At 73.7% G+C, this 57,671-nt stretch carries 15 protein-coding genes and 2 tRNA genes (1 of these 17 cut by a window edge); 12 read left to right on the top strand and 5 right to left on the bottom strand.

All coding sequences use genetic code 11. The features are described 5' to 3' along the window. The 6 genes from AB0M93_RS32325 to AB0M93_RS32350 all read left to right on the top strand — a co-directional run. On the top strand, positions 1 to 13,038 hold the 3' portion of the coding sequence (locus tag AB0M93_RS32325) for a type I polyketide synthase (protein WP_364280403.1). It extends 2,019 nt beyond the left edge of the window; 13,038 of the gene's 15,057 nt are visible here — the last part of the coding sequence; its start codon lies off the left edge, out of view; the stop codon is at positions 13,036 to 13,038. Positions 13,039 to 13,067: 29 nt separating this feature from the next. Next, on the top strand, positions 13,068 to 18,995 hold the full coding sequence (locus AB0M93_RS32330) for a type I polyketide synthase (protein ID WP_364280406.1): 5,928 nt from the start codon (positions 13,068 to 13,070) through the stop codon (positions 18,993 to 18,995). Further along, positions 18,932 to 22,306 (top strand): SDR family NAD(P)-dependent oxidoreductase, encoded by a 3,375-nt coding sequence (locus tag AB0M93_RS32335; protein ID WP_364280409.1) that lies wholly within the window; start codon positions 18,932 to 18,934, stop codon positions 22,304 to 22,306. The genes AB0M93_RS32330 and AB0M93_RS32335 overlap by 64 nt, the downstream gene beginning before the upstream one ends. Before the next feature lie 31 nt (positions 22,307 to 22,337). Beyond that, positions 22,338 to 37,394 (top strand): type I polyketide synthase, encoded by a 15,057-nt coding sequence (locus AB0M93_RS32340; RefSeq protein WP_364280411.1) that lies wholly within the window; start codon positions 22,338 to 22,340, stop codon positions 37,392 to 37,394. Between the two features lie 32 nt (positions 37,395 to 37,426). Beyond that, positions 37,427 to 45,931, top strand: coding sequence for an SDR family NAD(P)-dependent oxidoreductase (locus AB0M93_RS32345; RefSeq protein ID WP_364280414.1), 8,505 nt, complete (start codon positions 37,427 to 37,429; stop codon positions 45,929 to 45,931). Positions 45,932 to 46,041: 110 nt separating this feature from the next. Then, entirely contained in the window at positions 46,042 to 47,610 is a 1,569-nt protein-coding gene (locus AB0M93_RS32350) for a carbohydrate-binding protein (protein ID WP_364280417.1), read from the top strand. A gap of 3 nt (positions 47,611 to 47,613) precedes the next feature. Here the strand turns inward: AB0M93_RS32350 and AB0M93_RS32355 are convergent, their stop codons facing one another. Then, positions 47,614 to 47,979, bottom strand: coding sequence for a helix-turn-helix domain-containing protein (locus tag AB0M93_RS32355; RefSeq protein WP_364280420.1), 366 nt, complete (start codon positions 47,977 to 47,979; stop codon positions 47,614 to 47,616). 67 nt (positions 47,980 to 48,046) lie between these two features. Between AB0M93_RS32355 and AB0M93_RS32360 the strand changes: the two genes are divergently transcribed. The 4 genes from AB0M93_RS32360 to AB0M93_RS32375 are packed head-to-tail and all read left to right on the top strand — an operon-like array spanning position 48,047 to position 51,013. Further along, a complete protein-coding gene (locus tag AB0M93_RS32360; protein ID WP_364280422.1) occupies positions 48,047 to 48,838 on the top strand; it encodes an NAD(P)H-binding protein in 792 nt (263 codons plus the stop codon). After that, entirely contained in the window at positions 48,835 to 49,632 is a 798-nt protein-coding gene (locus AB0M93_RS32365; RefSeq protein ID WP_364280425.1) for an alpha/beta fold hydrolase, read from the top strand. Before AB0M93_RS32360 ends, AB0M93_RS32365 begins: the two co-directional genes overlap by 4 nt. Before the next feature lie 31 nt (positions 49,633 to 49,663). Then, positions 49,664 to 50,710, top strand: coding sequence for a pentapeptide repeat-containing protein (locus AB0M93_RS32370; protein ID WP_364280428.1), 1,047 nt, complete (start codon positions 49,664 to 49,666; stop codon positions 50,708 to 50,710). A gap of 60 nt (positions 50,711 to 50,770) precedes the next feature. Beyond that, positions 50,771 to 51,013, top strand: coding sequence for a DUF2283 domain-containing protein (locus tag AB0M93_RS32375; RefSeq protein WP_364280431.1), 243 nt, complete (start codon positions 50,771 to 50,773; stop codon positions 51,011 to 51,013). Positions 51,014 to 51,038: 25 nt separating this feature from the next. Here the strand turns inward: AB0M93_RS32375 and AB0M93_RS32380 are convergent, their stop codons facing one another. Beyond that, a complete protein-coding gene (locus AB0M93_RS32380; RefSeq protein WP_364280434.1) occupies positions 51,039 to 51,185 on the bottom strand; it encodes a hypothetical protein in 147 nt (48 codons plus the stop codon). Positions 51,186 to 51,259: 74 nt separating this feature from the next. Between AB0M93_RS32380 and AB0M93_RS32385 the strand changes: the two genes are divergently transcribed. Beyond that, on the top strand, positions 51,260 to 51,910 hold the full coding sequence (locus AB0M93_RS32385; RefSeq protein WP_364280436.1) for a DUF4230 domain-containing protein: 651 nt from the start codon (positions 51,260 to 51,262) through the stop codon (positions 51,908 to 51,910). Positions 51,911 to 51,937: 27 nt separating this feature from the next. On the opposite strand, the gene AB0M93_RS32390 is transcribed toward AB0M93_RS32385, so the two are convergent. After that, complete coding sequence (locus AB0M93_RS32390; RefSeq protein ID WP_364280439.1) at positions 51,938 to 52,279, bottom strand: hypothetical protein; 342 nt, start codon at positions 52,277 to 52,279, stop codon at positions 51,938 to 51,940. Positions 52,280 to 52,723: 444 nt separating this feature from the next. Then, positions 52,724 to 52,797 (bottom strand) — tRNA-Pro (locus tag AB0M93_RS32395). Positions 52,798 to 52,876: 79 nt separating this feature from the next. Here AB0M93_RS32395 and AB0M93_RS32400 point away from each other — a divergent pair. Then, positions 52,877 to 52,947, top strand: a tRNA-Gly gene (locus tag AB0M93_RS32400). Here AB0M93_RS32400 and AB0M93_RS32405 read toward each other — a convergent pair. After that, positions 52,902 to 57,587, bottom strand: a complete 4,686-nt coding sequence (locus tag AB0M93_RS32405; RefSeq protein ID WP_364280473.1) for a HAMP domain-containing protein — start codon at positions 57,585 to 57,587, stop codon at positions 52,902 to 52,904. The two genes, AB0M93_RS32400 and AB0M93_RS32405, sit on opposite strands and share 46 nt — an antisense overlap. Positions 57,588 to 57,671 lie beyond the last annotated feature (84 nt).

Consider the following 57,671-nt stretch of genomic DNA (forward strand, 5'->3'; position numbering starts at 1 on the left):
GGCCGGGGCGCCATGGTGTCGGTGGCGGCGTCGCCGGCCGAGGTCGAAGCTTGGCCGTCGAACGGACTGTCGATCGCGGCGGTGAACGGCCCGTCCGCGGTGGTGGTGTCCGGTGCGCCGGAGGCGCTCGACGAGCTGATGGCCCGGTGTGCGGCCGAGGGCGTGCGCGCCAAGCGGGTGCCGGTGGACTACGCGTCGCATTCGGGGCAGGTGGAGCGGCTGCGCGACGAGCTTCTCGAGGTGCTGGCCCCGATCGCGCCGAGGAGCGGGGACACGGCGTTCTTCTCCACGGTCACCGGCGAGTGGCTCGACGGGGCCGCGTTGGACGCGGAGTACTGGTATTCGAACCTGCGCAACACCGTCCGGCTGGACATCGCCGTCGAACGGCTGAAGAGCGAGGGCTTCGGGGCGTTCGTCGAAGCGTCGCCGCACCCGGTGCTGACCATGGCGATCGGGGACGACGTCGTCGCGCTCGGCTCGTTGCGCCGGGACGACGGCGGCTTGGCCCGGTTCCACACGGCGCTCGCCGAGGCACACGTGAACGGCGTCACGGTGGATTGGACGCCCGCCTTCCCGGACGGCCGGATCGTCGACCTGCCCACCTACGCCTTCCAGCGCAAGCGCTACTGGCTGGACGCGCCGAACCGGCCTGCCGCCGGCGAGCCGGCGGACGCCCGGTTCTGGGCCGCGGTCGACGGCGGAGATCTCGGGGCGCTGGCCGAGCTGATCGGTGTTCCCGCCGAGACGTCGTTCGCCGAGCTCCTGCCCGCGCTCGCCCACTGGCGGCGGCTCCGGCAGGAGAAGTCCGTTGTGGACTCCTGGCGGTACCGCGTCGAGTGGAAGGCCCTGACCGAGCCGGAAGCGGGGAAGCTGTCCGGCCGCTGGGTGGTGGTCACCCCGCCCGGAACGGACGCGGCGGAACTGACGAACTGCCTCGCGGCGGCCGGTGCCGAGCCGGTCGTGCTCGAGTGGCCGAGCGGTGCTGCCGAACTCGCCGAGGCTGCCGGCGTCATCTCCCTGCTGCCGGACGCCACCGGCACCCTCCTGCTCACCCAGGCACTCGCCGGCACCACCGCGCCCCTCTGGCTGCTCACCCGCAACGCCGTCGCCGCGCTGCCCGGCGACCCCGCGCCCGCCGCCGATCCCGCTCAGGTCTGGGCGCTGGGCCGGGTCGTCGGCCTCGAACACCCCGAACGCTGGGGCGGCCTCGTCGACCTCCCCGCCGGTCTCGACCGGCGCGCTGCCCGCCGCCTGACCGCCGTGCTGGCCGGGCTCGACCACGAAGACCAGGTCGCCCTCCGCGCGTCGGGCCTCTTTGCCCGCCGCCTCGCGCATGCTCCGGCCGTCGAACCCGCCGGCACGTGGCGTCCGCGGGGCACCGTGCTCGTCACCGGTGGCACCGGCGCGCTCGGCAGGCACGTCGCCCGGTGGCTCGCCCGGTCCGGCGCCGAGCACCTCGTCCTCGTCAGCCGCCGCGGGGCCGAGGCCCCCGGTGCCGCCGAACTCGAAGCGGAACTCGGCACCAGGGTCACCTTCGCCGCCTGCGACCTCGCCGACCGCGCCGCCGTGGCCGCCCTCGTCGACGGAGCCGGCGACGTGCGCGCGGTCGTGCACACCGCCGGCCTGCCGCAAGCGCAGACCATCGCCGACACCGGCGTCGCCGAGTTCGCCGAGATCCTGGCCGCCAAAGCCGCCGGTGCGGATCACCTCGACGAACTGCTCGGCGACGACCTCGACGCGTTCGTCCTCTTCTCCTCCAACGCCGGCGTCTGGGGCAGCGCCGGGCAGGGCGCTTACGCCGCCGCGAACGCCCACCTCGACGCGCTCGCCGCGCGCCGCCGCGCCGCCGGCCGGAAGGCGACGGCCGTCGCGTGGGGCTCCTGGGCGGGCGACGGCATGGCGGGCAGCGCCGAAGCGAAGGACCACCTGCGCCGCCGTGGCCTGCGCGAGATGGACCCCGGACTCGCGATCGCCGCGCTGCAGCACGCGCTCGACGCCGACGAGACCTTCGTGGCCGTCGCCGACATGGACTGGGCGCGCTTCGCCGCCGGGTTCACCGCCGCCCGGCGGCGTCCGCTGATCGAAGATCTGCCGGAAGTGACGGCCGGGGAAGTCGTCACCGAGGTCGGCACCGGGCTCGCCGAGACCGTCCGCGAGCTCAGCCCGCGCGAGGCCGCCCACCACGTTCTCGACCTCGTGCGCGCGCAGGCCGCCGCCGTCCTGGGGCACGACTCCGGCACAGCCGTCCCGGCGGACCGGGCCTTCCGCGAACTCGGCTTCGACTCGCTGACCGCCGTCGAGCTGCGCAACCGGCTGACGGCCGCGACCGGCGTCCGGCTCCCGTCGACCGTCGTCTTCGACCACCCGCACCCGCGGGCGCTGGCCGAGCACCTGCTGGGCGAGGTCTTCGGGGGCGCGGCCGCCACCGCGGGCCCGGTCACGGCCGCCGCGTCCGACGAGCCGATCGCCATCGTGGCCATGGGCTGCCGCTACCCGGGGGACGTGCGCTCGCCCGAGGACCTGTGGCGGCTGCTGGCCGGCGGCGCCGACGGCGTCGGCCCGTTCCCCGCCGACCGCGGCTGGGACCTGGCCGCCCTGTACGACCCGGACCCGGCGAACCTCGGCACCAGCTACACCCGCGAGGGCGGGTTCATGACCACGGCCGCGGAGTTCGACGCGGGCTTCTTCGGCATCTCGCCGCGCGAGGCACTCGCCATGGACCCGCAGCAGCGGGTGCTGCTGGAGACGTCGTGGGAGGTGTTCGAACGGGCGGGCACCGACCCGGATGCGTTGCGCGGCAGCGCAACCGGCGTGTTCGTCGGCGCGACCTCCTCCGGCTACGGCGTCGGCGCGCGCGACGAATCCGGTGGCTCGGAAGGCTACCTGCTGACCGGCAGCGCCCCGGCGGTCGTCTCCGGCCGGCTGTCCTACACCTTCGGCCTGGAGGGCCCGGCCGTCACCGTCGACACGGCGTGTTCGTCGTCGCTGGTGGCGCTGCACCTGGCGTGCCAGTCGCTGCGGCAGGGCGAGTGCTCGATGGCGCTGGCCGGCGGCGTCACCGTGATGGCGCACCCGGCGGCGTTCGTCGAGTTCAGCCGCCAGCGCGGGCTCGCCGCGGACGGCCGTTGCAAGTCCTTCGCCGACGCCGCCGACGGCACCGGCTGGAGCGAGGGCGTCGGCCTGGTGCTGCTGGAGCGCCTGTCGGACGCCCGGCGCCACGGCCACACGGTGCTCGCCGTCGTCCGCGGTTCGGCCGTGAACCAGGACGGCGCCTCGAACGGCTTGAGCGCCCCGAACGGCCCTTCCCAGCAGCGGGTGATCCGGGCCGCCCTCGCCAGTGCGGGTCTGTCCACTTCGGACGTCGACGTCGTCGAGGCGCACGGCACCGGCACCCGGCTCGGTGATCCGATCGAGGCGCAGGCCCTGCTGGCGACCTACGGCCAGGACCGCGACCGGCCACTGTGGCTCGGTTCGCTGAAGTCCAACATCGGGCACACCCAGTCGGCGTCCGGCGTGGCCGGCGTGCTCAAGATGGTCCTCGCCATGCAGCACGGCGTCCTCCCGCGGACGCTGCACGTCGACTCGCCGTCGTCCCAAGTGGACTGGTCGGCCGGGGCCGTCGAACTGCTCACCGAGGAACGCGCCTGGGTTTCCGACGGTCCGCGCCGGGCCGCCGTCTCGGCCTTCGGGGTGAGCGGCACCAACGCCCACGTCGTCCTGGAGGAGGCCGAGGCCACCGTCGTGCAGCCCGCCGGACCGGACGCGACGCCGCCGCTCGTTCCGCTGTCGGCCCGCAGTGCGACGGCGTTGCGTGCCCAGGCCGACCGGCTCCGGGGCACGGGCCTGGCCCCGCAGGACCTCGCGTACTCCTTGGCTTTCACGCGCGCCATGCACGACCACCGCGCGGTCCTCGTCGCGTCGGGCGACGAGCTCGACCGGGCGCTGGACGTCCTCGCCGACGGCGGCACCGATGCCGCCGTGGTCACCGGCACCGCCGACCGCGACGCCCTGCTGGCGGTGCTGTTCACCGGCCAGGGCGCCCAGCGGGCCGGAATGGGCCGCGGTCTCTACGAACGGTTCCCGGTCTACGCCGAGGCTTTCGACGCGGTGCTCGCGCACTTCGGCCCGGAGCTGCGCGAGGCGTTCGAGGATGCCGAGCGGTTGGATCGGACGGAGTTCACCCAGCCCGCGTTGTTCGCGATGGAGGTGGCGCTGTTCCGGCTGGTCGAGTCCCTTGGTGTGCGGCCGGACTTCGTGGCCGGACATTCGATCGGCGAAATCTCGGCGGCGCACGTGGCCGGGGTGCTGTCCCTTGAGGACGCTTGCCGGTTGGTGTCGGCGCGGGCGTCGCTGATGCAGGCGTTGCCCGCGGGTGGGGCGATGGTGTCGATTGCCGCTCCCGAGTCGGCCATCACGTTGACCGAGGGTGTTTCCATCGCGGCGGTGAATGGTCCGGAGTCGGTGGTGATTTCGGGCGACGAGGCCGCGGTGCTGGCCATTGCGGCGCAGTTTCCGAAGACCAAGCGGCTCGCCGTGAGTCACGCGTTCCACTCGCCGTTGATGGACCCGATGCTGGCGGAGTTCCGGGCGGTGGCGGAAACCTTGGAGTACCGCCCGGCGGAGATACCGGTGCTCTCGAATGTGAGCGGTGCTCTCGCCGAGCCGTTCACCGCGGACTACTGGGTGCGGCACGTGCGGGAAGCCGTCCGGTTCGCCGACGGCATCTCGACCCTGGAAGCGGCGGGTACCAAGCTCTTCTTGGAGCTCGGTCCGGACGGCGTCCTGAGCTCGATGGTCCCCGGGACCGCGATCCCCGCCCTCCGCCGCGACCGCGACGAAGCACGCACCCTCTTCACCGCGTTGGCCCGCCTGCACGTCAACGGCGTCAGCCTGGACTGGGAGAGCCTCTACGCCGGATCCGCCGGCCGGGCCGTCGCCCTGCCGACCTACCCCTTCGAGCACCAGCGGTACTGGCTCGAACCCGCCCGCCCGCAGCCCGCCGCCGACACCGCCGACGCCGCGTTCTGGGCCGCCGTCGAACACGGCGACCTGGCCCGGGACCTCGCCGTCGACGAAGACCTCGCCGGCGCGATCCAGCCCGCGCTGCAGGCCTGGCGCGCGCGTCACCGCGAGGCGAGCACCCTCGAATCGTGGCGCTACCGCGTCGCCTGGCGGCCGCACCCGATCCCCGCCGGACGGCTGTCCGGCACCTGGCTGCTCATCGGCACCGAGCCCGCGGGCATCGCGAAAAGCCTGGCCGAGCGGGGTGCGGACGTCCGCACCGTGCCCGTCAGCCGCCTGGGTGACGTGACGGACGTCGCGGGTGCGCTCGCCTTCCCGGCGAACCTGGCCGAAGCCCTCACCGTGCTGCAGGCCGACCTGCCCGGCCCGCTCTGGTGCGTCACCACCGGAGCCGTGCGCACCGGGCGGTCCGACGCCGCCCCGGATCCGGAGAAGGCGCAGGTCTGGGGCCTCGGCCGGGTCGCCGCCCTCGAACTCACCGGCCGCGAGATCGGGCTGCTCGACCTCCCGGCCACCCTGGACGACCGCGGCCACGACCGGCTCGCCGCCCTCCTCGCCGCCGGCCCGGGCGAAGACCAGGTCGCGCTGCGGACGTCCGGCGCGTTCGTGCCCCGGCTGGTCCGCGCCCCGGCGGGCGCCGAACCCGGCACCTGGCGGCCCGAACGGCCCGTCCTGATCACCGGCGGCACCGGGGCGCTCGGCAGCGCGCTGGCCCGGACCCTGGCCGCCCGCGGCGTCCGGCACCTGCTGCTGCTCAGCCGGCGCGGGCCGGACACCCCGGGCGCGGACGACCTCGCGACGCAGCTGCGTGCCCTCGGCGCCGAGCCCGAAATCGTCGCCTGCGACGTCTCCGACCGCGCGGCCTTGGCGGCAGTCCTCGACGGACGGTCGATCGGAGCGGTCTTCCACGCCGCGGGCTACGGCCGGTTCACCCCGATCGCCGAGTCGTCCACAACGGACTTCGCGGAGGTGGTCAGCGCCAAAGTGGACGGTGCGACCCACCTCGACGAACTGCTCGGCGACGACCTCGAAGCCTTCGTGCTCTTCTCCTCGATCGCCGGGGTGTGGGGCAGCGGGCACCAGGGCGCCTACGCGGCGGCCAACGCCCACCTGGACGCCCTCGCCGAACGCCGTCGCGCCGCCGGGCTCGCCGCGACGTCGGTCGCCTGGGGCCCGTGGGCCGGCGCCGGAATGGGCGCCTCCGAAGAGGGCGAAGAACTGCTCCGCCGTCGCGGCCTCCGCCCACTGGACCCCGGCCTGGGCCTGCGCGCCCTGCTGCAGGCCGTCGAGCTGGGGGAGACCACGGTCGTCGTCGCCGACGTCGACTGGGCCCGGTTCGCGCCGTCGTACGCGGCCGCGCGGTCCCGGCCGCTCATGGCCGAACTGCCCGAGTTCGACGCCGGCGAGGACACCACCGGCCGCGGTTCGGCCGCGCTGACCACCCGGCTGGCCGCGCTGCCCGCGCCCGAACGCCGTCGCGTGCTCCTGGACGTCGTGCGCGCCCGCGCCGCGGCAGTCCTCGGACACGAGGGCGCCGAGGCGATCGAACCGGTGCGGCCCTTCAAGGACCTGGGCTTCGACTCGCTCACCGCGGTCGAGCTGCGCAACGCGCTGGCCGCCGAAACCGGCCTCGCCCTGCCCTCGACACTCGTGTTCGACCACCCGACCCCGGCCGACCTGACCGACCGCCTGCTCGGCGAGGTCTTCGGCGCCGACGCACCGGAGCCGGGCCTGCCCGCGGTGGCCGTGACCGGCGACGACCCGATCGCCATCGTCGCGATGAGCTGCCGCTACCCGGGCGGGGTGCGTTCCCCGGAAGACCTCTGGCGCCTGATCAGCGCGGGCGGCGACGGCATTTCCGCGTTCCCCGGCGACCGCGGCTGGGACGTCGGCGCGCTCTACGACCCCGACCCGGGCAAGAGTGGCCGCAGCTACGCCCGCGAGGGCGGCTTTCTCGACGGCGTCGGCGAGTTCGACGCCGGGTTCTTCGGGATCTCGCCGCGTGAGGCGCTCGCCATGGACCCGCAGCAGCGGCTGCTGCTGGAGACGTCGTGGGAGCTGTTCGAGCGGGCCGGCATCGACCCGCATTCCCTGCGCGGCACCAGAACCGGCGTGTTCGCCGGCACCAACGGCCAGGACTACGTCACGATGCTCGGCGCGTCCTCCGGCGTCGAAGGGCACCTGCTGACCGGCAACACCACGAGCGTCATCGCCGGGCGCGTCTCCTACACCTTCGGCCTCGAAGGGCCGTCGGTCGCGGTCGACACCGCGTGTTCGTCGTCGCTGGTCGCGCTGCACCTGGCCTGCCAGTCGCTGCGGCAGGGCGAGTCCGCGATGGCCGTCGCCGGCGGCGTCACGGTGATGTCGACCCCGGGCGCGTTCGTCGAGTTCAGCCGGCAGCGCGGGCTCGCCCCCGACGGCCGCTGCAAACCGTTCGCCGAGGCCGCCGACGGCACCGGCTGGGCCGAAGGCGCCGGCCTGCTCCTGCTGGAACGGCTGTCGGACGCCCGGCGCAACGGCCACGAGGTCCTGGCGCTCGTCCGCGGTTCGGCGGTCAACTCCGACGGCGCGTCGAACGGCTTGACCGCGCCGAACGGCCCGTCGCAGCAGCGCGTGATCCGGGCGGCACTGGCGAGCGCGGGTCTGCAACCGTCCGATGTGGACGTCGTCGAGGCGCACGGGACCGGCACGACGCTGGGTGATCCGATCGAGGCGCAGGCGGTGCTGGCCACCTACGGGCAGGACCGTGAGACGCCGTTGTGGCTCGGGTCGGTGAAGTCGAACATCGGCCACACGCAGGCCGCCGCCGGGGTCGCCGGGATCATCAAGATGGTCATGGCCATGCGGCACGAGCTGCTGCCGCAGTCGCTGCACGTCGACGCGCCGACGTCCCATGTGGACTGGTCGGCGGGTGCGGTCGAGCTGCTGACCGAGGCGCGCGCGTGGCCGGCCGACCGGCCGCGCCGCGCCGGGATCTCCTCCTTCGGCATCTCCGGCACCAACGCCCACACGATCATCGAGCAGGCCGGGCCCGCGCCGGTGCCGGCCGCGCCGGAGGACACGAACCTGGTGCCGTGGCCGCTGTCCGGCCGGTCGGTGGCCGCGCTGCGCGCCCAGGCCGCCCGGCTGTCCGAAGTGGACGGCCACCCGGCCGACGTCGGCTTCTCCCTGGCCACCGGCCGGGCCGCGCTGGACCACCGGGCCGTCGTGCTCGGCACCACGGCCGAGGACTTCCGGACGGGCCTGACCGCCCTCGCCGGCGGCACGCCCGCTCCCGGCGTCATCTCGGGCGAGGCGGCGACCGGCCCGCTGGCCGTGCTGTTCACCGGGCAGGGCGCCCAGCGCGCCGGGATGGGCCGCGAGCTCTACGCGCGGTTCGGCGCCTACGCCGACGCGTTCGACGAGGCGTGCGCGCACCTCGACCCGCACCTGGAGCACTCCCTGCGTGACCTGGTGTTCGCCGAGCCGGGGACGCCCGAAGCCGCGTTGCTGGACCGGACCGCCTACACCCAGACGGCGTTGTTCGCCGTGGAGCTCGCCCTGTACCGGCTGGCCGAGAGCTGGGGCGTGCGGCCGGACCACCTGGCCGGCCACTCGATCGGCGAGCTGGTCGCCGCGCACGTCGCCGGTGTGCTGTCCCTGGCCGACGCCGCCGAGCTGGTCGCCGCCCGCGGCCGGCTGATGGAGGCCCTGCCCGAGGGTGGGGCGATGGTTTCGCTGCGGGCGGGCGAAGAGGCCGTGGCCGCCGAAGTGGCCAAGACCGGCGGCCGGGCAGGCATCGCGGCCGTCAACGGGCCCGGCTCGGTCGTCGTCTCCGGCGACGAGGACGTCGTGCTGGAGCTGGCCGCCGGGTTCGCCGCGGCCGGCGTGCGGACGAAGCGGCTCAAGGTGAGTCACGCGTTCCACTCGCCGCGGATGGACGCGATGCTCGACGACTTCGCCGCGGTCGCCCGGCGGCTCACCTACCACCCGGCGCAGCGGGCCGTGGTGTCCACGGTGACCGGTGCGCTCGCCGGCCCCGAACTGTCCACACCGGACTACTGGGTGCGCCAGGTGCGGGCGTCGGTGCGGTTCGCCGACGCCGTCGCCACCCTGGCCGGGCTCGGCGTCCGGACGTTCCTCGAAGCCGGGCCGGACGCGGTGCTCAGCGCGATGGCCGCCGACTGCCTCGGCGAGGACGTCGTGGCCGTGCCGCTGCTGCGCCGCGACCGTCCCGAGGAACGCACGTTCGCCGCCGCGGTCGCCGGGCTGTGGGTCCGCGGCGTCCCGGTCGACCTCTCGGCCGCGTTCACCGGTGCCCGCCGCGTCCCCCTGCCGACGTACGCCTTCCAGCGCCGGCGGTACTGGCCCGAGGTCTCGGCGCCCGCCGGGGACGTCGCCGCGGCAGGGCTCACCGACGCCGCCCACCCGCTGCTGGCCGCGACCCTGCCGCTCGCCGGCGGCGACGGCATCGTCCTCACCGGACGGTTGTCGCTGTCCGCGCAGCCGTGGCTGGCCGACCACGCGGTCCTCGGCACCGTCCTGCTGCCCGGCACGGCCTTCGTGGAGCTGGCGATCCGGGCCGGTGACCAGGCCGGCTGCCCGGTGGTCGAGGAACTGACCCTGTCGGCCCCGCTGGTGCTGCGCGAGCAGGACGCCGTCGCGATCCAGGTGTCGGTCGGCGGCCCGGACGCCGACGGCCGCCGCGAGCTGACCGTCCACTCGCGACCCGAAGGCCGGGACGACTGGACCGCGCACGCCGCGGGCGTCCTCGCGCCGACGTCGGCGGCCGAGCCGGCCGGCCTGGCCGAGTGGCCGCCCGCCGGTGCGGAACCCGTTGACGTGACCGGCTTCTACGACGACCTCGCGGCGTCCGGGTTCGGCTACGGCCCGGCGTTCCGCGGCCTGCGCGCGGCCTGGCGGCTCGGCGAGGACGTCTACGCCGAAGTCGCGCTGCCCGAGCAGCAGGCGGGCGCGTTCGGCCTGCACCCGGCGTTGCTCGACGCCGCCCTGCACGCCCTCGGCCTCCGCGACGGCGAGACCGGCCCGCGGCTGCCGTTCGCCTGGACCGGCGTCACCCTGCACGCCACCGGTGCCACCGCGCTGCGGGTCCGGCTGCGGCCGGGCGCCGGCGGCGCGGTCGCCGTCGACGTCGCCGACACCGCCGGCGCACCGGTCGCGTCGGTCGGCGCGCTGGTGCTGCGCCCGGTCTCGGCCGAGCAGCTGCGCGGCCCGGACGGCGGCGACGCGCTGTTCCAGGTCGAATGGACGCCGGTTCCCGTGCCGGAAACTTCGGGCGGCCGGTACGCGGTCATCGGCCCGGACCCGCTCGGCCTGGTGGCCGGGCTCGGCTCGTTGGGCACCGTCGAGTCCTGTGTGGACCTGGCGGACCTCGGCCGCCGCATCGGGGAAGGCGGCGAGGAACCGCAGTTCGTGTTCTCCGCGATCCGGCACTCGGCGCAGCCGCGGGAGCGCGCCGCGTTCGCGCTCGACCTGGTGCGGGAGTGGCTGGCCGACGACCGGTTCGCCACCGCCCGGCTCGTGCTGGTGACCCGCGGCGCGGTCGGCGCGGCCGACGGCGACCGCGTCCCCGACCTCACCGCCGCACCCGTCTGGGGCCTGCTGCGGTCCGCGCAGTTCGAGAACCCCGGCCGGCTCGTCCTGGTCGACCTCGACGACGAAGACCCGCGCTCGGCGGCCCTGCTCGGCGCGGTCGCCTCCGGCGAACCCCAGCTCGCGCTGCGGGACGGCCGTGCGCTGGCCGCGCGGCTCGTGCGCGCCGGTTCGGGCGCCCTGCTCCAGCCGCCCGCCGAGGGCAACTGGCGGCTCGACAGCACCGGCCGCGGCACCCTGCAGAACCTCGCACTCGTCCCGAACCCGCTGCCGGAACGCCTCGAACCCGGCACCGTCCGGGTGGCCATCCGGGCCGCCGGGATGAACTTCCGCGACGTCCTCATCGGCCTCGGCATGTACCCGGGCGAGCCGATCATGGGCATCGAAGGCGCCGGCGTCGTCCTCGAATGCGGCGAAGGCGTCACCGGGCTCGTCCCCGGCGACAAGGTGATGGGGTTCTTCCCCGGCGCCTTCGGCCCGCGCTCGGTCGCCGACCGGCGGATGCTGGCCAAGATCCCCGACGGCTGGTCCTTCAGCGAAGCCGCGTCGGTGCCCATCGTCTTCCTCACCGCCTACTACGGGCTCGTGGACCTGGCCGGGCTGCGCGCCGGGGAGTCCGTGCTGGTGCACGCGGGCGCCGGCGGCGTCGGGATGGCCGCCATCCAGCTCGCCCGCCACCTCGGCGCCGAGGTCTACGCCACGGCGAGCCCCGGCAAGTGGGACGTCCTGCGCGCCTCCGGGCTCGACGACGCGCACCTGGCGTCGTCCCGCACGACCGGGTTCGCGGAGCTGTTCCGCGAGGCCAGCGGCGGCCGGGGCGTCGACGTCGTGCTCAACGCCCTGACCAACGAGTTCGTCGACGCCTCCTTCGCGCTGATGCCGCGCGGCGGGCGGTTCCTCGAGATGGGCAAGGCCGACGTGCGGGACTCCAGCGCCGTGGCCGCCGCCCACCCGGGCGTCCGGTACCAGGCGTTCGACCTCGTCGAAGCCGGCCCGGACCGCATCCGGGAGCTGTTCACCGAGGTCCTCGCGCTGTTCGAAGCGGGCGCGCTGACGCCGCTGCCGGTGCGGACCTGGGACGTCCGGCGCGCCCCGGAGGCGTTCCGGTTCGTCAGCCAGGCCAAGCACGTCGGCAAGGTCGTGCTCACCATGCCGCCGTCCTTCGGCGACGGCACGGTGCTGATCACCGGCGGCACCGGCGCGCTCGGCGGCCTCCTCGCCCGGCGGCTGGTCACCGGGCACGGCGTCCGCGACCTGGTGCTGCTCAGCCGCCGCGGGCCGGCCGCGCCGGGCGCGGCCGAGCTGGCCGAGGGACTGCGGGAGCTGGGCGCGGAGGTCCGGATCGTGGCCGGCGACGCCGCCGACCGCCGCGAGCTGGCCGCCGTGCTCGCCGGGATACCGGCGCTCACCGGCGTCGTGCACGCGGCCGGTGTGCTCGACGACGGCGTCGTCGCGTCGCTGACGCCGGAGCGGCTGAACGCGGTGCTGCGGCCGAAGGTCGACGCGGCCCTGAACCTGCACGAACTCACCCGCGACCGGGGCCTCTCGGCGTTCGTCCTGTTCTCTTCGGCGGCCGCCACGCTGGGCAGTCCCGGCCAGGGCAACTACGCCGCGGCCAACGCGTTCCTCGACGCCCTCGCGCAGTACCGCGCGGCGCGCGGGCTCCCGGCCGGGTCACTGGGCTGGGGCCCGTGGGCCACCGACGGGATGCTCCGCGAAGCCGACCGGGCGAAACTGGCGCGGTCCGCGTTCGTCCCGTTCACCGCCGACCGCGGGCTCGACCTGTTCGACGTCGCAGCGGCCCGGCCGGAACCGGCGCTGCTGCCGCTGCAGCTCGACCCGGCCGCGCTGGGCGCGCAGTCCGGGCTGCCGCCGCTGTTCGCGTCGCTGGTCCGGGCCCCGGCCCGCCGGACCGCCGAAGCGGCGACGCCGGGCGAAGGCCCGTCGCTGGCCGAGCGGCTCACGGCCGTGCCCGAAGACGAGCGCGGCGAGTTCCTCCTCGACGTCGTGCGCAGGCACGTCGCCACGGTGCTGGGGCACGGCTCGGCCGCCGACGTCGAGGGCGGCCGTGGCTTCCTCGACCTGGGCTTCGACTCGCTCACCGCGGTGGAACTGCGCAACCGGCTCACCGCCGAGAGCGGGCTGCGGCTGCCGGCCACGCTGATCTTCGACCACCCGTCGCCCGCCGACCTGGCCGCGCACCTGCTGGCCGGGCTCGCGCCCGCCGCCGTCGACGCGGACGACGCCGTGCTGGCGGAACTGGACCGGCTGCTGGCCCGCGCCGGGGACAGCCGCCGCGTCACCGCGCGGCTGGAGACCCTGCTCGCGCGCCGCCGGAGTTCGGCGGATGAGGACACCGAACTCGACGCCGCGACCGACGACGAAATCTTCGACCTGATCGACAACGAATTCGGACTGTCCTGAATGGACGGCACGCGACGGGATGGGGCCTGATGGACAACGACGCGAAGCTCCGGGAGTACCTGAAGAAGGTGACCGCGGACCTCCGGCGCGCCCGCAAGCGCGTCCAGGAGGTCGAGGACGCCGCGTCCGCCCCGGTGGCGATCGTCGGGATGGCCTGCCGGTTCCCCGGCGGCGTCCGGTCGCCCGAGGACCTGTGGCGGCTGGTGGACTCCGGCGGCGACGGGATGTCCGGCTTCCCGGCCGACCGCGGCTGGCCCGACGCGCACGACGCCGGCTTCGTCGCCGAAGGCGGCTTCGTCCACGACGCGGGCCGGTTCGACGCGGGCTTCTTCGGCATCTCGCCGCGCGAAGCCCTGGCCATGGATCCGCAGCAGCGGCTGCTGCTCGAGACGTCGTGGGAAGCCCTGGAACGCGCCGGGATCGTCCCGGAGACGCTGCGCGGCAGCCGCTCGGCGGTGTTCGTCGGCGCGGCCTCCCAGGGGTACGGCACCGGCGCGGGGGAGGAGGCCGAGGCGGTCGCCGGGCACCTGATGACCGGCACCGCGACCAGCGTCCTGTCCGGCCGGATCTCCTACACCCTCGGCCTGGAGGGCCCGTCGGTCACCGTCGACACCGCGTGCTCGTCGTCGCTTGTCGCACTGCACCTGGCGGTCCAGTCGCTGCGGCGAGGCGAGTCCGACCTCGCGCTGGCCGGCGGCGCCGCGGTGATGGTCAACCCGGACATGTTCACCGAGATGAGCCGCCAGGGCGGGCTGTCCGGTGACGGCCGGTGCAAGGCGTTCGCCGAGGGTGCCGACGGCACCGGCTGGGGCGAGGGCGCGGGCATGCTGCTGGTCGAGCGGCTGGCCGATGCCGAGCGCCTCGGCCACCCGGTGCTGGCCGTGATCCGCGGCTCGGCCGTCAACCAGGACGGCGCGAGCAGCGGCCTCTCGGCGCCGAACGGCCCGGCCCAGCAGCGGGTCATCCGGGACGCGCTCGCCGACGCCCGCTTGTCCACTGTGGACGTCGACCTGGTCGAAGCGCACGGCACCGGCACGGCACTGGGCGACCCGATCGAGGCGCAGGCCCTGCTGGCCACCTACGGCCAGGACCGGGAAACGCCGTTGTGGCTGGGTTCGGTGAAGTCGAACATCGGGCACACGCAGGCCGCGGCCGGCGTCAGCGGGATCATCAAGCTCGTGCTGGCGCTGCGGAACCGCCGGATGCCGCCGACCCTGCACGCGGGCACGCCGTCGACGAAGATCGACTGGACCGCCGGCGCTGTCGAGCTGCTCCAGGAAGGCCGGGACTGGACCGCCGAACGCCCGCGGCGGGGTGCGGTGTCGTCGTTCGGCATCTCGGGCACCAACGCGCACATCATCCTCGAGGAAGCTGCGGAGCCGCCATCTTCCTCGGAGACTTCCGGCGGAGTGGTGCCGTGGGTGCTGTCGGCCAAGACGCCCGAGGCGCTGCGCGAGCAGGCCGCCCGGCTGTCGCTTATGGACGGTGACCCGGCCGATGTCGCCTTCTCGCTGGCGACGACCCGGTCGGCGTTCGCGCACCGGGCCGTCGTGGTCGGGGCGGACCGGGAGCGGCTGCTGGCCGGGGTCCGCGCGCTCGCCGACGGCACGCCCGCGCCCCACGTCGTCTCGGGGGTCGCCGGGAGCGGCAAGGTCGCCATGGTCTTCCCGGGCCAGGGTGCCCAGTGGACAGGCATGGCCACCGAGCTGCTGGCGACCTCGGAGGTGTTCGCCGCCCGGTTCACCGAGTGCGCGCGGGCGCTCGAACCGCACACCGGCTTCTCGCTGCTCGACGAACCCGAGCTGGACCGCGTCGACGTCGTGCAGCCCGCGCTGTTCGCGATGATGGTGTCCCTGGCCGAGCTCTGGGCGGCCCACGGGGTGCGTCCGGACGCGGTGATCGGTCACTCCCAAGGCGAGATCGCCGCCGCGGTCGTCTCGGGTGCACTGTCGCTCGAGGACGGTGCTCGCGTGGTCGCGCTGCGCAGCAAGGCGATCCTCGCGCTGGCGGGTGCGGGTGGCATGGTGTCCGTCGCGGCGTCCCGCGACCGGACCGAAGAGCTCGCCGCGCCCTGGGGCGAACGGATCAGCATCGCCGCCGTCAACGGCCCGTCGTCGACCGTCGTCTCCGGCGAGCCCGGCGCGCTCGACGAATTCATGGCCGTTTGTACCGAGGTGCGCACCCGCCGGATCCCGGTGGACTACGCGTCGCACTCCGTGCAGGTGGAACAGCTGCGCGGCGAACTCCTGGACGTCCTCGCGCCGATCACACCGCGCACCGCCGGGACCGGGTTCTTCTCGACCGTCACCGGCGAGTGGATCGACGGGACGGAACTGGACGCGGAGTACTGGTACACGAACCTGCGCAGCACTGTCCGGCTGGACATCGCCGTCGAACGGCTGAAGACCGAGGGGTTCGGGACGTTCGTGGAGGCGTCGCCGCACCCCGTGCTGACCATGGCGATCGGCGACGACGTCGTCGCGCTCGGGTCCCTGCGCCGCGACGAAGGCGGCCTGGACCGCTTCGCGCTGTCGGTAGCGGAAGCGCACGTCCACGGCGTCAAGGTCGACTGGACGTCGTACTTCGCCGGTGCCGCGCGGGTCGATCTGCCCACGTATGCCTTTCAGCAGCGCCAGTACTGGCTGAAGCCCGGCGATCCCGTGGTCGCCGATCCGGCGGACTCCGGTTTCTGGGCCGCGGTCGACAGCGGATCTCTCGCGGAAACGCTCGGGGTCGATCCCGAGGTTCCGCTCGACGAGCTGCTGCCCGCCTTGAGCGACTGGCGGCGGACGGCCCGCGACAAGTCCACCGTGGACTCTTGGCGCTACGACGTCCGCTGGCGTCCGGCGCCGGAGCCCGCCGGCACGCTGTCCGGACGTTGGCTCGCGGTCGTCGCACCCGGCCAGGAATCGTCCATCGTGGACACGCTCGGCGCCGAGCTCGTCCCGGTGACCGGAGACCGCGAAAGCCTGGCCGCCCGGCTGCGGGAGGCCGGGCCGGACGTGGCGGGCGTGGTGTCGTTGCTGGCCTTCGACGAGCGCCCCCACCCGGAGTTCCCCGAGCTGCCGTCCGGGGTCGCCGGGACGCTGGTGCTGGCCCAGGCCCTCGGTGACGCCGGGATCGGCGCGCCCCTGTGGCTGCTGACGTCCGGCGCGGTCGACACGGACTCGCCGTCACCCGCGCAGGCACAGATCTGGGGCCTCGGCCGGGTGATCGGCTTGGAGCACCCGGACCGCTGGGGCGGCCTCATCGACCTGCCTGCCGATCCCGATGCCCGTGCGCTGGACCGGCTCACCGCCATCCTGGCCGGCCCCGGCGACGAGGACCAGTTCGCCATCCGGCCGTCCGGTGTCCGCGTCCGCCGCCTCGTCCACGCCGCCCCGCCGCGGACCGCACCCGGTTCGTGGTCGGTGCGCGGCACCGTCCTGGTCACCGGCGGCACCGGCGCACTCGGCCCGCGGATCGCCCGCTGGCTCCGCGGCGCCGGCGCCGAGCACGTCATCCTGGCCAGCCGTCGCGGCGGCGAAATCCCCGCCGACCCGGGGATCACCTTCGCCGCCTGCGACGTCACCGACCGCGCCGCCGTCGAGGCGCTCGCCGAAGCGCACGACATCCGCGCCGTCGTCCACGCCGCCGCGCTCATCGAACTCGCCTCGATCGACGCCACCGACGTCGCCGCGTTCGCCGCCGTCGCGCGCGCCAAGGTGCTGGGCGCCGAGAACCTGGACGCCGTCTTCGACCGCGACCTCGACGCGTTCGTCCTGTTCTCCTCCATCGCCGGCGTCTGGGGCAGCGGCGACCACGCGGCCTACGCCGCGGCCAATGCCCACCTCGACGCCCTCGCGCAGCGGCGGCGCGCCCGCGGCCTGCGCGCCACCTCGCTCGCCTGGGGCGTGTGGAACGCCGCGAACCCGGCCAAGGCGAACCAGGACTTCGACGCGAGCCGCCTGCTGCGCCAGGGCCTGCCGTTCCTCGACCCCGACCTCGCGTTCGCGGGGCTGCGCCAGGTCCTCGCCGACGACGAGACGTTCCTCGCCGTGGCCGACGTCGACTGGGCCCGCTTCGCGCCGGTGTTCACCGCCCTGCGGCCCCGGCCGCTGCTCGACGAGCTGCCCGAGGTCCGTCGCGCGCTGACGGTGGAGAAGCCGCAGGTCAAGCGGGGCTGGCTGGCCGAGGTGGCCCCGGCCGACCGCAGCCGGGCCGTGCTCGACCTGGTCCGCGCCACCGCCGCGGCGGTGCTCGGCCACGACGGCCCGGACGCCGTCGCCCCCGGCGTGGCCCTGCGCGAACTCGGCTTCGACTCGCTCACCGCGGTCGAGCTGCGCAACCGACTCGCCGCCGAGACCGGCCAGAGCCTCCCCGCCACCCTCGCCTTCGACCACCCGACGGCCGAGCGCATCACGGAGTTCCTGCTGGGCGCCACGGCGAAGGTCACCGAGACCGTCGTCGCGGTCGCCGACGACGAGCCGATCGCCATCGTCGCGATGAGCTGCCGCTACCCGGGCGGCATCAAGAGCCCGGAGGACCTCTGGGAGCTGATCACCACCGGCGGCGACGCGATCACCGGGTTCCCGGCCGACCGCGGCTGGGACGTCGAGGCGCTGTTCGACCCCGACCCCGATCACGACGGCACCAGCTACACCCGCCACGGCGGCTTCCTGCACGACGCGGGCGACTTCGACCCCGGCTTCTTCGGCATCTCGCCGCGGGAGGCGCTGACCATGGACCCGCAGCAGCGGCTGCTGCTGGAGACGTCGTGGGAGGCGATGGAACGCGCCGGCGTCGACCCGGAAAGCCTGCGGGGCAGCGCCGTCGGCGTGTTCGTCGGCACCAACTACGCCGACTACGGCATCGGGCTGGCCCAGCCGGACAGCTCGGCCGGGCACCTGCTCACCGGCGGCGCGGCCAGCGTCGTCTCCGGCCGGATCTCCTACACCTTCGGGCTCACCGGCCCGGCCGTCACGGTCGACACGGCGTGCTCGTCGTCCCTGGTCGCGCTGCACCTGGCCTGCCAGTCGCTGCGCACCGGCGAGTGCACGATGGCGCTGGCCGGCGGGGTGGCGCTGATGTCGACCCCGGCGTCCTTCGTCGCCTTCAGCCGCCAGCGCGCGCTCGCCGCCGACGGCCGCTGCAAGGCGTTCTCCGACGGCGCCGACGGCATGGGCATGGCCGAGGGGGCCGGCGTCCTGCTGGTCGAACGGCTCGCCGACGCCCGCCGGCTCGGCCACGAGGTGCTCGCCGTGATCCGCGGCTCGGCGGTCAACCAGGACGGCGCCTCCAACGGCCTGACCGCGCCCAACGGCCCCGCGCAGCAGCAGGTCATCCGCCAGGCGGTGGCCAACGCCCGGCTGACCTTCGCCGACGTCGACGCCGTCGAAGCCCACGGCACCGGCACCACGCTCGGCGACCCGATCGAGGCGCAGGCGCTGCTGGCCACCTACGGCCGCGACCGCGCCACCCCGCTGTGGCTCGGCTCGGTGAAGTCCAACATCGGGCACAGCCAGGCCGCTTCCGGGGTCGCCGGGGTGATCAAGATGGTCCAGTCCCTGCGCCACGGCGTGCTCCCGGCGACGCTGCACGCCGGCACTCCGTCGTCCCATGTGGACTGGTCGGCCGGGAACGTCCGGCTGCTGGCGGAAAACCGGCCCTGGCCCGAAACCGGCCGCCCGCGCCGGGCCGCCGTGTCGTCGTTCGGCATGAGCGGCACCAACGCGCACGCGGTCCTCGAAGCCGCACCGGAGCCGGTCGCGACGGAGCCGTCCGGGGGCGGGGCGGCCGCCCCCCGGGCCGGGGGGGTGGGAGCGGAAAAGCCGGGGGCGCGGGGCGGCCCGGCGCGGCGGGGGCGGGCGCCCGGCCGCGGGCGGGCCCCGCCCCCCCCGGCCCGGTGCCCTGGGTGCTGTCCGCGAAAACGCCGGCGTCGCTGGCCGCACAGGCGCGGCGGCTGCAGGCGCGGGTAGGGGCCGCACAGGGGGTCCGGGCCGCAGATGTGGGGTACTCCCTCGCGAAGTCCCGGTCTACGTTCGAGCAACGGGCGGTGCTCGTGGCCGGCGGCGAGCCCGGCGGCGACGACCCGCTGGGCGCGCTCGCCCACGGCCGGGCCGTCCCCGGCCTGGTGCGGGGCAGCGCCCGCCACGGGGGCAAGGTCGCCTTCGTCTTTCCCGGGCAGGGCTCGCAGTGGGTGGGGATGGCTTTGGACCTGATGGACACGTCGCCGGCGTTCGCGGCCCGCATGCGGGACTGCGAACGCGCGCTGTCGCCGTTCGTCGACTGGTCGCTGCCGGAAGCCCTCGGCGACGAGGAGATGCTGCAGCGCGTCGACGTCGTGCAGCCCGCGTTGTTCGCGGTGATGGTGTCGCTGGCCGAAGTCTGGCGCGCCCACGGCGTCGAGCCCGACGCCGTGATCGGCCACTCCCAGGGCGAGATCGCCGCGGCGGCTGTCGCCGGCGCCTTGTCCCTCGAGGACGCTGCCCGCGTGGTCGCCCTGCGCAGCCAGGCGATCCGGGCGCTGGCGGGTCACGGCGGGATGGTGTCGGTCACCGCGTCGGCGTCCGATGTGGAGCGACGGCTGGAACGCCACGGCGGCCGCGTGGGGATCGCCGCGGTGAACGGCCCGTCGGCCGTCGTCGTCTCCGGTGCGCCGGACGCGCTCGACGCGCTGCTGGCGGAGTGCGCGGCCGACGGCGTGCGCGCCAAGCGGATCCCGGTCGACTACGCGTCCCACTCCGTCCAGGTGGTCCAGATCAAAGCGGAGCTGCGTGAGGTGCTCGCGCCGGTTTCGCCGCGGTCGTCGGAGATCGCCTTCTACTCCACGGTGACGGCTGAGCCGATCGACACCGCCGGGCTCGACGGCACCTACTGGTACACCAACCTGCGCAACCCGGTGCTGTTCGACGCGACCACGCGGCGGCTGGCCGAGGACGGCTACGACACCTTCGTCGAATGCAGCCCGCACCCGGTGCTCACGATGAGCGTCCAGGACACTTTGGACGAAGCACTCGTGACCGGCACGCTGCGCCGCGGCGAAGGCGGCCTGGACCGGCTGTACACCTCGTTCGCCGAGGCGTGGGTGCACGGCGTCGACCTCGACTGGACGCCTGCGTTCGGCGAAGGCGCCCGCCTGGTCCCGCTGCCGACGTACGCCTTCGACCACCAGCGTTACTGGCTGGACCCGGCCCCCGCGGCCCCGGCCGACGACGGACTGTGGACGGCGCTCGAAGAGACCGACGACCTCGCCGGTGTCCTCGGAGTGGACCGGAGTGCGCTCGACGAGGTGCTGCCCGCGCTGACGCGGTGGCGCTCCCGGCGCGCCGAAGAATCCACTGTGGACTCGTGGTGCCTGAAGGTCGGCTGGACGCCGGTCGCCGAGCCCGCGCTGCCGCTGCTGTCCGGCCGGTGGCTCGCGCTCGTGCCTGCCGGGGCCGATCGGTTCGTCACCGCGGTGCTCGACGCGCTGGCCCGGCGCGGCGCCGACGTCGTCACCGCGTCGGCGGAGGAGCTGCCGCCGGGGGAGTACACCGGTGTCGTTTCCTTGCTGGGCTTGACCGAAACGCCGCTGCCCGGGCACCCGCTGATCGCGGCCGGGGTGGCCGCGACGGCCGCGCTGGCCCCGGCGCTGGCCGCCGCCGGGATCGACGCCCCGCTGTGGCTGCTCACCCGTGGCGCGGTGGCGACCGGGCCCGGCGACGCCCCGGCGTCGAGTGTGCCAGCGCAGCTTTGGGGCCTCGGCCGGGTGATCGGCCTGGAGTACCCCGGTCTCTGGGGTGGCCTGCTCGACCTGCCCGCCACGCTCGACGAGCGGGCCGCCGACCGGCTGGCCGGCGTGCTGGCCGAGCCCGGCGGCGAAGACCAGCTCGCCATCCGCGCGCAGGGGATCCTGGCCCGGCGGCTGCGCCCGGCCCGCCCGGCGCCGGACGGCGAGCCGTGGCGGCCGCGGGGAACCGTGCTGGTCACCGGGGGCACCGGCGCGCTCGGCGCGCACGTCGCCCGCTGGCTGGGCCGCGCCGGCGCCGAGCACCTCGTGCTCACCAGCCGCCGCGGCGAAGCCGCGCCCGGCGCCGCCGAACTCGCCGAAGAACTGCGGGGGTACGGCTGCGCGGTGACCATCGCCGCCTGCGACGTCGCCGAACGCAAGGCCGTCGAAGCCCTGCTGGACAGCCTCGGCCACCCGCCGGTGGCGGTCGTGCACGCGGCCGGGCTGCCGCAGTCGAGCACCCTCGCCGAGACCGGCCTCGACGAGTTCGAAGACGTCCTCGCGGCCAAGGTCGCGGGCGCCGCGCACCTGGACGCGCTGCTCGGCGACGACCTCGAAGCGTTCGTGCTCTTCTCCTCCAACTCCGGTGTCTGGGGCAGCGCGGGCCAGGGCGCCTACGCCGCCGCGAACGCCTACCTGGACGCGCTCGCCGAACAGCGCCGCGCCCGCGGCGCGAAGGCGACGTCGGTGGCGTGGGGACTGTGGGCCGGCGGCGGCATGGCCTCCGGCGAGGGCGAGGAGCAGCTGCGCCGCCGTGGCCTGCGGCCGATGGCGCCCGAGCGCGCCGTGGCCGCGCTGCAGGGCGCGCTCGACCGCGACGAGACCTTCCTCGCCGTCGCCGACGTCGACTGGGCGCGGTTCGTGCCCGCCTTCACGGCGTCGCGGCGGCGCCCGCTGATCGAGGACCTGCCGGCCGTCCGGCACGTGCTGGACCAGCTGGAAGCCGAGCAGGAACGGCAAGACGAAGGTGCGGCGGCCGGGTGGCGCGAACGGCTGGCCGGGCTGCCCGCGGCCGAACGCGACCGGGCCGTGCTCGACCTGGTCCGCACCGAGGCCGCGGCCGTGCTCGGCCACCGCGGCGCCGAGGCGATCGGCAGCACCCGGCCGTTCCGCGACCTCGGGTTCGACTCGGTGACCGCGGTCGAGGTGCGCAACCGGCTGCGCGAGGTCACCGGCCTGCGGCTGGCGGCCACCGCCGTCTTCGACCACCCGACGCCGGTCGCGCTGGCCCGGTTCCTGGCGGCCGGCATCGCCCCCGGCGGCACGCCCGCCGAGTCGGCGTTCGGCGCGCTCGACCGGCTCGAGGCGTCGCTGACGGACCTGGCGCAGCCGGACGAGAACGTCCGGATGCGCGTCGAGATGCGGCTGAAGTCCCTGCTGAACCGCTGGAGCGCGGAGGCGGCGCCGGGCACGCAGGCTCCGGAGGCTCCGCAGGCGGAGCTGGCCGGTGCCTCGGCGGCCGAGGTGTTCGCGTTCATCGACAACGAGCTCGGAATTTCCCCGCCGCCGGCGCAGTGACGCCCTGACTGACGAACGGATGAGGTTGGCGATGTCAGAGCAGGACAAGCTCCTCGAGTACCTCAAGCGCGTGACGGCCGACCTGCACCAGACCAGGCAGCGGCTGCAGGCGGCGGAGGCGGCCGAGCAGGAGCCGATCGCCATCATCTCCCTGGCCTGCCGATACCCCGGCGGGGTGTCCTCACCCGAGGACCTGTGGGACCTCGTCGCCGGCGGCACCGACGCGATGTCGGGCTTCCCGGAGGACCGGGGCTGGGACGTCGAGCGCATGTACGGCGCGGAGGGCGCACGGGCGGTCGAAGGCGGGTTCGTCCACGACGCCGCGTGCTTCGACCCCGGCCTGTTCGGCATTTCGCCGCGCGAGGCGTTGGCGATGGACCCGCAGCAGCGGCTGCTGCTGGAGACGTCCTGGGAGCTCCTGGAACGCGGCCGGCTCGACCCGTTTTCGCTGCGCGGCAGCCGGACCGGCGTGTTCATCGGCGCCAACGCGTCCGGCTACAGCAGCACCCTGCGGACGGCGGCGGGCTCCGAGGGTTACCTGCTGACCGGCGAGGCCCCCAGCGTCATGTCGGGCCGGTTGTCCTACACCTTCGGGCTGGAAGGCCCGTCGATCACGGTGGACACGGCGTGCTCGTCGTCGCTGGTCGCCCTGCACTGGGCGTGCCAGGCGCTGCGGCAGGACGAATGCGGCCTCGCGCTGGCCGGCGGCGTCACGGTGATGGTGAGCCCGCTGGCGTTCGCCGAGTTCAGCCGCCAGCGCGGGCTGGCGTCGGACGGCCGCTGCAAGTCCTTCGCCGACGCCGCCGACGGCACCGGCTGGGGCGAAGGCGCCGGCATGGTCCTGCTGGAACGCTTGGCGGACGCGCGGCGCAACGGCCACGAAATCCTCGGCGTGATCCGCGGTTCCGCGGTGAACTCCGACGGCGCGTCCAACGGCCTGACCGCACCGAACGGACCTTCGCAGCAACGGGTCATCCGCGCCGCGCTGGCCAACGCCGGCCTGTCCACTTCGGACGTGGATGCGGTCGAGGCGCACGGCACCGGAACGGCACTGGGCGACCCGATCGAGGCCCAGGCGCTGCTGGCGACGTACGGCCAGGATCGGCCCGCGGACCGGCCGCTGTGGCTCGGCGCGCTGAAGTCGAACATCGGGCACACGCAGTCGGCGTCCGGCATCGCGGGCGTCATCAAGATGGTGCTGGCGTTGCGGCACGAGCTGCTGCCCCGCACGCTGCACGTCGACGCGCCGTCGTCCGAAGTGGACTGGTCGGCGGGTGCGGTGGAGCTGCTGACGTCGGCGCGGCCGTGGCCGGCCGGGGATTCCCCGCGGCGGGCGGGGATATCGGCGTTCGGCGTGAGCGGGACCAATGTGCACCTGATCGTCGAGGAGGCGCCGCCGGCCGTCTCGCCGCCGCCGGCCGCGCCCGCGGTGGGGCTACTGCCGTGGGTGATTTCCGGAGCGAGCGACGCGGCGGTGCGTTCGCAAGCCCGGCGGCTGCTGGCCGCCGACCCGGACCCGGTCGACGGCGGGTATTCCCTCGCCATCACCCGCGCCGGTCTCGGTCACCGCGCGGTGGTGCTCGGCTCGGATCGCGACTCGCTGCGGGACGGCCTCACGCGTCTGGCGGAGGGGGAGGCCGTTGTCGGCACCGCCGACCCGGACGCGCTGCTGGCGGTGCTGTTCACCGGGCAGGGGGCGCAGCGGGTCGGGATGGGGCGGGGGTTGTACGAGCGATTCCCTGTCTATGCCTCGGCTTTCGATGCGGTACTGGCGCATTTCGATCCCTCGCTCCGCGAGGCGTTCGATGACGCGGAGATGCTGGATCGGACGGAGTTCACCCAGCCCGCGTTGTTCGCTCTTGAGGTCGCACTATTCCGGCTGGTTGAGTCTTTCGGTGTGCGGCCGGACTTCGTGGCCGGGCATTCGATCGGGGAGATTTCGGCGGCGCATGTCGCTGGCGTGTTGTCCCTTGAGGACGCTTGCCGTCTTGTGTCGGCCCGTGCGTCTTTGATGCAGGCGTTGCCGTCTGGTGGTGCGATGGTGTCGATCGCCGCGCCGGAGTCCGAAATCGTGCTGACCGACGGTGTTTCGGTTGCGGCGGTGAACGGTCCGGAGTCGGTCGTCATCTCGGGTGACGAGGCCGCGGTGCTGGCGATTGCGGCGAAGTTCCCGAAGACCAAGCGGTTGAAGGTCAGTCACGCGTTCCACTCGCCGTTGATGGACCCGATGCTGGCGGAGTTCCGCGCGGTAGCGGAAACCTTGACGTATCACCCGGCGGAGATACCGGTGCTCTCGAATGTGAGCGGTGCTCTCGCCGAGCCGTTCACGGCGGAGTATTGGGTGCGGCACGTCCGTGAGACGGTCCGCTTCTCCGACGGCATCTCGTCTCTGTCGGCCGAGGGTGTCGGGGTGTTCCTGGAACTGGGCCCCGACGGCGTCCTGAGCTCAATGGTGCCGGGCGGGGCGGTCCCGGCGTTGCGCCGCGACCGTGACGAAGAGAGAGCACTGCTCTCGGCGTTGAGCACTGTTCACGCCCACGGCGTGAAGGTCGACTGGACACCGTTCTTCCCCGGCGGCCGCCGCGTCGACCTGCCTACGTATGCGTTCCAGCGCGAGCGGTTCTGGCCGCGCGGCGGCGCGGCCCAGGGTGACGCGGGTTCCCTCGGTCTGGGCGCGCTCGACCACCCGTTGCTCGGAGCGGCGGTCAGCTTGGCGGGCCACGACGGCGTGGTCTTCACCGGACGTCTGTCTCTCGAGACGCAGCCGTGGCTGGCCGGTCACGCGCTCGGCGGGGCGGTGCTCGTCCCGGGGACGGCTCTGCTGGAGCTGGCGGTCCGGGCGGGCGACCAGGTCGGGTGTGAGGTGGTCGAGGAGCTGACCCTCGAAGCACCGTTGGTGCTGCCGGCCCGGGGTGGCGTGGCGGTCCAGCTGTTCGTCGGCCCGCCCGACGGCGCGGGCCGCCGCGAGCTGACGCTCCACGCCCGCCCGGACGACGGCGCCGCCCCCGGTCAGGACGAGTGGATACGCCACGCGAGCGGTCTCCTGGCGACGGGCGTCGCGCAGGCAACGGAGCTGACCGAGTGGCCACCGGCGGACGCGGAGCGGGTGCCGTTCGACGGCCTGTACGACCAGCTGGCGGGTATCGGCTTCACGTACGGCCCGGCTTTCCAGGGCCTGCAGGCGGTCTGGCGCCGCGGCGAGGAGACATTCGCCGAGGTGAGGTTGCCGGAGAAGTACCGCGAAGACGCGGCGGCCTTCGGCCTGCACCCGGCCCTGCTGGACGCGGCCCTGCACCCCTTGGGCTTGGCGGCCCCGGCCACAACCGGCACCGCCGGCGCCGGTACTGCCGCCCCGGTGAGCGGCGCTAACCAACCTGCCGTGGGCGCGGCTGTCGCTGCCTCGGCCCCGGCCGCCGCACCCACCTCCCCGGCAGCCGGCGGCATGCCGTTCTCCTGGAGCGGCGTCACCCTCCACGCCACCGGCGCCACGGCCCTCCGCGTCCACCTCGCCCCAGCCGGGGACAACGCCGTCTCCCTCGCCGTCCATGACCAGTCCGGTGGCCCCGTCGCCTCCGTCGATTCCCTCGTCCTCCGCCCCTTCTCGACCGCCCCCGCTCGAAACGACTCCCTCTTCCGCCTCGACCACATCCCCGTCCCCGCCGGCCCGCGAACCGACGCCGTCGTCCTCGGCCCCGACCCCTTCCACCTCGACCTCCCCAGCGTGTCCGATGTGGACACCGACGCCCCGCTCGTCTTCGCCGCCGTCGACAGCCCAGACGTCCGGACCAGCACCCACCGGGCCCTCGCCCTGGTCCAGACCTGGCTCGCCGCCGACCGGCCAGGCCGGCTCGTCGTGGTCACCCGCGATGCCGGCAGCGACCCCGCCGCAGCCGCCGCCCAGGGGCTCGTCCGCTCCGCCCAGTCCGAACACCCCGGCCGGTTCCAGCTGCTCGATCTCGACCACACCCCGCCCCCCGACCTCGCCACCCTGCCCGCCGAACCGCAGGTCGCCGTCCGGGACGGGGTCTTCGTCGCGCCGCGGCTCGTCCGCGTCCACGCCCTGACCGTCCCGACGGCACCCTGGCGGCTCACCGCCACCGGCGGCACCCTCGACGGCCTCGCCCTCCGGCCGGAACCCCCGCAGCCGCTCGAACCCGGGCAGGTCCGGGTCGCCGTGCGGGCCGCCGGGGTCAACTTCCGGGACGTCCTCATCGCCCTCGGCATGTACCCCGACCCCGCCGCCGTCCTCGGGTCCGAAGCCGCCGGGGTCGTCACCGAAGCCGCGCCGGACGTCGACGGGCTCGCCGTCGGCGACCGCGTCTTCGGGCTGTTCACCGGCGCCTTCGGCCCCACGGTCGTGACCGACGCGCGCCTCCTCGTCCCGGTGCCGGACGGCTGGACCTTCGCCCAGGCCGCGTCCGTGCCCGTCGCCTTCGTCACCGCCTACTACGCCCTCTTCGACCTCGGCGGCCTCGAAGCCGGCCAGTCCGTGCTCGTCCACGCGGCGGCCGGCGGCGTCGGGATGGCCGCCGTGCAGCTCGCCCGCTGGACGGGCGCCGAGGTCTTCGCCACGGCGAGCCCGGCGAAGCACGAGGCCGTCCGCGCCCTCGGCGTCGAGCACATCGCGTCTTCGCGAGACCTCGAATTCGCCACGCGGTTCCCGGCCGTCGACGTCGTCCTGAACTCGCTGACCGGCCCCTTCACCGACGCCTCGCTCGGCCTCCTCACGCCCGGCGGCCGGTTCCTCGAGATGGGCAAGACCGACCTCCGCGACCCCGAAGGCGTCACCTACCTCCCGTTCGACCTGGGGGACCCCGGCCCGGACCGCATCCGGGAAATCCTCCGTCACCTGCTGGCCCTGTTCGCCGACGGCGCCCTCGCGCACCTCCCGACCCGGGTCTGGGACGTCGTCCGCGCGCCCGACGCGTTCCGGTTCATCAGCCAGGCCAAGCACGTCGGCAAGAACGTCCTGACCGTCCCGGCCGCCCCGGACCCGGACGGCACCGTCCTCGTCACCGGCGGCACCGGCACCCTCGGCGGCCTGCTGGCCCGCCACCTGGTGACCGCGCACGGCGTCCGGAACCTCCTGCTCACCAGCCGGCGCGGCCTCGACGCCCCGGGTGCGGCCGAGCTGGTCGCCGAGCTGACGGCCGGCGGCGCCACCGTGCGCGTCGAAAGCTGCGACGTCACCGACCGCGCCGCCCTCGAGGCGCTGCTCGGTTCGGTGAACCTCACCGGGGTCGTCCACACCGCGGGAGTGCTCGACGACGGCGTCATCGATGCCCTCACCCCGGACCGGATCGACGCCGTCGTCCGGCCGAAGGTCGACGCCGCACTGAACCTGCACGAGCTGACCCGCGGCCGGGACCTCGCCTGGTTCGCGCTGTACTCCTCGCTCGCCGGCGTCGCCGGGGCTGCCGGCCAGGCCAACTACGCCGCCGCCAACGCCGCGCTCGACGCGCTCGCCACCCGCCGCCGCGCCGAGGGCCTGCCCGGCGTCTCGCTCGCCTGGGGCCAGTGGGCCGAGGCGAGCGGCATGACCGGCACGCTCGGCGACGAGGACCTGTCCCGGATCGCGCGGTCCGGCATCGGGGCCCTCGGCACCGCGGACGCCCTCTCGCTCTTCGACGCGGCCTTGGTCGCCGGCGCCGGGTGCGTGGTCCCGGTCCGCGTCGACCTCGCCGCGCTGCGGGCCCAGGCCGAGCACCTGCCCGCGCTGTGGCACGGCCTGGTCCGCGTGCGCACGCGCCGCGCGGCCGGGCCCGCGGCGGGCACCGACGGGCTCGCCGCCCGGCTGGCCGGCCTCGGCGGCGACGACGTCCGCCGGTTCCTGCTCGACCTCGTCCGCACCCACGTCGCGGCGGTCCTCGGCCACGACGGCGCCGACGCCGTCGAGCCGCAGAAGGCGTTCAAGGACCTGGGTTTCGACTCCCTGACCGCCGTCGAGCTGCGCAACCGGCTCACCGCGGTGACCGGCCTGCGGCTGCCCGCGACGGTCATCTTCGACCACCCGAACCCGCAGGCGCTGGCCGCGCTGCTGCAGGCGGAATTCGCCGGTGGCGCCGAACCCGCGACGACCCGGGCGGTCACCACCGTCGCCGACGACGACCCGATCGCCATCGTCGCGATGAGCTGCCGCTACCCGGGTGAGGTGACGTCGCCGGAGGAACTGTGGCGGCTGGTCGAGACCGGCCGTGACGCCCTCACGCCGCTGCCCGCCGGCCGCGGCTGGGACCTCGCCGCCCTGGGCGCCGCCGAGGGCGGGTTCGTGCACGACGCCGGCGGCTTCGACGCCGAGTTCTTCGGCATCTCCCCGCACGAAGCCCTGGCCATGGACCCCCAGCAGCGGCTGCTGCTGGAAATCTCCTGGGAGGCACTGGAACGCGCCGGGATCGACCCGCGCTCGCTGCGCGGCAGCAGCACCGGCGTCTTCGTCGGCGCCGCGCACCAGGCGTACGGCAGCGGCGTCGCCGAGGTGGCCGCCGGCGTCGAAGGCCACCTGCTGACCGGCAATGCGACCAGCGTCGTCTCCGGCCGCGTCTCCTACACCTTCGGCTTCGAAGGCCCGGCCGTCAGCGTCGACACCGCGTGCTCGTCGTCGCTGGTCGCGCTGCACTGGGCGGTCCAGGCGCTGCGCCACGGCGAGTGCGACCTGGCCCTCGCGGGCGGCGTCGCGGTGATGGCGCAGCCTGGCATGTTCGTGGAGTTCGACCGGCAGGGCGGCCTGGCCTCCGACGGCCGGTGCAAGGCGTTCGCGGAGGCCGCGGACGGCACCGGCTGGGGCGAGGGCGCGGGCCTGGTCCTGCTGGAACGCCTGTCCGACGCCCGGCGCAACGGCCACGAAGTCCTGGCGCTCGTCCGCGGTTCCGCGGTCAACTCCGACGGCGCGTCCAACGGCCTCACCGCCCCGAACGGCCCCGCCCAGCAGCGGGTCATCCGGGCCGCGCTGGCCGGCGCGGGCCTTGCTCCGTCCGAAGTGGACGCCGTCGAGGCGCACGGCACCGGCACCACCCTCGGCGACCCGATCGAGGCCCAGGCCCTGCTGGACACCTACGGCCAGGACCGCGAGGAACCGCTCTGGCTCGGCTCGCTCAAGTCGAACATCGGGCACACGCAGGCCGCGGCCGGGGTCGCCGGCGTCATCAAGGTCGTCATGGCGCTGCGGCACGGCGTCCTGCCCAAGACGCTGCACGTCGACGCGCCGTCGTCCCGCATCGACTGGGAGTCCGGCGCGATCGAGCTGCTCACCGACGCCCGGCGCTGGCCCGAAACCGGACGGCCCCGCCGCGCCGGCATCTCGTCGTTCGGCATCTCCGGCACCAACGCCCACACGATCATCGAACAGGCCCCGGCCACGCCGCCCGAGCCCGAGCGCGCCGCGCCTTCCGGCGTGGTCCCGTGGCTGCTGTCCGCCCGTGACGCCGAGGCCCTCACCGCGCAGGCCGAGCGCCTCCGCGCGCACGTCGAGGCCCGGCCTGAGCTGGCGCCGGTCGACGTTGCTTTCTCGCTGACCGAGCGCGCCGCGCTCGAACACCGGGCGGTCGTGTTCGGCCGTGACCGCGACGAGCTCCTGGCCGCCCTGGAGAACCCGCCGGTGACCGGGGTCGCGCGGCCGGACCGTCGATTGGCGGTGTTGTTCACCGGCCAGGGCGCCCAGCGAGTCGGGATGGGCCGCGGCCTCTACGACCGTTTCCCGGTGTACGCGGAGGCTTTCGACGCGGTGCTCGCGCACTTCGGCCCGGACTTGCGCGAGGCTTTCGACAATGCCGCGCTCCTGGACCGCACGGAGTTCACTCAGCCCGCGTTGTTCGCGATGGAGGTGGCGCTGTTCCGGCTCGTTTCGTCCTTCGGTGTGCGGCCGGACTTCGTGGCCGGACACTCGATCGGCGAAATCTCGGCCGCACACGTGGCCGGGGTGCTGTCCCTCGAGGACGCTTGCCGTCTCGTGTCGGCACGGGCGTCCTTGATGCAGGCGTTGCCGCCGGGTGGGGCGATGGTGTCGATCGCCGCGCCGGAGTCCGAGATCGTGCTGACCGAGGGTGTTTCGATCGCGGCGGTGAACGGTCCGGAGTCGGTGGTCATTTCGGGCGATGAGGCCGCGGTGCTGGCGATTGCGGCGAAGTTCCCGAAGATCAAGCGCCTTTCGGTGAGCCACGCGTTCCATTCGCCGTTGATGGACCCGATGCTCTCGGATTTCCGCGCGGTAGCGGAAACCCTGACGTATCACCCGGCGGAGATACCGGTGCTCTCGAATGTGAGCGGTGCTCTCGCAGAGCCGTTCACCGCGGACTACTGGGTCCGCCACGTGCGCGAGACCGTCCGGTTCGCCGACGGCGTCGCCACGCTGAAAACCGCGGGCGCGGACGTCTTCCTGGAGCTGGGCCCGGACGGCGTGCTCAGCGCGATGGTCGACGGCCTCGCGATTCCCGCCCTGCGACGTGACCGCGACGAAGAGAGAGCATTGCTCACGGCGTTGAGCACTGCTCACGTCCACGGTGTCGAACTCGACTGGACGCCGTTCGCCCCCGGCGGCCGGCGCGTCGGCCTGCCCACGTACGCCTTCCGGCACCGGAACTACTGGCTCGCCGCGGAACCCGGCGCGGCGCCCGGGGGTGACTCCGGGTTCTGGGACGTGGTGCGCAGCGGCAAGCTGGCCGCCGAACTCGAGCTGGCCGAGGACGTCGCCGAAGCGGTCACCCCGGCACTGTCGGCCTGGTACCGCCAACGCACCCAGAAATCCACAGTGGACTCCTGGCGCTACGGAGTCACCTGGCGTCCGGTGTCGCCGGAAACGGCCGCGCTCACCGGCCACTGGCTCCTGGTGGTGCCGGAAGCGGTCGAACCCGGAGTCGTGGCGAGCATCGCGCAGACGATGCTCGAACGCGGCGCGCGAATCACCCCGGTCCGGATCGACCCGCTGCTCCCGCGCGCAGAGTTCGCCGAGCACCTCCGCGCGGCGGTGGAGCGGTCCGAAGTGGATGGAAGCGAGGCTGCGGCGGGTGTGGCGCTGGACGGGGTTGTTTCGTCGGCAACGCCGACTGACGACAGCCGCACGGCTGCGCCGCTGGACAGCCGCGGGGCTGCGGCAGGCGCGGCACTCGACGGGGTCCTTTCCCTCCTGGCCCTGGCCGACGGCGGCCGCGGGGTCGCGGCGGGCACGGCGACCCTCCTGCAGGCGCTCGGCGACCTGAAGGCCGGCGGACGGCTGTGGTGCCTCACCCGCGGCGCGGTCGCGGCCACGCGGGCGGACCGCGTCGAAGCGCCCGTCCAAGCCCAGGTCTGGGGCCTCGGCCGCACCGCGGCCATGGAGTACCCCCAGCGCTGGGGCGGCCTCATCGACCTCCCCGCCGAGCTGGACGACCGCGGCCGCACCCGGCTCGCCGCCGTGCTCACCGGCACCGAAGACGAGGTCGCGCTGCGGCCGTCCGGCGTCTTCGCGCGACGCCTGGAACGCCGATCCGCGACCCCGGCCGAGGCCTGGCGGCCGTGCGGGACCGTGCTGGTCACCGGGGGCACGGGCGCGCTCGGTGCGCAGGTCGCCCGGCGTCTGGCCGCGAATGGTGCCGAACGGCTCGTGCTGCTCAGCCGGCGCGGGCCGGCCGCACCGGGCGCCGCGGCCCTCGAACGCGAGCTGACCAGCCTCGGCTGTGCCGTCTCGATCGTGGCCTGCGACGCCGCCGACCGCGATGCCCTGGCCGCGGTGCTGCCCGGCGACCTCCGCGCGGTCGTGCACGCGGCGGGCGTCCTCGACGACGGCGTCATCGAGTCCCTGACCCCGGACCGCTTCGACGCCGTGCTGCGCGCCAAGGCGATCGCGGCCGAGAACCTGTCCGCGCTCACCGCCGGTCTCGACGCGTTCGTCCTGTTCTCGTCCATGGCCGGCGCGTTCGGTGCCGCGGGCCAGGGCAGCTACGCCGCCGCCAACGCCCACCTCGACGCGCTCGCCCAGCAGCGCCACGCCGCCGGGCTGCCCGCCGTCTCGATCGCGTGGGGCCCGTGGGCGGGCGACGGGATGGCCGCGGGCGACGCCGAGACGCGGCGACGGCTGCGCGCCGCGGGCGTCGGCACCCTGGAGCCCGGCCTCGCGCTCGACGCCCTGACGCTCGAGGCGGCGGCCGATGCCCCGGTGGCGGTGGTGGCCGACCTCGACTGGGACGTCTACCTCCCGGCGCTGCGGGCCGTCCGGCCCCGGCCGTTGTTCACCGCATTCGCCGAACCGCTCGAGAGCCCGGCGGCAAAAGAACCCGCAGGTGTCCTCACGGGACTGTCCGAAGAGGACGGCGTCCGGAAGGTCCTCGACCTGACCCGCACGCACGTCGCCGCCGTGCTCGGCTACTCCGACGCGGCCGCGGTCGACGCCGAGCGCGCGTTCTCCGACAGCGGCTTCACCTCCCTGACCGCCGTCGAGCTGCGCAACCGGCTCGACGCGGCGACCGGGCTGAGCCTGCCCGCGACGCTGGTCTTCGACCACCCGACCCCGGCCGCGCTGGCCCGGCACCTGCACCGCGAGCTGCTCGGGCGGCACCCGGAACCGGCCGGCGCCGGCCCGGCGCCCGTCCGGGCCGACGAGCCGATCGCGCTCGTCGCCATGGGCTGCCGGTTCCCCGGCTCGGTCGCCACGCCGGAGGACCTCTGGCGGCTCGTCGCGGACGGCGTCGACGCGATGACCGGCCTGCCCGAGGACCGCGGCTGGGACCTCGGCGCGCTCTACGACGCCGACCCGGGCAAGAGCGGCCACAGCTACGTCCGCGACGGCGGTTTCCTCGACACCGCCGCGGAGTTCGACGCGGCGTTCTTCGGCATCTCGCCGCGCGAAGCGCTGGCCATGGACCCGCAGCAGCGCCTGCTGCTCGAGATCACGTGGGAGGTCTTCGAACGGGCGGGGATCGACCCCCAGTCGCTGCGCGGCAGCCGCACCGGCGTGTTCGCCGGCACCAACGGCCAGGACTACGCGGGCCTGCTCGGCACGGCGGCCGAGGAGGTCGGCGGCTTCATCGGCACCGGCAACGCCGCCGCGGTCGTGTCCGGCCGGCTGGCCTACGCGTTCGGCCTCGAAGGCCCGGCGCTCACCGTCGACACCGCGTGCTCGTCGTCGCTGGTCGCCATCCACCTGGCCGCGCAGGCGCTGCGCCGCGGCGAGTGCGACCTGGCGCTGGCCGGCGGCGCGACCGTGATGTCCACGCCGGCGACCTTCGTGGAATTCAGCCGGCAGCGCGGCCTGGCCTCCGACGGCCGGTGCAAGGCGTTCGCCGACGCCGCCGACGGCACCGGCTGGGGCGAAGGCGCCGGGCTCGTGCTCCTGGAGCGCCTGTCGGACGCCCGCCGGCACGGTCACCAGGTCCTGGCCGTCGTGCGCGGCTCGGCGGTGAACTCCGACGGCGCGTCCAACGGCCTGACCGCCCCGAACGGCCCGTCCCAGCAACGCGTCATCCGTGCGGCGCTGGCTGACGCCGGTCTGTCCACTTCGGACGTCGATGCGGTCGAGGCGCACGGCACCGGGACGAAGCTGGGCGATCCGATCGAGGCCCAGGCGTTGCTGGCCACCTACGGCCAGGACCGGCCGTTCCCGCTGCTGCTCGGCTCGGTGAAGTCCAACATCGGCCACACCCAGGCCGCCGCGGGCATCGCCGGGGTGATCAAGATGGTGCTGGCGATGCGCCACGGCGTCCTCCCGCGGACGCTGCACGTCGACGCCCCTTCGTCCCAGGTGGACTGGTCGGCCGGGGCCGTGGAGCTGCTCACCGAAGCGACGCCGTGGCCGGAGACCGGACGCGCCCGCCGCGCCGGGGTATCGGCCTTCGGCGTCAGCGGCACCAACGCCCACCTGGTCCTCGAAGCGGGGGAGCCCGAACCCGCCGCGCCGGTCCACAACGGACTCACGCTGTGGCCGTTGTCGGCGAAGGACGAGCAAGCTCTGCACGAGCAAGCCCGCCGCCTCCGCGCGGCGCTCGGCGAGGACGTCCCGGTGGCCGAGGTCGGCCGCACCCTGGCGACCGGGCGTGCGGCCCTGGAGCACCGGGCCGTCGTCGTCGGGGACCGCGACCAGCTGCTGGCCGGGCTGGGGGACCTGGACAACGCCGTGCGCGGCACGGCCGTCCCCGGCGGCCGGCTGGCCGTGCTGTTCACCGGCCAGGGCGCCCAGCGCGCCGGGATGGGCCGGGAGCTTTACGACCGGTTCCCGGTCTTCGCCGACGCCTTCGACGCCGTGTGCGCCGAGTTCGACGGCCTGCTCGACGCGTCCCTGCGCGAGATCGTCTTCGACGGCGGCGACCGGCTCGATCGCACCGGCTACACCCAGCCCGCCCTGTTCGCGATCGAGGTCGCGCTCCACCGGCTGGTGACGGCGTGGGGCGTCCGCCCCGACTTCGTCGCCGGCCACTCGATCGGCGAACTGGTCGCCGCGCACGTGGCCGGGGTGCTTTCCCTCGCGGACGCCTGCCGGCTGGTGGCCGCGCGGGCGTCGCTGATGCAGGCGCTGCCCGCCGGCGGGGCGATGGTCTCGATCGCCGCCCCGGAATCGGCCGTCACCTTGACCAAGGGTGTCTCGATCGCGGCGGTCAACGGCCCCGAGTCGGTCGTGCTCTCCGGCGACGAGGCCGCGGTGCTGGAGATCGCCGCGGAGTTCGCCGGGCGCGGCGTCAAGACGAAGCGGCTCACCGTGAGCCACGCCTTCCACTCGTCACTGATGGACCCGATGCTCGAAGAGTTCCGCGCGGTCGCGGAAACCCTGGAGTACCACCCGGCGGAGATACCGGTGCTCTCGAATGTGAGCGGCGCTCTCGCCGAACCGTTCACCGCGGACTACTGGGTCCGGCACGTGCGGGAGACCGTCCGGTTCGCCGACGGCATCTCGACCCTCGAAGCCGCGGGCGTCAGCACCTTCCTCGAGCTGGGCCCCGACGGGGTGCTCAGCGCGATGGTCGGCGCGTCGGCGGTCCCGGCGTTGCGCCGCGACCGCGGCGAAGAGAGAGCACTGCTCACAGCGTTGAGCACTGTTCACGCCCGGGGCGTGGACGTCGACTGGGCCGCGTTCTACCCGCCGGCGCGCCCGGTCGACCTGCCCACCTACCCCTTCCAGCGGCGGCGGTTCTGGCCCGAGCCCGCACCCGCCGCGCCGATGTCCGAAGTGGACACCGAGTTCTGGACGGCCGTCGAGGGCGAGGACCTGGACTCCCTCGGTGCCCTGCTCGGCCTGGACGGCGACCAGCGCGCCGCGGTCGCCTCCGCGCTCCCGGCCCTGTCCGGCTGGCGGCGGGAGACGCGGGCGAGCTCCGACGCCTGGCGCTACCGCGTCGTCTGGCGCAAGCTGCCCGAAACCACGGCCGCGGTCTCCGGCGACTGGCTGTTCGTCCTGCCGGAAACCCTCGACGACCCCTCGGCCGCGACGGCGGTCGCCGGCGCCTTCGCGACGTCCGGAGCGCGGCCCCTGGTCGTCCGGGTGCCCGAGGACGCCGACCGCATCACGGTCGCGAAGCTGGTCGAGGCCAAGCTGGCCGAAGAAGGCTCCACGCCGGTGGGCGCGCTGTCGCTGCTGGCCTTCGCGGCCGGCACCCCGGCGTCGGCGGTCGCCGCTGGGCTGCCGCAGACCCTCGCGCTGGTCCAGGGCCTCGGCGACGCGGGCGTCGGCGCACCGCTGTGGTGCGCCACCCGCGGCGCGGTCGCGACGGCCGACGACCAGCCCGTCGCCGAGCCGGCCCAGGCCCAGTTCTGGGGCTTCGGCCGAACGGTCGCGATGGAACACCCGAACCGCTGGGGCGGCCTGGTCGACCTGCCGGACACCCTGAGCGGCGACGACGGCGAGCGGCTCTGCGCGGTGCTGGCCGCGGGCGGCGAGGACGAAGTCGCCGTCCGGCCCACCGGTGTCTTCGCCCGGCGGCTCGTCCGCGACCATCGGAGTGGTCCACAGTGGACTCCCCGGGGCACGGTCCTGGTCACCGGCGGCACCGGCGCGCTCGGCGGGCACGTCACCCGCTGGCTCCTGGACCACGGCGCCGGGCACGTCGTCCTGGCGAGCCGCCGCGGTGGCGAAGCGCCCGACGATCGGGTGACGGCCGTCGCCTGCGACGTCGCCGACCGGGACGCCGTCGCGGCCCTGCTGGCCGAGCACCGGATATCGGCGGTCGTGCACGCGGCGGGCGTCCTCGACGACGGCGTCGTCGACACGCTCACCGGCGACCGGTTCGCCGAGGTCCTGCGGGCCAAGGTGACCGGCGCCCGGATCCTCGACGAACTGACCGGCGACCTGGACGCCTTCGTGCTGTTCTCCTCGCTCGCCGGCGCGTTCGGCGCGGCGGGGCAGGCGAACTACGCGGCCGCGAACGCCGAGCTCGATGCGCTCGCCCAGCGCCGTCGCGCATCGGGCCGGGCGGCCGTCGCGATCGCCTGGGGTCCCTGGGCGGGCGACGGCATGGCCGCCGGGAACGCGGACCGGATGCGGCGCGCCGGGGTCACCCCGCTGCCCGCGGCGGAGGCCGCGGCCGCGCTCGGCCGGAGCACGCGGTCACAGGTCGTCGCCGACATCGACTGGGACACCTACCCCTCGGCCCGGCCGCTCTACGCCGAGCTGGCCCCGGCGGCGCCGGTAGCCGAAGCGCCGGCCGGGCTCGGCGACCGCCTGGCCGGGCTGTCGGCGGCCGACGCCGGCGACCTCGTCCTCGACGTCGTCCGCGAGCACGTCGCGGCGGTGCTCGGCCACGGCCGGGCGGCCGACGTCGCCCCGGACCGGGCGTTCAGCGAAACCGGCTTCACGTCGCTGACCGCGGTCGAACTCCGCAACCGGCTGGACCGCGTCACCGGGCTGAACCTGCCGGCGACGCTCATCTTCGACCACCCGTCGCCGGCCGCGCTGGCCCGGCACCTGACGGCGGAACTGCGGGACGACGAGCCCGCGCCGCAGGGCGTCGACGGGCTGATCGAGGAGCTGAGCCGCGTCGGGGCCGCCTTGGACGCGGCCGACCGGGCCCGGGTCGCGGACCAGCTGCGGCTGCTCACCGCCGGCTGGGCGGGCGAACCGGCCGCCCCGGGCCTCGAAACCGCCAGCGACGAGGAGATGTTCGACCTCCTCGGCAAAGAGTTCGGCATCTCCTGATCCGGCGCCCGCGACTGCTTGGAGTGAAGACGATGGACAACGAGGAGAAGCTCCGCTATTTCCTCAAGCGGGTCACGGCCGATCTGCAGGACACCCGCCGCCGGCTCCAGGAGGCGCAGACCGCCGAGCCGGTCGCGATCGTCGGTCTCGGCTGCCGGTTCCCGGGCGGCGTCCGCACCCCGGCCCAGCTGTGGGACCTGGTCGAGAGCGGCCGCGACGCGATCTCCGGCTTCCCCGAGGACCGCGGCTGGGAACTCGGCTCGCTGTACGACCCCGATCCGGAGACGCCGGGGACGTCCTACGTACGCGAAGGCGGCTTCCTCGACGGCGTCGCGGATTTCGACGCCGGGTTCTTCGGCATCTCCCCGCGCGAAGCCCTGGCCATGGACCCGCAGCAGCGGCTGCTGCTGGAAACGTCGTGGGAAGCGCTGGAGCACGCCGGGATCCGGCCGCCGTCGCTGAAGGGCAGCCGGACGGGCGTCTTCGTCGGCTCCAACGGCCAGGACTACGGCACCCTCATGCTCGGCTCCGCCGAGGCACTGGAAGGCCACCTCGCGACGAGCAACGCCGCGAGTGTCCTTTCCGGACGCGTCGCCTATGCGTTCGGTTTGGAGGGACCGACGCTCACCGTCGACACGGCGTGCTCGTCGTCGCTGGTCGCGCTGCACCTGGCGGTGCAGGCGCTGCGGCAGGGGGAGTGCGACCTCGCGCTCGCGGGCGGCGTCACCGTGCTGCCGACGCCGGGCTCGTTCATCGCGTTCAGCCGGCTGCGCGGCCTGGCCCCGGACGGCCGGTGCAAGGCGTTCGCCGAATCCGCCGACGGCACCTCGTGGGGCGAGGGCAGCGGCATGGTCGTCGTGGAACGGCTGTCGGACGCGCGCCGCCACGGCCACCCGGTGCTGGCCCTCGTGCGCGGTTCGGCGGTGAACTCCGACGGCGCGTCGAACGGCTTGACCGCACCCAATGGTCCTTCGCAGCAGCGGGTGATCCGGGCGGCGCTGGCCGACGCCGGTCTGTCCACTTCGGACGTGGACGTGGTCGAAGCGCACGGTACCGGAACGACCCTGGGCGACCCGATCGAAGCCCAGGCGCTGCTGGCGACGTACGGCCAGGACCGGGAAACGCCGTTGTGGCTGGGCTCGGTGAAGTCGAACATCGGCCACACCCAGGCCGCCGCCGGCGTCGCCGGGGTGATCAAGATGGTCATGGCGATGCGGCACGGCGTCCTGCCGCCGACCCTGCACGCCGGCGAACCTTCGTCGCGGGTGAACTGGTCGGCGGGGGCCGTGGAGCTGCTCACCGAGCGCCGCGAGTGGCCGGCGGACCGGCCGCGGCGGGCCGCGGTCTCGGCGTTCGGCATGAGCGGCACCAACGTGCACACGATCCTGGAACAGGTCGCGGGCGTCCCGGCCGCCGGTCCCGACGAGCCCGCCCGGGTCGTCCCCTGGGTGCTGTCGGCCCGGTCACCCGAGGCTCTCCGCGCCCAGGCTGCCGCCCTCACCGACGTGCCCGGGTCGATCGGGGACATCGGGTTCTCGCTGGCCACGACCCGGTCCGCGTTCGACCACCGCGCGGTGGTCGTCGGCGACCGCGACGGCTTGTCCGCCGGGCTCGCCGCGCTCGCCGGTGACACTCCCGCGCCCGCCGTCGTCAAGGGGACGGCCGCCGCGGGCAAGGTCGCGATGGTGTTCCCCGGCCAGGGTTCCCAGTGGGCCGGGATGGCCGTGGACCTGCTGGCCGAGTCCCCGGTGTTCGCCGCCCGGATGGCCGAATGCGCTACCGCTCTTTCGTCCTTTGTGGACTGGTCGCTCACCGACGTGATCCGCGACGCCGCGATGCTGGACCGCGTCGACGTCGTGCAGCCCGCGTTGTTCGCCGTGATGGTGTCGCTGGCGGAACTCTGGCGCTCGTACGGCGTCGAGCCCGCCGCGGTCGTCGGGCACTCGCAGGGGGAGATCGCCGCTGCCGTCGTCTCGGGCGCACTGTCGCTCGAGGACGGTGCCCGCGTGGTCGCGTTGCGCAGCCAAGCCATCCTCGCGCTCGCGGGCGACGGTGGCATGGTCTCGATCGCCGAGCCCGCCGACGCGGTGACGGCCCGGATCGCGCCCTGGGGCGAACGGCTGTCGCTCGCCGCGATCAACGGCCCGTCCGCCGTGGTCGTCTCGGGCACGCCGGACGCACTCGACGAACTCCTGGCGGCGTGCACCGATGTCCGCGCCAAGCGGGTCCCGGTCGACTACGCCTCACACTCGCCGCAGGTGGAACGCATCCGGGACCGCCTCCTAGACGAGCTGGCCCCGGTCCGGCCGCGGAAGACCACGACGGGCTTCTTCTCGACGGTCACCGGCAGCCGGCTCGACGGCACCGAGCTCGACGCCGAGTACTGGTACGCCAACCTTCGCAACCCGGTCCGGCTCGACACCGCCGTGGAAGCCTTGGCCGGCCAGGGCTTCCGGACCTTCGTCGAAGCCTCGCCGCACCCCGTGCTGACCATGGCGATCGGCGGCGACGACGTCACCGCCCTCGGTTCCCTGCGCCGCGACGACGGCGGGCTCGCCCGCTTCCACACCTCGCTGGCTGAAGCCTGGGTGCACGGCGTCGACGTCCGGTGGGACGACGCCTTTCCCGGTGCCCGCCGCACCGAACTGCCCACCTACGCGTTCCAGCACGAACGCTACTGGCCGCGGCTGGTCGCCACCGGCGACGCGGGCGGCCTCGGCCTGACGCCGGCCGAGCACCCGCTGCTCGGCGCGGTGGTGTCACTGGCGGGCTCGGGCGGCACGGTGCTCACCGGCAAGCTCTCGCTGCACAGCCTGCCCTGGCTGGCCGACCACCGCGTCGGCGGGGAAATCGTGCTGCCCGGCACGGCGTTCGTCGAGCTGGCCCTCCGCGCCGGCGACCAGGCCGGCCGGCGCACCCTCGACGAGCTGACCCTGGAGACGCCGCTGGTCCTCCCCGCACAGGGCGGCATCCACGTCCAGGTGTCGGTGGAAGAAGACGGCGAACTGGCGATCTTCGCCCGGCCGGACGAGTTCAGCCCGTGGACCCGGCACGCGACCGGCCTCCTGACCGAGGCCGCCGTCGTGGCCGAGCCGCTCGGCAGCTGGCCGCCCGCCGGAGCGGCGCGGGTCGAGCTGGACGGCTTCTACCCGGCGATGGCGGCCACCGGCGTCGGCTACGGCCCCGCCTTCCGCGGCCTGCGCGCGGTGTGGACCCGCGGCACCGACGTCTTCGCCGAGGTCGAGCTGCCCGAGGCCCTTCGCGCGGAGGCGGCCCGGTTCGGCCTGCACCCGGCGCTGCTCGACGCGGCCCTGCACGCGGCCGGGTTCGGCGCGCCGGCGGCGGCGGGGGACGGGCCGAAGCTGCCGTTCGCGTGGAACGGCGTCTCCCTGACCGCGTCCGGCGCGACCGTGCTGCGGGTGGCGCTGACGCCCGTGTCCGACGATGCCTTCGCGCTGACCTTGGCCGACGAAACCGGCGCGCCGGTCGGCGAGGTACGGTCGCTTTCGCTGCGCACTCCCGCGAAGGCCGCGCGGGCCGACGCGCTCTTCGAGGTCACCTGGCCCGACGTGGCCGTCACCGAAATGACCGGCGAGTTCGAGGTGTTCCGGGTCCCGGACGGTCCGGTGCGGGAGGTGACCGCGGCGGTCCTCGAGCGGCTCCAGGAGTGGCTGGCTTCCGACGGGCTCCTGGTCGTGCACACCACCGGCGCGGTCTCGGTCGACGGCGAAGACGTCACCGACCTCGCCGCCGCGGCCGTGACCGGCCTGGTGCGGTCGGCCCAGACCGAGAACCCCGGCCGGTTCGTGCTCCTGGACGCCGGCGAGGTCCCGGCGGAACTGCCCCTCAGCGAACCGCAGCTGGCGTTGCGCGCCGGGAAATGGCGGGCGCCGCGGCTGGCCCGTGCGTCCATTGTGGACCAGACGCCGGACTGGGGTGACGGCGCGGTGCTGATCACCGGCGCGTCCGGGCTGCTCGGCGGCCTGATCGCCCGGCACCTGGTCACCGCCCACGGCGTCCGGCGGCTCCTGCTGCTGTCCCGCCGCGAACCGGCGGACCTCGCCGGCGCACTCACCGGGCTGGGCGCCACCGCGACGGCCGTCGCCTGCGACGTCGCCGACCGCGCGCGGCTGGCGGAAGTCCTGGCCGGGCACCACGTGTCGGCCGTCGTCCACGCGGCGGGCGTGCTCGACGACGGCGTCCTCGAATCCCTCACCCCCGACCGGCTGGCGGCGGTCCTGCGGCCCAAGGCCGAGGCGGCGCTCACCCTGCACGAACTCCTCCCGGACGTCTCGGCGTTCGTCCTGTTCTCGTCCTTCGCGGCCACCATGGGCGGTGCGGGGCAGGCCGGCTACGCCGCCGCGAACGCGTTCCTCGACGCCCTCGCGCAGCACCGCCGCGCCCAGGGCCGGCCCGCCGTCGCCCTGGCCTGGGGGCTCTGGGCCGAAGCCAGCTCGATGACCGGGCACCTCGCCGACGGCGACCTGCGCCGCATGGCGGGCGCGGGCATGACGCCCCTGGACACCGAGCTGGGCCTGGCGCTGTTCGACCGGGCCGTCGCCGCGGACCAGGCCGTCCTGGCGCCGGTCCGGCTCGAACTCGCGGCCCTGCGCCGCCAGCCGGCCACGCCTCCGCTGCTGCACGCCCTGCTCCCGCCGCCCCGGCGGCAGGCGACGGCGGCGGCCGCGAAGTCGTCGTTCGCCGACCGCCTGGCCGGGCTCGGCGCGGACGACCGCGTCCGGCAGGTCCTGGACCTCGTCCGCGGCCTGGTCGCGGGCGTGCTCGGGTACGCGTCGGGGACCGCCGTCGAACCGGCGCGCGCGTTCAAGGAGCTCGGCTTCGACTCCCTGACCGCCCTCGAACTGCGCAACCGCCTCGCCGCCGAGACCGGCCTGCGGCTGCCGGCGACGCTCGTCTTCGACCACCCGACCCCGCAGGCGCTCACCCGGTACGTGGTCGAGCGCGTGTCCGGCGGGGCGGCGCCGGTCGTGGCGCGGGAGCAGCGGGTGGACGGCGACCCGATCGTCGTCGTCGGCATCGGCTGCCGCTACCCCGGCGGAGTCCGCGGCCCGGAAGACCTCTGGGACCTCGTCGCCGCCGGCCGGGACGCCGTCGGCGGCCTCCCGGACGACCGCGGCTGGGACGCCGACGCGCTCTACGACCCCGACCCCGACCACCCCGGCACCAGCTACGCCAAGGAAGGCGGGTTCCTCTACGACGCCGCCGACTTCGACGCGGGCTTCTTCGGCATCTCGCCCCGCGAAGCCCTGGCCATGGACCCGCAGCAGCGGCTGCTGCTGGAGACGTCGTGGGAGGCACTGGAACGCGCGGGCATCGACCCGGAATCGCTGCGCGGCAGCCGGACCGGCGTCTTCACCGGCGTGATGTACTCCGACTACGCGTCGCGGCCGCTCGCCGTGCCCGAGGGCGTCGAGGGGTTCCTCGGCACCGGCAGCTCGGCGAGCGTGGTGTCCGGCCGCGTCGCGTACGCGCTCGGCCTCGAAGGCCCGGCGATCACGGTGGACACGGCGTGCTCGTCGTCGCTGGTGGCGTTGCACCTGGCGTGCCAGGCCCTGCGGCAGGGCGAGTGCGACCTCGCGCTGGCGGGCGGGGTGACTGTCCTTTCGACACCGGGGGTGTTCATCGACTTCAGCCGGCAGCGCGGCCTCGCCGCCGACGGCCGGTGCAAGTCGTTCGCCGACGCGGCCGACGGCACCGGCTGGGGCGAAGGCGCCGGAATCCTCGCCGTGGAACGGCTTTCCGACGCCCGGCGGCTCGGCCACCCGGTGCTCGCGGTGGTCCGCGGCACGGCGGTCAACTCCGACGGCGCGTCGAACGGCCTGACCGCGCCCAACGGGCCGTCGCAGCAGCGGGTGATCCGTGCCGCGCTGGCGTCGGCGGGGCTGCAACCGTCCGAAGTGGACGTCGTGGAAGGACACGGCACCGGCACGACCCTGGGCGACCCGATCGAGGCGCAGGCGATCCTGGCCACCTACGGGCAGGACCGGGCGACGCCGTTGTGGCTCGGTTCGCTGAAGTCGAACATCGGGCACACGCAGGCTGCGGCCGGGGTGGCGGGCGTGATCAAGATGATCATGGCGATGCGGCACGGCGTGCTGCCACCGACGCTGCACGTCGACGCGCCTTCGTCCCACGTGGACTGGACCGCCGGGGCGGTGGCACTGCTGACCGAGACTCGGGAGTGGACGGCGGACCGGCCGCGGCGCGCCGGTGTCTCGTCGTTCGGCGTCAGCGGGACGAACGCGCACGCCATCCTCGAACAGGCGCCCTCGCTGCCGCCGGTCACCCCGGACCGTGGCGAAACCGGGGTACTACCGTGGGTGTTGTCCGGACGCAGTGAGGCGGCGCTGCGCGCGCAGGCCGCGCAACTGCTGGCCGTCACCGGGCATCCGGCCGACGTGGGGCTGTCGCTGGCGACGTCCCGCAGCCGGTTCGCGCACCGGGCGGTGGTCCACGGCAGCAGCGCCGAAGAGCTGCTGAGCGGGCTTTCCGCGCTGGCGGACGGGCGATCGGCGGCGAACGTCGTCGTCGGCCGCGAGCGGGCGGGACGGCTGGCCGTGCTGTTCACCGGTCAAGGGGCGCAGCGCGCGGGGATGGGCCGGGAGCTGTACGCCCGGTTCCCGGTGTACGCGTCGGCGTTCGACGAGGTGTGTGCGCACTTCCCGGACCTGCGGGAGGTTTTCGACGACGCCGAACGCCTGGGCCGGACCGAATTCACCCAGCCCGCGCTGTTCGCGATCGAGGTCGCGCTGTACCGCCTCGTCGAATCGTTCGGCGTCCGCCCGGATTTCGTGGCCGGGCACTCGATCGGCGAGCTCTCGGCCGCGCACGTCGCCGGGGTGCTGTCGCTCGAAGACGCGTGCCGGCTGGTTTCGGCGCGAGCCTCGTTGATGCAGGCCCTGCCCGCCGGCGGGGCGATGGTCTCGATCGCCGCGCCCGAGTCCGAAATCACCCTGGCCGAAGGCGTCTCCATCGCGGCGGTGAACGGCCCGGAATCCGTCGTGATCTCCGGCGAGGAAGCCGCGGTGCTGGCGATCGCGTCCCGGTTCCCCAAGACCAAGCGCCTGACCGTGAGCCACGCCTTCCACTCACCGCTGATGGACCCCATGCTCGAGGACTTCCGCGCGGTCGCCGAGACGGTGACCTACCACCCCGCGGAAATACCGGTGCTCTCGAATGTGAGCGGTGCTCTCGCGTCGCCGTTCACGGCGGAGTACTGGGTGCGGCACGTGCGCGAGGCCGTCCGGTTCGCCGACGCCGTGCGCACCCTCGAAAGCGAAGGCGTGACGACGTTCCTGGAGCTCGGCCCCGACGGCGTGCTCAGCGGAATGGTCAAGGACACCCTCGGCGCGAGCTGCGTCGCCGTCCCGGCGTTGCGGCGTGACCGCGACGAAGAGAGAGCACTGCTCACGGCGTTGAGCACTGTTCACGTCCACGGCGCCGCCGTCGGCTGGGCGCCGTTCTTCCCCGGGGCCACCCGGGTCGACCTGCCCACCTACGCCTTCCAGCGCAGCCGCTACTGGTTGGACATGGTGCTGCCGGAGACGGTGGAACCCGAGGTGAGTGACGCACCGGCCATCGAGCCGATCACCGGGCGGCTGGCCGACCTCCCGGCCGCCGACCGGCCGGCGTGGCTCCTGGACTGGGTCCGGGCGGAGGTCGCGGCGACGCTGGGTCACCCGTCGGCGGACGCGATCGAGCCGGAGTCCGCGTTCGCCGACCTGGGGTTCACGTCGCTCGGCGTCGTCGAACTGCGCAACCGGATCAGCGCCGCGACCGGCCTGGAGCTGCCCGCCGCGCTGGTCTGGGACTACCCGACGGTCGCCGAGCTGGCCGAGCACGTCCTGGCCAACGTCACGCTGACCGCGGCCGGCCCCGGTGGCTCGCTGGGCACGTTGCTCCGGACGGCCCGGGCCACCGGCCGCACCGGCGAGTTCCGGGCGTTCCTGGCCACGGCGTCGGAGTTCCTGCCGGTGTCCCCGTGGGCGCCCCGGCTCCGGCGCACGACCACGGGCGCGTCCCGGCCGCTGCTGTTCGCGCTGGGCACGCTCACCGGCTCGACCCGGTGGTGCGAGGACGTCACCGCGCGGTTCGACGGCGTCCGCGAGACGTGGCTGCTGCCCGCCCCGGGTTTCGACGGCGAGACCCCGCCGCCGGCCGACCTGGCCACGCTGGTCGCGACGGCGGCCGACGCGATCCGCGCCCAGGCGGCCGGCGAGCCGTTCGTCGTGCTCGGGGCCGGCTCCGGCGCCCTGCTCGCCGCCGCGGTCGCGGACGCGGCCGACGCGACCGGCGTGGTGCTGGCCGACCCGGCGGAGGTGGAGTTCGACGACGTGCCCGAGACCGCGACGGACGCCGAGCTGACGGCCGTCGGCGCGTACCTGCGGCTGTTCGGGGCAGCGGCCGCCGAGCCGCGGGTGCCGGTCCTGGCCCTGAAAACGGGGGAGGACGCGGCGGATGCGGCCCGGCAGCTGCACACCTGGCTGGTGGAGGAGCTGCCCGCGGCGTGCCGGTGACCGGGATGATGCGGTGTCATATCTGATGTTTCGTGCACCAGACCTTGACGGCTCGATTGGAAGGAACCTTTACTAACCCGAGGTCCTCCACCTCACCTCCGGGAGCACGCATGTCCTCACTCCGGCGCATCGCGACCGCGGCCACCGCGTTCGCGATCGCGGCCAGCGGTCTCGTCCTGGGCGCGCCCACGGCGTCGGCCCTCGACAACGGCCTGCTGCGCACACCGCCGATGGGCTTCAACAACTGGAACTCGACGCAGTGCCGCGCCGAGTTCAACGAGACGATGATCAAGGGCATCGCGGACATCTTCGTCAGCAAGGGCCTGAAGGACGCCGGCTACACCTACGTCAACATCGACGACTGCTGGGCGCTGCCGTCCCGCAACTCGGCGGGCAACCTGGTGCCCGACCCGGCGCGCTTCCCCGACGGGATCAAGGCGCTCGCCGACTACGTGCACTCGAAGGGCCTCAAGTTCGGCATCTACACCAGCGCGGGCACGAAAACGTGCAACAAAGCGGGTTTCCCGGGGGCGTTGGGGCACGAGCAGCAGGACGCGAACCTGTTCGCCTCCTGGGGTGTCGACTACCTGAAGTACGACAACTGCAACAACCAGGGCGTCGACGCGCAGCAGCGGTACAAGGCGATGCGGGACGCGCTCGCGAAGTCCGGTCGCGCGATCGCGTACTCGATCTGCGAGTGGGGCCAGAGCCAGCCGTGGACGTGGGCGGCGCCGGTCGGCAACCTGTGGCGCACCACCGGTGACATCTCGGACAAGTGGTCGAGCATGATCGGCAAGGCCCAGACCAACCGCGGCCTCGCGCAGTACGCGGGCCCCGGCCACTGGAACGACCCGGACATGCTGGAAGTCGGCAACGGCGGCATGACGGCGGCGGAGTACCGCACGCACTTCAGCCTGTGGGCGATGATGGCGGCGCCGCTGCTGATCGGCAGCGACCTGCGCAAGGTGTCGGACGACAACTTCGCGATCCTGAAGAACACCGACGTCATCGCGCTCGACCAGGACCCGCTGGGCAAGCAGGCGACGGTGCTGAGCGCGAACGCGGGCCTGGTGGTGTACAGCAAGGTCCTGTCGAACGGCGACCGCGCGGTGGCCCTGTCCAACGAAACGGCCGCGACGGCGACGATCAGCACGACCGCGTCGGCCACCGGGATCGGCAGCGCGTCTTCGTACACGCTGAAGGACCTGTGGAGCAAGGCGGTGCGAAGCACTTCGGGGACGATCAGCGCTTCGGTGCCTTCGCATGCGACGGTGCTGTACCGAGTGTCCCGGGCCGGAGGCGCGACGCGCTACGAAGCCGAGTCTGCGTCGCTGTCGGCGGGTGGCACGGTGGATTCGAACCACGCGGGCTTCTCCGGGACCGGCTTCGCGAACGGCGCCAACGCGGTCGGCAGCTCCGTCGAGTGGCAGGTGACGGGCCCGGCGTCGGCGTTGACGTTCGGCTACGCGAACGGCACGACGGCGGACCGCCCGGTGGACCTTTCGGTCGACGGAACCGTGGTGGCCGCGGGTGTGCCGTTCCCGGCGACGGGCGCGTGGACGACCTGGAGCACGGTGGTCAGGTCGGTGTCGCTGCCGGCGGGTGCGCACACGGTCCGCCTCACCGCGACGACGGCCGGCGGCCCGGCGAACCTCGACTACCTGGACGTCTCGCCCTAGGTGCTACCTGACCGCGCCGCGCTCGTCGTAGGTCCGCCGCGCCGCGTCGACCTTTTCGAGGTTGCCCGACCACTCGGAAAGGGACGCGAACAGCGGGCCGAGGCTGCGGCCCAGCTCACTGATCTCGTATTCGACGCGCGGCGGGACCTCGGCGTGGTAGGTCCGCACGACGAGGCCGTCGCGCTCGAGCTGCCGCAGCCGCTGGGTGAGCACCTTCGGCGTGATCGTCGTGATGCGGCGCTGCAGCTCGACGAACCGCTGCCGGCCGTATTCGTGCAGGGCCCACAGGATCGGCGTGGTCCAGCGGCTGAACACGATGTCCACCACCGGGGCGATCGGGCAGGCCTGCTCGGGTGTGGTCTCGGTCACTTCTGCGGCCTCCAGCCATTACTTTCCTCTAGGTACCTACTATACGGCGGAATGTACCGTCGCTCCCATGATCATGGTTGTGGGAGCGACGGGAAATGTCGGCGAACCGCTGGTGCGGATGCTGTCCGCGGCGGGCGAAGAGGTGACGGCGGTGGCCCGCCGGATCACGACGGTGCCACCGGGAGTGGTGGCCAGGCAGGGAGATCTGGCCACGCTGGACTTCGACGGCGCCTCGGCGGTGTTTTTGCTGGTGCCGCCGGGCTTCGAGGGCCCGTTGGAGCCGGTGCTGGCGCGCGCGGCCGGCGTCCGGCGGGTCGTGCTGTTGTCCTCGCAGGGGGTCGGAACGGGACGTCACCCGGCGGTGTTCGAGGAAGCGGTGCAGGCGTCGGGTCTGAAGTGGACGGTGCTGCGCCCGGCCGGGTTCGCGTCGAACGCGTTCCAGTGGGCGGAAAGCGTGCGGGCCCGCCGCGAGGTCGCGGCCCCGTTCGCGGACGTGGCCCTGCCGGTGATCGACCCCGAGGACATCGCGGCGGTGGCGGCGGCCGCGTTGCTGGACGCGTCGCACGAGGGCAAGACCTACGAGCTGACGGGCCCGGCGGCGGTGTCGCCGCGCGAGCAGGCCGCGGCGATCGGCGAAGCGGTGGGCGAGCCGGTGCGGTTCGTGCCGCAGACGCGCGAGGAAGCCCGCGCGGTCCTGCTGGGGTTCATGCCGCCGCCGGTGGCGGAGTCGACCCTGGACATCCTGGGCACCCCCACCCCGGCGGAACAGCGGGTGAGCCCGGACGTTTCGCGGGTGCTCGGCCGCCCGGCGCGCCCGTTCGCGGAGTGGGCGTCGCGGTTCGCGGGGGCGTTCAAGTGACGACCCTGGCCTACCGCGAGCTGGGCGCCGGAGCGCCGCTGGTGTTCCTCCACGGCAACCCGACGTCGTCGTACCTGTGGCGCAACGTGATGCCGTCCCTGCCGGGGCGCCGGCTGGCGCCGGACCTGATCGGCATGGGCGATTCGCCGCGGCCGGAGATCGAGTACACGTTCGACGACCACGCGCGCCACCTCGACGAGTGGTTCGACGCGCTGGCTCTGGACGACGTCGTCCTGGTCGGCCACGACTGGGGCGGCGCGCTGGCGGCGGACTGGGCGTCGCGCCACCCCTCGCGGGTCCGGGGCCTGGCGTTCACCGAAGCGGTGCTGACGCCGATGACGTGGGCGGAGTTCCCGCCGGCGGGCGCGGAGCTGTTTCGCGCGATCAAGGCGTCGGGCGAGTTCCCGGCCGCGGACTTCCTGGCCGGGCTCCCGGCGGAGTACGCGACGTCGCACCACCGCCCGCTGCTGCAGTGGGCGCGCTCGTTGCCCCTGGGTGGCGAGCCGCCCGCGGTGATGGCCCGGATCGAGGCGTCCGGCCGCTGGCTGGCGGCCACTCCGGAGATCCCGAAACTGCTGGTCACGTTCGAGCCGGGGCCGGACACGATGCTGACGCCGCCGATGATCGACCGGTGCGTCGCGCAGTTCGCGTCCCTGCAGGTGGTGCGGCGCCCGGAGCGGGCGGGCCACCACACGCCGGAGGAGCAGCCGGCGGCCCTCGCGGAGGCGGTGGCGAGCTGGCTGGCGGCCATCACGCGTCCGGGTGAACCGGAGGTTTTCCGCCGATCGGTGTAGCACGATCGGCCACGGGGACGACCTGGACGGCATGAAGCAGGCGCGAGCAGGTCTGGCGCGGCGGTGGCGCCGCCGCGGCGGTGCGTGGTGGTGGGCGATCGTCGTGATCGTGGTGCCGGTGGCGGTGATCGCGGCGGCGGCGGTCTCGGTGCTGCTGACGTTCGTCGACACCGGTGACCCGAAGAACCAGATCGAGCTGATCAAGACGGGCCTGACGGTCGGCGCGGGCACCGGCGGCGTGGTCGCGCTGGTCCTGACGGGCCGCCGGCAGTGGGCCACCGAGCACGACGCGGGCGAGCGGCGCCTGACCGAGCTGTACGTGAAGGCGGTCGAGCAGCTGGGTTCGGAGAAGGCGGCGGTCCGCCAGGGCGGGTTGTACGCGCTCGAACGCGTCGCGCAGGGAAACCCGGACCAGCGGCAGACGATCGTGAACGTGCTGTGCGCGTACCTGCGAGCGCCGTTCTCGGTCCCGGGCGCACCCGTGCCCGGCCGCCGCCGGGGCATCCGCCGTCCCACGGACCCGCCGCGGGTGGTGCTCGACGAGTTGTCGGCCCAGGAGCGCGAGGTGCGCCGGACGGCCCAGCGCATCCTCGGGTTCCACTTGCGGCCGGGCCCGAGCGACCGCCACCCGGCGGAGACGTTCTGGGCGGGCATCGACCTGGACCTGACGGGAGCGGTCCTGATCGACTTCGACTTCGGCCAGTGCCGCCCGAGGCAGACGAGGTTCGACGAGGCGAAGTTCCTCGGCGACGCGACATTCCGCCGAGCGGAGTTCACCGGCGACGCCTGGTTCCAGGCCGCGCGGTTCGCGGGAAAGGCATGGTTCAACGGAGCGAGCTTCGGCGAAGCGGCCATGTTCGAAGCGGCGACGTTCGCGGACGACGCGGTGTTCGGCGAGGTGAGCGCGGCGGCGCTGACGACGTTCGAGGGAGCGACGTTCACGGGGGAGGCGTGGTTCCGGAGCGCCAAGTTCGCCGGGGTGTCGGTCTTCCGCGAGGCGAAGTTCGCGCGAGGTGTTCCGGCGGAAGTCGAGTCCCTGACCGGGGACGGTGTGCCTGAGGCAGAATTGCCGCGGTGATCGGGTGTTGCTCACCGGCTCGAGGTGAGCCGGCGGTCGAATTCAAGGAGTGCGTGGGCCATGGCAGTCATGAAGGTGACCTACGACCGGCAAGCCGATGCGGCATACATCTACTTCACCGACCCCCAGGTGGAGACCAAGGTGGCCAGGATGTACGCCTGTGATCCCGTCGATGTCGGCGGAATGATCAACCTGGACTTCGACGAAGTCGGCCGGGTCCTGGGTGTCGAGGTGCTGGGCGCGGGTTCCAAGCTGCCGCGGTACCTTCTCGACGCGGCGGAGCGAATCGACGTCGACAGCTGAACGGTCCTCAGCTTGACGCGCAAGCTCACGCGGCGGAGGTGAACCGGTCCGCGCGCCAAGCCGCCACGGGCGCGCCGAGCTTGGTGCCCTTGCGGTAGCCGCCGAAGATCAGGCCCAGCAGGACGACGATCAGGACGGCCAGCAGGATCCACAGCCACACGGACTTGCGCACGACGTCTCCCCTCGGAGCCCGAGCACACCGTACCGCTCGATTGGCCCGGCGGCCGGCTGGGTATTCCTCCCGGTATGGGTGCTTGGGGCAAGCGGCTCGTCGCGTTGGCTGCGGCTGTGGTGGTGCTGATCGCCGCGGTACTGGTCGCATCGGCGGTGCACCTGTTACCCCAGTTGCGCAATCCGTTCGCCGAGAAGACCGAGGAACACTCCGGTCCGGTCCTGCTGCAGTCGATCGTCGAGCTCTCCCGCTACGAGGCGGCGAGCGGTTCGTTCCAGGTGGTGGTCGACATCAAGACCGGTTCCATCCTGCCGAGCTTCCTCCAGGGCAGCGACACGCTGTTCATCGGAGTCGGCACGGACAACGCCTTCGTCGACTTCTCCCGGTTGAAGGGCAACGCGGTCCAGGTCTCCGACGACCGCCAATCCGCAACGATCACCCTGGGCCACGCCCAGCTGGAGCCGGCGACCCTGGACGTGCACGAGTCCTATGTGTACGCACAGCAGCAGGGATTGTTCACGCGCATCAGCGATTTCCTCAGCGGCAACCCGAATTCCCAGCAGGCGTTGTACGAGCTGGCCCAGAAGCAGATCCAAGCGGCGGCGGCGAAGAGCTCACTGATCACCGACGCCGAGCGCAACACCCGCACGATGCTGACCGGGTTGCTGCAGTCGCTGGGCTTCAAGAACATCACCGTCAAGTACGCCGACAGCAACCCTGGCTGACCGGCTCCCGAGCCGCGTCGGGTGAGGCTAGTTCCAGTACATGACAACGGTGGTGTTGCCGGGCACGCTTCCGTACGAGTCGCACGGGTCGGTGCGTCGCTGCACCTTGTACCGGTATGCCTCCCAGGGGTTTCCTTCCCACACGTAGGTCGTGTCGATGAAGGCGCATACGGAATACACGTGCTCGACGTGGATCGACCGGACACTGGACTGCGGGAAGCAGAACGTCCCGTCGTCGCTGAGCACCTCGAACGAGCAGTCCTGCGCGGACGCCGGCTTGGCGACGGCAGCGGAAGCCGGAACGGCCGTGGCGGCCACCAGGGCTGTCGCCCCCAGTGCGGCCGTGGTGAGTTTCCGGAGCAGAGTCATCTTGGGTCCCCTTTTTCGTCGAGTGGCGGCATTTCGTCCCGGAACGGAAGCGATCCTGCGCGCGGTCTCGCCGGCTTCTTGTGGTCTTTCGCGACGCGGATCCCATGGTGGCGTTGCTCCGGTGCGGTCACCAGGTCACGGACCGGCCACCTGTGGCCGGTGGTGCACCACCGTCGAGTGGGCGGATTCGCCGGTGTCATCGCGGGGTCCGGAGGCATCGGCAAGACCCTGGCCGGTCACGCAGGGGCACGCGAACACCGCCCCCGGCCGTCCTCCGGCCCGGCGAGGCCCGCGGCTGCTTGCCACGCTGCAGGAGCCGGCACGAGGACTCGGTTGCGCATGTCCGCACCGTCAAATAGGAGGGTCACCAAGCGCCCTGCCAGCCCCCAGCCCGCATCGGCCGACACGAAAAAAGGGCTGGACCCGCAGGTCCAGCCCTCGCCGTCGGGATGACAGGATTTGAACCTGCGACCCTCCGCTCCCAAAGCGGATGCGCTACCAAGCTGCGCCACATCCCGGGCCACCCCCAGGGGGGTGTGTGATCAGCCTAGCGGGTCACGCTAAGCTAGCGATGCACCCGGGTCCTTCCGGGGGCACGCGGGTGTAGCTCAATGGTAGAGCCCTAGTCTTCCAAACTAGCTACGCGGGTTCGATTCCCGTCACCCGCTCCGAGATCGGCCGAGCCGGCGTCGCGGGTTGAAGCGGCGTCGGCCTCGAGCTTTGCTGCTATCACGTCCAGGAGCTTGTCCGTGTCCACCGGCTTCGTGATGTAGTCGTCCGCGCCGCTGGCCAGGGTTCGGGCTCGGTCCTCGGCCGTGGCCTTGGCTGTGACCGCGATCACCGGCAGGTCCGCGTTCGCCGCCTCGGCGCGGATTGCCGCGATCGTGGCGTTTCCGTCCAGCTCCGGCATCATCACGTCCATCAGGACCAGCGCCGTGTCCTCGTTGCGCTCCAAGGCCCGGATGCCGTCGACGCCCGTCTCCGCGTAGATCACCTCCAGGCCCGCCTGCTCCAGGACCGCTGCCAGCGCGAACACGTTGCGGAGGTCGTCGTCGACGATCAGGACCTTCTCGCCGTGGAAGCGCTTCGGCTGCACGTCGGGGGCCGCCACCAGGACCGTGCTGGGCACCGCGGGCAGGCGGGGGGAGGACAACGCCGTCACGGCCGGGTCCACCAGGTTGGCCGCCGCCACCGGGAGGTACAGCGTGAACGTCGAACCGACCCCCGGCTCGCTCACCACCCGCAGCTCGCCGCCCAGGAGCTCGGTCAGCTGCTGGCTGATGTTCAGGCCCAGGCCCGTGCCGCCGTACTTGCGGCTCGTCGTGCCGTCCGCCTGGCGGAACGCCTCGAAGATGACCGCCAGCTTCTCCTCCGGGATCCCGATCCCGGTGTCCTCGACCGCGAACGCGATGATGCCCGGTGCGTTCCGCAGCGCCTCCTGCTCCACCTCCGCCGGGTCCGCCGCCCGGATGTGCAGGCGGACGCCGCCCTCGTCGGTGAACTTCGCCGCGTTCGACAGCAGGTTCCGGAGGATCTGCTGCAGCCGGTGCTCGTCCGTGTGGACGCTGCCCGGCACTGGCGGGTCGATGTGGACGGCGAACTCCAGACCCTTGTCCGCCGTCAGCGGGCGGCACAGCGACTCGACGTAGTCCACCAGCTCCGGCAGCGTGATGTCGGACATCTGCATGTCCAGCCGGCCCGCCTCGACCTTCGCCAGGTCCAGGATGTCGTTGATCAGCTGCTGCAGGTCCGAGCCGGCCGCGTAGATCGTCTTCGCGAACTGGATCTGCTTCTCCGTCAGGTTCCCTTCCGGGTTCTCCGACAGCAGCTTCGCCAGGATCAACGCGCTGTTCAGCGGCGTCCGCAGCTCGTGCGACATGTTCGCCATGAACTCGGTCTTGTACTGCGACGCCACCGTCAGCTGCCCGGCGCGCTCCTCCAGCTCCTGGCGCGCCTGCTCGATCTCGCTGTTCTTGACCTCGATGTCGCGGTTCTGCTGGGCCAGCAGCGCCGCCTTCTCGGCCAGCTCGGTGTTGGACCGCCGCAGCTCGCCCTGCTGGGCCTGCAGCTGCTCCGAGCGCGCCCGCAGCTCCTGCGCCAGCCGCTGCGACTCCGTCAGCAGCGCTTCCGTGCGCGAGTTCGACAGGATCGTGTTCACGTTGACGCCGATCGTGTGCCGCAGCTGCTCCAGCAGGTCCTGGTGGACCGTGCTGAACTCGTTCACCGAGGCCAGCTCCAGCACCCCGAGCACCTCGCCCTGGAACAGCACCGGCAGCACGATCACGTTCACCGGCGCCACCGAGCCGAGGCCGGACGACACCAGCGCGTACTCCGGCGGGGCGTTGTGGACCAGGATCGTGCGCTGGTCGACCGCGGCCTGGCCGATCAGCGACTCGCCCATCGCGAACCGCAGGCCGGCGCGGGACTGCGCCAGCCCGTAGGCCGCGATGCACTCCAGCACCGTGCCGTCGCGGTCGTCGTCGCGGGCCAGGAAGAACGCGCCCTGCTGCGCGCGCACCAGCGGGGCCAGCTCGGACAGGATCAGCGCCGCCACCGACGCCAGGTCGCGGTGCCCCTGCATCCGCCCCGACAGCTGCGCGAGGTTCGTCTTCAGCCAGTCCTGCTCGCGGTTGGTCCTCGTCGTCTCCTTGAGGTTCGCGATCATCTGGTTGATGTTGTCCTTGAGGTCGGCGACCTCGCCGGACGCGTCGACCGTGATGTGCCGGGTCAGGTCGCCGGCCGTCACCGCCGTCGCCACCTGGGCGATCGCGCGGACCTGCGTGGTCAGGTTCCCGGCCAGCTGGTTCACGCTCTCGGTGAGCCGCTGCCAGGTGCCCGACACGCCGTCGACCTCGGCCTGGCCGCCCAGCTTGCCCTCGGTGCCGACCTCGCGCGCCACGCGCGTGACCTCGGAGGCGAACGCCGAGAGCTGGTCGACCATCGTGTTCATGGTCGTCTTGAGCTCGAGAATTTCGCCGCGGGCGTCGACGTCGATCTTCTTCGTCAGGTCGCCCTTCGCGACCGCGGTGGTGACCTGCGAGATGTTGCGCACCTGGCTGGTCAGGTTGTGCGCCATGAAGTTGACGTTCTCGGTCAGGTCCTTCCAGGTCCCGGCGACGCCGGGGACGCGGGCCTGGCCGCCGAGGATGCCTTCGGTGCCGACTTCGCGGGCGACGCGGGTGACCTCGTCGGCGAACGCGCGCAGCGTCTCGACCATCCCGTTCAGCGTCTCGGCCAGCGCCGCGACCTCGCCCTGGGCCTCGATCCGGATCTTCTTCGACAGGTCGCCGTTGGCCACCGCGCTCGCCACCGTGGCGATGTTGCGGACCTGGTCGGTCAGGTTGTCGGCCATGACGTTGACGTTGTCGGTGAGGTCCTTCCACGTGCCCGCGACGCCGCGGACGCGGGCCTGGCCGCCGAGGATGCCTTCGGTGCCGACTTCGCGCGCCACTCGGGTGACTTCGTCCGCGAACGCGGACAGCTGGTCCACCATCGTGTTCAGCGTCGTCTTCAGCTCGAGGATCTCGCCGCGGGCGTCGACGGTGATCTTCTGCGTCAGGTCGCCCTTCGCGACCGCCGCCGTCACCTGGGCGATGTTCCGGACCTGGTCGGTCAGGTTGTTCGCCATCGAGTTGACGTTGTCGGTCAGGTCCTTCCACGTTCCGGCGACGCCGGGCACGGCGGCCTGGCCGCCGAGCTTGCCCTCGGTACCGACCTCGCGCGCCACTCGGGTGACTTCGTCGGCGAACGCGGACAGCTGGTCCACCATCGTGTTCAGCGTGTTCTTGAGTTCCAGGATCTCGCCGCGGGCATCGACCGCGATCTTCTGCGTCAGGTCGCCGCGGGCCACGGCCGTCGCGACCTGGGCGATGTTGCGCACCTGGGTGGTCAGGTTGTTCGCCATGAAGTTCACCGAGCCGGTGAGGTCCCGCCAGGTGCCCGCGACGCCGGGGACCTGCGCCTGCCCGCCCAGCTGGCCCTCGGTGCCGACCTCGCGCGCCACTCGGGTGACTTCGTCGGCGAAGGCGGACAGCTGGTCCACCATCGTGTTCATGGTCGTCTTCAGCTCGAAGAACTCGCCCCGGGCGTCGACGGTGATCTTCTGGGTCAGGTCGCCCTTCGCCACGGCCGTGGTCACGTGCGAGATGTTGCGGACCTGGTCGGTCAGGTTGTCGGCCATCTGGTTGACCGAGTCGGTGAGGCTGCGCCACGTCCCGGCCGCGCCGGCCACTTCGGCCTGGCCGCCCAGCTTGCCCTCGCTGCCGACCTCGCGCGCCACCCGGGTGACTTCGCCGGCGAACGCCGAGAGCTGGTCGACCATCGTGTTCAGCGTGTTCTTCAGCTGCAGGATCTCGCCGCGGGCGTCGACGTCGATCTTCTTCGTCAGGTCGCCGTTGGCCACCGCGGTCGCCACCTGCGAGATCCCGCGGACCTGGTCGGTCAGGTTGTCGGCCATCAGGTTGACCGAGTCGGTGAGGTCGCGCCACGTCCCGGCGACGCCGGGCACCTGGGCCTGGCCGCCGAGCTTGCCGTCCGAACCGACCTCGCGGGAGACGCGGGTGACCTCGTCGGCGAAGGCCGAGAGCTGGTCGACCATCGTGTTGATGGTGTTCTTGAGCTCGAGGATCTCGCCGCGGGCGTCGACGTTGATCTTCTGGGTCAGGTCGCCGCGGGCGACGGCGGTGGTGACCTGGGCGATGTTGCGGACCTGCTCGGTGAGGTTGTCGGCCATGAAGTTGACCGAGTCGGTCAGGTCGCGCCAGGTGCCCGACACGCCCGGGACGACGGCTTGGCCGCCGAGACGTCCCTCACCCGCGATCTCGCGGGAGAGCCTCGTCACTTCGGCGGCGAAGCGCGACAGCTGCGCGATGAGGCCGTTGACCGTCTTCGCCAGCGTGGCGTACGCGCCCTGCAGCGGGCGGCCGTCGAGGGTCAGCGTCATCGGCTGGGACAGGTCGCCGTCGGCGACGCCGCCGAGCACGCGCTCCAGCTCGATCGCCGGCCGGGTGAGGTCCTCGACCAGGCCGTTGACGGCGTCGACGGCGGTGGTCCAGCCGCCGGGGCCGACCTGGCCTTCGAGCCGTTCGCTGAGCCGGCCTTCCTGCCCGACCGCCGCGCGCACCCGCAGCAGCTCGCTGACCAGCCGCTGGTTGCGCTCGGCGATGTCGTTGAACGCCACGGCGAGCTGCGCCGAGATGCCGTCGCCGTGCGGGACGAGCCGCCGGCGGAAGTTGCCGTCCCCGAGATCCCGCACCGCCACGAGCACCCGCTCCAGCGCGGCCGCTTCGCTCTGGGATTCCGTTGTCATGTGTGCCGACCCTCTCCACCACGCATGCGCCAGCCATGGTCGTCGACCCAGCGTGCCATGCTTCGCCCTACACTTCGAGCCAGC

Origin of the sequence: Amycolatopsis sp. NPDC051102 (assembly GCF_040682815.1) — a bacterium.
In the GTDB taxonomy this organism is placed as follows: Bacteria; Actinomycetota; Actinomycetes; order Mycobacteriales; family Pseudonocardiaceae; genus Amycolatopsis.

Coding starts and splice junctions, on each gene's coding strand:
- AB0M93_RS32330 (WP_364280406.1), top strand. CDS start 13,068: ATGGACAACGACGCGAAGCTCCGGGAGTACCTGAAGAAGGTGACCGCG.
- AB0M93_RS32340 (WP_364280411.1), top strand. CDS start 22,338: ATGTCAGAGCAGGACAAGCTCCTCGAGTACCTCAAGCGCGTGACGGCC.
- AB0M93_RS32345 (WP_364280414.1), top strand. CDS start 37,427: ATGGACAACGAGGAGAAGCTCCGCTATTTCCTCAAGCGGGTCACGGCC.
- AB0M93_RS32350 (WP_364280417.1), top strand. CDS start 46,042: ATGTCCTCACTCCGGCGCATCGCGACCGCGGCCACCGCGTTCGCGATC.
- AB0M93_RS32360 (WP_364280422.1), top strand. CDS start 48,047: ATGATCATGGTTGTGGGAGCGACGGGAAATGTCGGCGAACCGCTGGTG.
- AB0M93_RS32370 (WP_364280428.1), top strand. CDS start 49,664: ATGAAGCAGGCGCGAGCAGGTCTGGCGCGGCGGTGGCGCCGCCGCGGC.
- AB0M93_RS32375 (WP_364280431.1), top strand. CDS start 50,771: ATGGCAGTCATGAAGGTGACCTACGACCGGCAAGCCGATGCGGCATAC.
- AB0M93_RS32385 (WP_364280436.1), top strand. CDS start 51,260: ATGGGTGCTTGGGGCAAGCGGCTCGTCGCGTTGGCTGCGGCTGTGGTG.
- AB0M93_RS32390 (WP_364280439.1), bottom strand. CDS start 52,279: ATGACTCTGCTCCGGAAACTCACCACGGCCGCACTGGGGGCGACAGCC.
- AB0M93_RS32405 (WP_364280473.1), bottom strand. CDS start 57,587: ATGACAACGGAATCCCAGAGCGAAGCGGCCGCGCTGGAGCGGGTGCTC.